This is a genomic window from Agaribacterium sp. ZY112 (assembly GCF_041346925.1).
In the GTDB taxonomy this organism is placed as follows: Bacteria; Pseudomonadota; Gammaproteobacteria; order Pseudomonadales; family Cellvibrionaceae; genus Agaribacterium.
In genome coordinates this window covers 1,982,501-2,040,171 of record NZ_CP166840.1, presented here as the reverse complement: position 1 = coordinate 2,040,171, position 57,671 = coordinate 1,982,501, and the positions used below count along the sequence as shown (strand labels likewise).

50 protein-coding genes, 2 tRNA genes and 2 rRNA genes (2 of these 54 running past the window's edge) are annotated in these 57,671 nt (G+C 45.2%); 16 read left to right on the top strand and 38 right to left on the bottom strand.

The window, feature by feature from the left end; all coding sequences use genetic code 11:
* Positions 1 to 529, top strand: partial view of an adenylate/guanylate cyclase domain-containing protein gene (locus AB1S55_RS08960; protein WP_370981467.1) — the 3' end only. Its footprint begins 869 nt before the window's first position; the window shows 529 of its 1,398 coding nt (coding positions 870–1,398); its start codon lies off the left edge, out of view; its stop codon occupies positions 527 to 529.
* A 70-nt stretch (positions 530 to 599) separates the two neighbouring features.
* Here the strand turns inward: AB1S55_RS08960 and queF are convergent, their stop codons facing one another.
* From queF to AB1S55_RS08935, 5 genes are all read right to left on the bottom strand, one after another.
* Positions 600 to 1,421, bottom strand: coding sequence for an NADPH-dependent 7-cyano-7-deazaguanine reductase QueF (gene queF / locus AB1S55_RS08955; protein WP_370981466.1), 822 nt, complete (start codon positions 1,419 to 1,421; stop codon positions 600 to 602).
* A gap of 1 nt (position 1,422) precedes the next feature.
* Entirely contained in the window at positions 1,423 to 2,193 is a 771-nt protein-coding gene (locus AB1S55_RS08950) for an ABC transporter permease (protein WP_370981465.1), read from the bottom strand.
* Positions 2,193 to 3,113 carry an ABC transporter ATP-binding protein gene (locus AB1S55_RS08945; protein ID WP_370981464.1) on the bottom strand — a complete coding sequence of 307 codons (921 nt, stop codon included), beginning with the start codon at positions 3,111 to 3,113 and terminating at the stop codon, positions 2,193 to 2,195. The genes AB1S55_RS08950 and AB1S55_RS08945 overlap by 1 nt, the downstream gene beginning before the upstream one ends.
* Positions 3,114 to 3,222: 109 nt before the next feature.
* Positions 3,223 to 3,298, bottom strand: a tRNA-Gly gene (locus AB1S55_RS08940).
* 1 nt (position 3,299) lies between these two features.
* Positions 3,300 to 3,375 (bottom strand) — tRNA-Glu (locus AB1S55_RS08935).
* 248 nt (positions 3,376 to 3,623) lie between these two features.
* Between AB1S55_RS08935 and AB1S55_RS08930 the strand changes: the two genes are divergently transcribed.
* Positions 3,624 to 4,418: a hypothetical protein gene (locus AB1S55_RS08930; protein ID WP_370981463.1), complete on the top strand. Its 795-nt coding sequence runs from the start codon at positions 3,624 to 3,626 to the stop codon at positions 4,416 to 4,418.
* Between the two features lie 102 nt (positions 4,419 to 4,520).
* Here the strand turns inward: AB1S55_RS08930 and AB1S55_RS08925 are convergent, their stop codons facing one another.
* Together AB1S55_RS08925 and msrB are read right to left on the bottom strand one after the other, a co-directional pair.
* Positions 4,521 to 5,192: a DNA-3-methyladenine glycosylase I gene (locus AB1S55_RS08925; protein WP_370981462.1), complete on the bottom strand. Its 672-nt coding sequence runs from the start codon at positions 5,190 to 5,192 to the stop codon at positions 4,521 to 4,523.
* Positions 5,192 to 5,599: a peptide-methionine (R)-S-oxide reductase MsrB gene (msrB, locus tag AB1S55_RS08920; RefSeq protein WP_370981461.1), complete on the bottom strand. Its 408-nt coding sequence runs from the start codon at positions 5,597 to 5,599 to the stop codon at positions 5,192 to 5,194. The genes AB1S55_RS08925 and msrB overlap by 1 nt, the downstream gene beginning before the upstream one ends.
* Before the next feature lie 133 nt (positions 5,600 to 5,732).
* Here msrB and AB1S55_RS08915 point away from each other — a divergent pair, with 133 nt between their 5' ends.
* The 3 genes from AB1S55_RS08915 (at position 5,733) to AB1S55_RS08905 (ending at position 9,373) form a co-directional block, all read left to right on the top strand.
* Complete coding sequence (locus AB1S55_RS08915) at positions 5,733 to 6,947, top strand: pyridoxal phosphate-dependent aminotransferase (RefSeq protein ID WP_370981460.1); 1,215 nt, start codon at positions 5,733 to 5,735, stop codon at positions 6,945 to 6,947.
* Positions 6,947 to 7,348: a hypothetical protein gene (locus tag AB1S55_RS08910; RefSeq protein WP_370981459.1), complete on the top strand. Its 402-nt coding sequence runs from the start codon at positions 6,947 to 6,949 to the stop codon at positions 7,346 to 7,348. The genes AB1S55_RS08915 and AB1S55_RS08910 overlap by 1 nt, the downstream gene beginning before the upstream one ends.
* Before the next feature lie 63 nt (positions 7,349 to 7,411).
* Positions 7,412 to 9,373, top strand: a complete 1,962-nt coding sequence (locus AB1S55_RS08905) for a putative bifunctional diguanylate cyclase/phosphodiesterase (protein WP_370981457.1) — start codon at positions 7,412 to 7,414, stop codon at positions 9,371 to 9,373.
* Here AB1S55_RS08905 and AB1S55_RS08900 read toward each other — a convergent pair.
* The 4 genes from AB1S55_RS08900 to AB1S55_RS08885 are packed head-to-tail and all read right to left on the bottom strand — an operon-like array spanning position 9,370 to position 12,836.
* Positions 9,370 to 10,296: a class I SAM-dependent methyltransferase gene (locus tag AB1S55_RS08900; RefSeq protein ID WP_370981456.1), complete on the bottom strand. Its 927-nt coding sequence runs from the start codon at positions 10,294 to 10,296 to the stop codon at positions 9,370 to 9,372. The two genes, AB1S55_RS08905 and AB1S55_RS08900, sit on opposite strands and share 4 nt — an antisense overlap.
* On the bottom strand, positions 10,289 to 11,395 hold the full coding sequence (locus tag AB1S55_RS08895; protein ID WP_370981455.1) for a 4-phosphoerythronate dehydrogenase: 1,107 nt from the start codon (positions 11,393 to 11,395) through the stop codon (positions 10,289 to 10,291). The genes AB1S55_RS08900 and AB1S55_RS08895 overlap by 8 nt, the downstream gene beginning before the upstream one ends.
* Entirely contained in the window at positions 11,389 to 12,270 is an 882-nt protein-coding gene (locus AB1S55_RS08890) for a 5'-3' exonuclease H3TH domain-containing protein (protein ID WP_370981454.1), read from the bottom strand. The genes AB1S55_RS08895 and AB1S55_RS08890 overlap by 7 nt, the downstream gene beginning before the upstream one ends.
* Complete coding sequence (locus AB1S55_RS08885; protein WP_370981453.1) at positions 12,267 to 12,836, bottom strand: elongation factor P hydroxylase; 570 nt, start codon at positions 12,834 to 12,836, stop codon at positions 12,267 to 12,269. Before AB1S55_RS08885 ends, AB1S55_RS08890 begins: the two co-directional genes overlap by 4 nt.
* A 216-nt stretch (positions 12,837 to 13,052) precedes the next feature.
* On the opposite strand from AB1S55_RS08885, the gene AB1S55_RS08880 reads away from it, so the two are divergent.
* The gene (locus AB1S55_RS08880; RefSeq protein ID WP_370981452.1) at positions 13,053 to 13,772 is read left to right on the top strand and encodes a hypothetical protein; all 720 of its coding nucleotides are present in this window, start codon (positions 13,053 to 13,055) and stop codon (positions 13,770 to 13,772) included.
* An 86-nt stretch (positions 13,773 to 13,858) separates the two neighbouring features.
* On the opposite strand, the gene tusA is transcribed toward AB1S55_RS08880, so the two are convergent.
* A complete protein-coding gene (gene tusA, locus AB1S55_RS08875; RefSeq protein WP_370981451.1) occupies positions 13,859 to 14,092 on the bottom strand; it encodes a sulfurtransferase TusA in 234 nt (77 codons plus the stop codon).
* A gap of 145 nt (positions 14,093 to 14,237) precedes the next feature.
* Here tusA and AB1S55_RS08870 point away from each other — a divergent pair, with 145 nt between their 5' ends.
* Positions 14,238 to 14,516 (top strand): antibiotic biosynthesis monooxygenase, encoded by a 279-nt coding sequence (locus tag AB1S55_RS08870; protein WP_370981450.1) that lies wholly within the window; start codon positions 14,238 to 14,240, stop codon positions 14,514 to 14,516.
* A gap of 53 nt (positions 14,517 to 14,569) precedes the next feature.
* Here AB1S55_RS08870 and AB1S55_RS08865 read toward each other — a convergent pair whose 3' ends face one another.
* Complete coding sequence (locus AB1S55_RS08865) at positions 14,570 to 14,794, bottom strand: YheU family protein (RefSeq protein ID WP_370981449.1); 225 nt, start codon at positions 14,792 to 14,794, stop codon at positions 14,570 to 14,572.
* A 70-nt stretch (positions 14,795 to 14,864) separates the two neighbouring features.
* Here AB1S55_RS08865 and AB1S55_RS08860 point away from each other — a divergent pair, with 70 nt between their 5' ends.
* The 3 genes from AB1S55_RS08860 to AB1S55_RS08850 all read left to right on the top strand — a co-directional run bounded on the left by AB1S55_RS08860 (position 14,865) and on the right by AB1S55_RS08850 (position 18,160).
* Positions 14,865 to 15,386 (top strand): glycine cleavage system protein R, encoded by a 522-nt coding sequence (locus AB1S55_RS08860; protein ID WP_370981448.1) that lies wholly within the window; start codon positions 14,865 to 14,867, stop codon positions 15,384 to 15,386.
* A gap of 121 nt (positions 15,387 to 15,507) precedes the next feature.
* Positions 15,508 to 17,130 (top strand): AAA family ATPase, encoded by a 1,623-nt coding sequence (locus AB1S55_RS08855; RefSeq protein ID WP_370981447.1) that lies wholly within the window; start codon positions 15,508 to 15,510, stop codon positions 17,128 to 17,130.
* Between the two features lies 1 nt (position 17,131).
* Positions 17,132 to 18,160: a general secretion pathway protein GspB gene (locus AB1S55_RS08850; protein ID WP_370981446.1), complete on the top strand. Its 1,029-nt coding sequence runs from the start codon at positions 17,132 to 17,134 to the stop codon at positions 18,158 to 18,160.
* 43 nt (positions 18,161 to 18,203) lie between these two features.
* Here AB1S55_RS08850 and AB1S55_RS08845 read toward each other — a convergent pair whose 3' ends face one another.
* From AB1S55_RS08845 to AB1S55_RS08770, 16 genes are all read right to left on the bottom strand, one after another.
* Positions 18,204 to 21,851 carry a DUF6701 domain-containing protein gene (locus tag AB1S55_RS08845; protein WP_370981445.1) on the bottom strand — a complete coding sequence of 1,216 codons (3,648 nt, stop codon included), beginning with the start codon at positions 21,849 to 21,851 and terminating at the stop codon, positions 18,204 to 18,206.
* Positions 21,844 to 22,314, bottom strand: a complete 471-nt coding sequence (locus tag AB1S55_RS08840) for a hypothetical protein (protein WP_370981444.1) — start codon at positions 22,312 to 22,314, stop codon at positions 21,844 to 21,846. Before AB1S55_RS08840 ends, AB1S55_RS08845 begins: the two co-directional genes overlap by 8 nt.
* On the bottom strand, positions 22,304 to 23,128 hold the full coding sequence (locus tag AB1S55_RS08835; RefSeq protein WP_370981443.1) for a type II secretion system protein J: 825 nt from the start codon (positions 23,126 to 23,128) through the stop codon (positions 22,304 to 22,306). The genes AB1S55_RS08840 and AB1S55_RS08835 overlap by 11 nt, the downstream gene beginning before the upstream one ends.
* Complete coding sequence (locus tag AB1S55_RS08830; RefSeq protein ID WP_370981442.1) at positions 23,128 to 23,634, bottom strand: type II secretion system protein; 507 nt, start codon at positions 23,632 to 23,634, stop codon at positions 23,128 to 23,130. Before AB1S55_RS08830 ends, AB1S55_RS08835 begins: the two co-directional genes overlap by 1 nt.
* A 1-nt stretch (position 23,635) precedes the next feature.
* Entirely contained in the window at positions 23,636 to 24,076 is a 441-nt protein-coding gene (locus AB1S55_RS08825; RefSeq protein ID WP_370981441.1) for a Tfp pilus assembly protein FimT/FimU, read from the bottom strand.
* 35 nt (positions 24,077 to 24,111) lie between these two features.
* The gene (locus AB1S55_RS08820) at positions 24,112 to 24,510 is read right to left on the bottom strand and encodes a prepilin-type N-terminal cleavage/methylation domain-containing protein (protein ID WP_370981440.1); all 399 of its coding nucleotides are present in this window, start codon (positions 24,508 to 24,510) and stop codon (positions 24,112 to 24,114) included.
* A gap of 162 nt (positions 24,511 to 24,672) precedes the next feature.
* Complete coding sequence (locus AB1S55_RS08815) at positions 24,673 to 25,170, bottom strand: prepilin-type N-terminal cleavage/methylation domain-containing protein (protein WP_370981439.1); 498 nt, start codon at positions 25,168 to 25,170, stop codon at positions 24,673 to 24,675.
* Complete coding sequence (locus AB1S55_RS08810) at positions 25,145 to 26,374, bottom strand: type II secretion system F family protein (RefSeq protein ID WP_370981438.1); 1,230 nt, start codon at positions 26,372 to 26,374, stop codon at positions 25,145 to 25,147. Before AB1S55_RS08810 ends, AB1S55_RS08815 begins: the two co-directional genes overlap by 26 nt.
* A 1-nt stretch (position 26,375) precedes the next feature.
* Complete coding sequence (locus tag AB1S55_RS08805) at positions 26,376 to 28,106, bottom strand: GspE/PulE family protein (protein ID WP_370981437.1); 1,731 nt, start codon at positions 28,104 to 28,106, stop codon at positions 26,376 to 26,378.
* The gene (locus AB1S55_RS08800) at positions 28,103 to 29,497 is read right to left on the bottom strand and encodes a hypothetical protein (protein ID WP_370981436.1); all 1,395 of its coding nucleotides are present in this window, start codon (positions 29,495 to 29,497) and stop codon (positions 28,103 to 28,105) included. Before AB1S55_RS08800 ends, AB1S55_RS08805 begins: the two co-directional genes overlap by 4 nt.
* Complete coding sequence (locus tag AB1S55_RS08795; protein WP_370981435.1) at positions 29,494 to 30,369, bottom strand: ExeA family protein; 876 nt, start codon at positions 30,367 to 30,369, stop codon at positions 29,494 to 29,496. Before AB1S55_RS08795 ends, AB1S55_RS08800 begins: the two co-directional genes overlap by 4 nt.
* A gap of 35 nt (positions 30,370 to 30,404) precedes the next feature.
* A complete protein-coding gene (mshL, locus tag AB1S55_RS08790; protein WP_370981434.1) occupies positions 30,405 to 32,099 on the bottom strand; it encodes a pilus (MSHA type) biogenesis protein MshL in 1,695 nt (564 codons plus the stop codon).
* A 29-nt stretch (positions 32,100 to 32,128) separates the two neighbouring features.
* Complete coding sequence (locus AB1S55_RS08785; protein WP_370981433.1) at positions 32,129 to 32,452, bottom strand: hypothetical protein; 324 nt, start codon at positions 32,450 to 32,452, stop codon at positions 32,129 to 32,131.
* On the bottom strand, positions 32,445 to 33,146 hold the full coding sequence (locus AB1S55_RS08780; RefSeq protein ID WP_370981432.1) for a hypothetical protein: 702 nt from the start codon (positions 33,144 to 33,146) through the stop codon (positions 32,445 to 32,447). The genes AB1S55_RS08785 and AB1S55_RS08780 overlap by 8 nt, the downstream gene beginning before the upstream one ends.
* Entirely contained in the window at positions 33,143 to 33,757 is a 615-nt protein-coding gene (locus AB1S55_RS08775; protein WP_370981431.1) for a hypothetical protein, read from the bottom strand. Before AB1S55_RS08775 ends, AB1S55_RS08780 begins: the two co-directional genes overlap by 4 nt.
* 2 nt (positions 33,758 to 33,759) lie before the next feature.
* Positions 33,760 to 34,674: a hypothetical protein gene (locus tag AB1S55_RS08770; RefSeq protein ID WP_370981430.1), complete on the bottom strand. Its 915-nt coding sequence runs from the start codon at positions 34,672 to 34,674 to the stop codon at positions 33,760 to 33,762.
* Positions 34,675 to 34,804: 130 nt separating this feature from the next.
* Here AB1S55_RS08770 and trmL point away from each other — a divergent pair, with 130 nt between their 5' ends.
* Together trmL and AB1S55_RS08760 are read left to right on the top strand one after the other, a co-directional pair.
* Positions 34,805 to 35,275, top strand: coding sequence for a tRNA (uridine(34)/cytosine(34)/5-carboxymethylaminomethyluridine(34)-2'-O)-methyltransferase TrmL (gene trmL / locus AB1S55_RS08765; protein WP_370981429.1), 471 nt, complete (start codon positions 34,805 to 34,807; stop codon positions 35,273 to 35,275).
* 177 nt (positions 35,276 to 35,452) lie between these two features.
* Positions 35,453 to 37,372, top strand: coding sequence for a VacB/RNase II family 3'-5' exoribonuclease (locus tag AB1S55_RS08760; protein ID WP_370981428.1), 1,920 nt, complete (start codon positions 35,453 to 35,455; stop codon positions 37,370 to 37,372).
* Between the two features lie 149 nt (positions 37,373 to 37,521).
* Here AB1S55_RS08760 and AB1S55_RS08755 read toward each other — a convergent pair whose 3' ends face one another.
* Entirely contained in the window at positions 37,522 to 38,016 is a 495-nt protein-coding gene (locus tag AB1S55_RS08755) for an STAS domain-containing protein (protein WP_370981427.1), read from the bottom strand.
* A 343-nt stretch (positions 38,017 to 38,359) separates the two neighbouring features.
* Here AB1S55_RS08755 and AB1S55_RS08750 point away from each other — a divergent pair, with 343 nt between their 5' ends.
* The gene (locus AB1S55_RS08750; protein WP_370981426.1) at positions 38,360 to 38,677 is read left to right on the top strand and encodes a PilZ domain-containing protein; all 318 of its coding nucleotides are present in this window, start codon (positions 38,360 to 38,362) and stop codon (positions 38,675 to 38,677) included.
* A 172-nt stretch (positions 38,678 to 38,849) separates the two neighbouring features.
* On the opposite strand, the gene AB1S55_RS08745 is transcribed toward AB1S55_RS08750, so the two are convergent.
* The 5 genes from AB1S55_RS08745 to dnaE form a co-directional block, all read right to left on the bottom strand.
* Positions 38,850 to 39,539 carry a VacJ family lipoprotein gene (locus AB1S55_RS08745; protein ID WP_370981425.1) on the bottom strand — a complete coding sequence of 230 codons (690 nt, stop codon included), beginning with the start codon at positions 39,537 to 39,539 and terminating at the stop codon, positions 38,850 to 38,852.
* Positions 39,540 to 39,598: 59 nt separating this feature from the next.
* Entirely contained in the window at positions 39,599 to 43,537 is a 3,939-nt protein-coding gene (gene hrpA / locus AB1S55_RS08740) for an ATP-dependent RNA helicase HrpA (RefSeq protein ID WP_370981424.1), read from the bottom strand.
* Positions 43,538 to 43,596: 59 nt separating this feature from the next.
* Positions 43,597 to 45,219, bottom strand: coding sequence for a methyl-accepting chemotaxis protein (locus AB1S55_RS08735; RefSeq protein ID WP_370981422.1), 1,623 nt, complete (start codon positions 45,217 to 45,219; stop codon positions 43,597 to 43,599).
* 145 nt (positions 45,220 to 45,364) lie between these two features.
* Positions 45,365 to 46,321 carry an acetyl-CoA carboxylase carboxyl transferase subunit alpha gene (accA, locus tag AB1S55_RS08730; RefSeq protein ID WP_370981421.1) on the bottom strand — a complete coding sequence of 319 codons (957 nt, stop codon included), beginning with the start codon at positions 46,319 to 46,321 and terminating at the stop codon, positions 45,365 to 45,367.
* A gap of 119 nt (positions 46,322 to 46,440) precedes the next feature.
* Positions 46,441 to 49,941, bottom strand: coding sequence for a DNA polymerase III subunit alpha (dnaE, locus tag AB1S55_RS08725; protein ID WP_370981420.1), 3,501 nt, complete (start codon positions 49,939 to 49,941; stop codon positions 46,441 to 46,443).
* A gap of 313 nt (positions 49,942 to 50,254) precedes the next feature.
* Here dnaE and pflB point away from each other — a divergent pair, with 313 nt between their 5' ends.
* From pflB to AB1S55_RS08710, 3 genes are all read left to right on the top strand, one after another.
* Positions 50,255 to 52,552 carry a formate C-acetyltransferase gene (gene pflB / locus AB1S55_RS08720; RefSeq protein WP_370981419.1) on the top strand — a complete coding sequence of 766 codons (2,298 nt, stop codon included), beginning with the start codon at positions 50,255 to 50,257 and terminating at the stop codon, positions 52,550 to 52,552.
* 99 nt (positions 52,553 to 52,651) lie between these two features.
* Positions 52,652 to 53,443, top strand: a complete 792-nt coding sequence (gene pflA, locus AB1S55_RS08715) for a pyruvate formate-lyase-activating protein (RefSeq protein ID WP_370981418.1) — start codon at positions 52,652 to 52,654, stop codon at positions 53,441 to 53,443.
* A 245-nt stretch (positions 53,444 to 53,688) separates the two neighbouring features.
* Entirely contained in the window at positions 53,689 to 53,847 is a 159-nt protein-coding gene (locus tag AB1S55_RS08710) for a carbon storage regulator (RefSeq protein WP_370981417.1), read from the top strand.
* 88 nt (positions 53,848 to 53,935) lie between these two features.
* Here the strand turns inward: AB1S55_RS08710 and AB1S55_RS08705 are convergent, their stop codons facing one another.
* The 3 genes from AB1S55_RS08705 to AB1S55_RS08695 form a co-directional block, all read right to left on the bottom strand.
* The gene (locus AB1S55_RS08705) at positions 53,936 to 54,742 is read right to left on the bottom strand and encodes a glycosyltransferase (RefSeq protein WP_370981416.1); all 807 of its coding nucleotides are present in this window, start codon (positions 54,740 to 54,742) and stop codon (positions 53,936 to 53,938) included.
* Positions 54,743 to 55,702: 960 nt separating this feature from the next.
* Positions 55,703 to 55,818 (bottom strand): 5S ribosomal RNA (gene rrf / locus AB1S55_RS08700).
* Positions 55,819 to 56,002: 184 nt separating this feature from the next.
* A 23S ribosomal RNA gene (locus AB1S55_RS08695) occupies positions 56,003 to 57,671 on the bottom strand; it runs 1,204 nt beyond the window's last position.

Sequence of the window (57,671 nt, the reverse complement as noted above, 5' to 3'; positions counted from 1 at the left end):
TAAAGCCGATGCTTTGCGCTGCACATCAATGGCCATCGACATGCGCAAAAAGATGAAGGAACTCGAAAGAAAATGGTTAAGCTACGGAGTTAAAAAACCGCTTAGAATTCGCATGGGCATCAACAGCGGCTATTGCACCGTTGGCACCTTTGGCACTAGTGAGTATATGGATTACACAACACTTGGAACCCATGTAAACCTTGCCAGCCGCCTAGAGTCAGCAGCAGCTTCCGACGAAATCCTAGTCTCTCACGAAACATGGTCACTGATTAAAGACAACATTATGTGTCGGGACAAGGGCAGCATTAAAGCGAAAGGTTTTTCACACCCAATCAAGGTCTATCAGGTGATCAATCATCGCAAAGACATGGGCAAAAATCAGAGCTACTTTGAAGAGCGCATGACAGGCTTCTCGATGCACCTTGATCTCGACAAGCTTAAAAATTACGACCGTGAACGCATCGTTAAACACCTCGAAGACGTAGCAAGCAAACTGCGCGCCCGCTATGGCAAGGATGAAGAAGATTAACAGCACTCGCCACTCAAGATCCTAAGCAACGGCTTCTGCCCCCTAAAAACCTCAGCCCCTCAAAGAGCTACTACTGCCTTACGGTGCGCCTAAATGGCGGCTGCATACCCGCTAGATCTGCGCTATGGCGCATGGGATTAATATCCAATCCCCCGCGACGAGTATAGCGTGCATAAACAACAAGCGAATCGGGTTTAAAAGCCTCATTTAAATCATGAAAGATATGTTCAACGCAGCTTTCATGAAACCCCTGATACTGCCTAAATGCCACTAAGTATCGCAATAAACTCGCCTTATCAAACGCAGGGCCACTGTATTGCAACCACAGCGTAGCCCAATCAGGCTGCCCCGTTACAGGACAATTACTTTTCAGCAAGTGACTGTAGAAACAACGATCGCGCCAATGTTCCGACTCCGCAGCCAAAGACAACATGCCGGATTGAGGCTTATAGCGCTTGATCTCAATATCCAAGCCATCAATACACTCGCCAGGCACTGCATCAATAGCAGGTAAACCCTCAGCCAAACCAAATAAGCTCACGGAAACCTTACCGCCAACACAAGCCTGCAGATCCTCAGTCAAAACCTCAATAAGAGCCTGCTTAGAAGCAAATACGGTCTGATTCAGACTATTTAAATAATACTTAAAGGACTTGGATTCAACGATAAATGGATTGGAAGCACAAAAACTAAACTCAGCAACTGCGACCTGCGGCAAACCATTTGGCGCAAGCCAGCTCAACTCATAGGCGTTCCACATATCAACACCGAAGGCAACAAGCTGCGGCGCAACAAGATCAGCACGAGAAAGCTCACGCGCTATCGGTTGCAACAACCCGGCATCATAAGAATCGGGGTAGCTCGCATCTTTTCCTAGCTCTACAGGCGCCATGTTAATGCCTCAAACGTTTACTATTTTCCATTAAATACACCGCCGCTGTAGCAAGCAATACCAAAAATACACACACACCAAATAAAGACTGAGCCACACTGACATCACTCACCCCCAGTAAGCCGTAACGAAACAGGTTCACCAAATAGAGGATGGGATTAAACATGCTCAGCCACTGCCAAAAGCTAGGTAGCATATCAATGGTATAAAAGACGCCTCCCAAGTACGTTAGCGGCGTTAACACAAAGGTAGGCACCACACTGATATCGTCAAAACTATTGGCAAAGATCGCATTAATAAGACCCGCCAAAGCAAAGAGCATAGCCGAAAGCACCACCACCCCAACGGTTAAGACAAGCGAATGCAAAGGCAGCTTGGTAAAAAATAGAGACAGCAAGGTAACAATCAGCCCCACCAATAAGCCACGCAAGGCACCGCCGGTTACCCAACCCAATACAATGATGTAGTTAGGCGTCGGGCTCACCAAAAGCTCTTCAATGCTCTTGCTGTATTTCGCACTATAAAAAGAAGAGGCAACATTACTGTAACTATTATTAATAACCGCCATCATAATCAAGCCAGGGATGACAAAAGACATATAATCGTAGCCACCCATCTGCCCAATACGCGAGCCGATCAAGCTGCCAAAGATCAAAAAGTACAAGGTCATAGTAATAGCAGGTGGTATAAGGGTTTGCACCCAAATACGCATAAAACGCCTAACCTCTTTACGGATAATCGTCATGAGAGCAACACGAGTAGAGTAGCGCATCACTGGGCACCTCCAGAAGTCAGTCCCACAAACAGCTCCTCTAAGCGATTTACCTTATTGCGCATGCTTGAAACAGCAAGGCCCTGCGCACTCAAAGCCTCAAACAGCGCATTCAAACTATCACCTGCAGCCAAACTGACCTCTAAACGGCAGCCAGGCAATAGCAAAGGTTCATAGTGGCTTGGTAGCTCTGTCAATGTGGCATCGGCACTTAAATCCAAAACAAAGCTCTCTCTGTGCACACTAGCCAATAAGCTGCGCATATCCGAGCGCTCAACAATACGGCCGTGATTAATGATGGCGACATTGCGGCATAGTGCCTCGGCCTCTTCGAGGTAGTGGGTTGTTAATATAATACTGGTGCCTGCATCGTTTATTTTTTCAATAAACTCCCACATAGAACGACGCAGTTCAATATCAACCCCCGCCGTAGGCTCATCGAGCACCAAGAGTTGCGGCTGATGCACCAGAGCACGCGCAATCATCAATCTACGCTTCATACCCCCAGACAAGAAACGAGAAGCCTCCTCACGCTTTTCCCATAAGCCTAATTGCTGCAAGTAGTGATCCGCATGATCCCCAGCCTCAGCCTTTGGCATACCGTAATAACCGGCCTGATTAACGACAATATCCCTGACTTTCTCGAAGGTATTAAAATTAAACTCCTGAGGAACAATACCCAAACAACGTTTAGCCGCTGCAAAGTCACGATCAATATCATGGCCAAAAATACGGACACTGCCGCTATCCTTACGAACCAAAGAGCTAATAATACTAATAAGGGTCGACTTGCCAGCACCATTAGGCCCAAGCAAAGCAAAAAAATCACCTTTCTCGACCTGTAAACTGATTTGATTCAGGGCGAAAGCCCCTGGTTTATAGCTTTTGCTTAACGCGTCAATCTCTAGCGCATAGCTCATAGTGTTGTTCCACATAGACCCAAGGGCTCGAACTATATCAGCACAAGCCTCAACGAGGCAGTTTATGATAGGCAAAAAAAAACCAGCCCTAAGGCTGGTTTTTATAATTTGGAGCGGAAAAGGAGGCTCGAACTCCCGACCCCAACCTTGGCAAGGTTGTGCTCTACCAACTGAGCTATTTCCGCATGGCGTCCCCAAGGGGATTCGAACCCCTGTTACCGCCGTGAAAGGGCGGTGTCCTAGGCCTCTAGACGATGGGGACTTAGGACGTCGCTGATCTGGAAAGTTGCTTCCTGTCTCAACGAGGCGCGCATATTATTGAGTAAGCGATTCACTGTCAACACTCTAAATAAAAAAAAATCATTTTTTTTCATTTAATTTACTTACAGCCCCTATTTAGTATAAGTTTCAGACAAACTGACAACTATATAAACAACTCGGGCCAAGCCAGTTGCGGCATCCCCGATCTACAACTAAGTTTAAGGTAAGAATCCTGCCTTTATAGCAACTATGTCTACTGTCACAGTGATCATCGGCATAATCGTATTGCTGGCCGCCTTGGTCTGCTATGCCTTTGTGTCACAAAGCATTCAAAACAAGCGCGAGCAACGCAAGCGTATGCTGACAAGCCTTAAGAACCAATCTAGGGGCTTTAGGTTTATGCTTAGCGGCTGCCCTGAAGGCTTTTTACCTAAAGAACTAAAAATACTTGTTCAGCGCAGCCTTTTAGGAGTGAGTGAACAATTGAGCCAGCTCGAGCCCAATGAGCCTCTACACAAACAAGAACTACAGACAATTTCCCAGAGCCTTGCTGAAACCCAAAAAGAAGCCCCTAAAAACCAAGTTGTTACTCTGAATACTCCGCAACAAATAAAAGACGTAAAGATGAGCCTTGAAGAGCTGCATCGCTTTGTCTTTAACCTCGAGTCTCAAGGGCAAATGACTCGCCCCCAAGCAGATACCTACAGAAGCCAAATCAAACAGCTGGTTTTACAGGCCACTGTTGATGGCTATGTACTACAAGGACACAACGCTAAACAAAGCGAGAAGACCAAGCTAGCCATCCACTATTTTGACCTCGCTATTCAGCTTATGCAGCGAGAAGGTAAAGTCGGCAGCTTTGAAGGCCGTATCGCCCAACTAAGCGAACAAGTAAAAGAGCTAAACATTCGCCTTCAGGAAGAAATAGAAGCGGGCCAACATGTAGCTGAGATCAGCGATGAAAACGAATTAGAAGACGAGTGGAATAAATTTGGCTCTGATAGCAGCGAGGATATTTGGAAAAAGAAACAGGTCTATGATTAAAGCCCCCTGTCGCCTCCACTACAAGCTTGCCAAGCCGCCTCCACTAAAACTTATATAAACACAGTTGATCTAAAGTAAGCTTCACGACAAAGGTTAAATACACTAAGTCGCAGCCATCGACACAATACGACTGATCTCACACAAACTTCTCCCACTTTGCTGCTGCCAAGTGGTAAAAGCCTGCTGTACTTTAAGCAACTCTTTCTGGCTCGTTACTGGGCGCTTATCAATCACCCCTTCTAATAACAACACGGCGGCAACATCATTGGTTAATAAGTAAGTATCACGCCCCACCATACGCAGAAAATAACCACTCGAAGCGCCACCTAACTGGGAACCGCACTTTTTCAACTCGAGCCACAACTCATTGGTTTTAGCGGCTGGCCACTCAGACAACCAAGTAGCAAATGAACCGTGAGCCTCTTGTATATCACGCACAAACTGAGCATTCGCTCGGATACTTTTAATTTTACCCAAATGGCGAATAAGGCTCTTATCAGCCATACATTGATCAATAAACTCATCACTCATCATCGCGCAAGCAAAAGGATCAAAGCCCCAAAACACCTCTTCAAAACGGGGCCACTTTGCATCCACCAAAGAATGCTTAAGACCCGCCCTAAAAATCCTCAAACTCATTTTCGATAAGTAATAAGCATCATCTTGGGCGGCTAGCTGCTCCTTTGTTAACGCTTTAGGCAAAAGCAGCTCAAGCTCTTCCTCACCCCCTTTATGTAAACAAGCGGTGGCGTATATCTCTTTAAACTCACGCATTATTCTTCTCCCCCACTTTCATGTAGAGTTAAAGAAGCTGAATTGACGCAGTAGCGCAAACCCGTAGGCTGGGGCCCATCGGTAAATACATGCCCCAAATGAGCATGACAGCGAGCACAGCAAATCTCAGTGCGAGCCATACCGTGACTTCGATCTAACACTTCCGTAATAGCCGATGAACTCAAAGCCTGATAAAAGCTCGGCCAACCGCTGCCACTGTCGTATTTTGCGGTTGAAGTAAACAAGGGCTCGGAACAGCAGCGGCAGACATATTCCCCAAGCGTCTTGGTATCCACATAACGACCAGAGAACGGACGCTCTGTGCCCTTTTCTCGACAAATATGAAACTCATGAGCATCAAGCTTATCGCGCCAGTACTCGTCGTCTTTTAGCTTAGCTTCTGACATAATCCTCTCCTTATAAACACGGCACGACTATAAACAATGCCCATGATGCCTTGGCACCTTAGTGTACAAACACTGCGCCGAGGCTCTTATACTGATACGGCATCAACACAAGCACCGATAAAGTAACAAGATCATGCACAAGTTTGATAAATCACACAAACTCGACGGCGTCTGCTACGACATTCGCGGCCCCGTTCTTCAACATGCTTATCGCCTTGAAGAAGAAGGCCATAAGATTTTAAAGCTCAATATTGGCAACCCAGCCCCATTTGGCTTTGACGCTCCCGACGAGATCATCAGCGACGTCATTCACAACATGCGCAAGGCTCAAGGTTATGTAGAAAGCCGAGGCCTCTTTGCTGCGCGTAAAGCCATTATGCAAGAAACCCAACGCCAAGGTATTAAAGGCATAGAAGTGGGCGACATATTTCTTGGCAACGGTGTTAGTGAACTTATTGTAATGGCCAACCAAGCCTTGCTAAACGATGGTGACGAAGTACTTATCCCATCCCCTGACTATCCGCTTTGGACAGCAGCAGTAAAACTGGCCGGAGGCAACCCCGTTCACTACATCTGCGATGAGCAAGCCCAGTGGCAACCAGATTTAGACGACATTCGCTCTCGCCTCACTGAGCGCACACGAGCCATTGTTATTATCAACCCAAACAACCCGACAGGTGCCGTGTATTCGCGTGAAGTCCTTGAAGGTATTGCTCAGCTTGCACGCGAGCACAAGCTATTGATCTTTGCAGACGAAATTTACAGCAAGATTGTCTATGACGATGCTGTGCACATCCCAATGGCAAGTATTGCTGACGACGTAACTTGCATTAGCTTTAATGGCTTAAGTAAGTCCTATCGCCTCGCAGGTTTTCGTTCAGGATGGCTCTACATTAGTGGCCGCAAGGGCGCAGCCAGTGATTTTATGGCCGGCATAGAAATGCTTGCCTCGATGCGTTTGTGCGCCAATGTACCCGCCATGTTTGCGGTACAAACCGCGCTCGGGGGCTACCAAAGTATTAATGACTTAGTGCTGCCAGGTGGGCGCCTCAATGAACAAAGACAAGTAGCCTGTGAAGCACTTAATGCCATCCCCGGCATTAGCTGTGTTGTGCCAAAGGGAGCAATTTATCTATTCCCTAAAATCGACAGAGACATGTACGACTTCGACGATGATCAACAACTGATACTCGACTTTTTACTGTCTGAAAAAGTACTACTGGTGCAAGGTACAGCCTTTAACTGGGCCGATCCCGACCACTTCCGTATCGTGTTTTTACCACAACCTGCCGACATCAAAACGGCTATTGATAAATTTGGCCAATTTTTACAACGGTATAGAAAGTAGTGCACGAACTAAACATTGGGGACTTTTGCAAAGACGCGGCGCGTATCATTTTAACCTTATACCGCCGCTTCCCCAGTAAAAGTACCCTGTACATAGAAGATATTATCGGCCCTGATACGCCCGACGAGTTTGGCTTGCACAGCAATCGACACATGGCTTGCTTTAGCGCGGTATTATGGCTCGCCGAAGAAGGCTGGTTACGCTACGGCGACACCATCCAACAAGAAGCCTTTGATGAAGTTGTACTCAGCCAAAAAAGCTTTGTTTATTTTGCCAGCACAGAAACCGAACCAGACAGCGCTATTACTCGTATAGCCCAGCTTGAAAAAACACTTAAAAAAGCTAGCAGCGACAAACTCAACGCATGCGTAATAGCTTATATGCGCCAACTTTCTGCATAAACGTGAGTTTAACGATTAAATACAGTAAGCTCAGACGCACTAACACAAACCTTTAGTACAACCATGCTCTTTAACGCCGTCCAAAGTACTGCAACTCTTATTGCCATTGGCTTTGCCAGTGTGTCGTTTATTCTAACAGTCATACACCTAAGGCAAACTCATTTACACAAAAAGAAAAATATTAAAGAGCAGGATGCCAGCGAAAAACTAGAAGATTGCAACCTCAAACTCAGCTCCGAAAACCGTATTTTTAAAGCCTCTGTCGAAAGCTTACGCACTGAGCTTGAACTGCTTTACAAAAAACAACACAAGCTCGAGAGCCAAGGCTCTAGTAATGTTGATTTTTACCGTCAGGTATTTGATTACAGCCCCGTTTTCTATTTCACCCTAAGTAACAACCTGCGTATTGACGATATAAACCAAAGTGCCTGTGATCGCTTGCAATATCGTTTTGCAGATATGGTCCACATGCGCTTTTTAGACCTTATTGAACCTAGCGCCCGTCAGCGAGTCGCGGGAATGCTGGATCAAATTCAAGAAGGTGTCGCAAAGAGCTGCCGCATTGAAACCATACTATTAGATCAAGACAAACAAAGCTTACATGTAGTCCTTCACCTACATCGTATAAAGCGCCATTTTGGCGAAACAATTATTGCTTATTGCGAGGATATCAGTGAGTCACGAGAGCTTAGCCAAACCCTTGCGCATCAAGCCCACCATGATGAACTTACCGGCCTTAAAAATCGACGAGCACTTGAGGAATACTTTGCTGAAGAATTACAGAACTACGGCGAACAGAATCAACTCACCCTGATTTATTTCGACATCGACCAGCTTAAAGTTGTCAATGACACTTGCGGACATAGCGCTGGTGACCAACTCATTAAACAATTAGTTGCGGTTCTTAGCCCTCACATTAAAAACGAAAATGCTTTTTTTGCTCGTATTGGTGGTGATGAGTTTGCTGTACTACTGGTTAATCGCAATCCTGACTACGCAGCCACCTTCGCTGAAGCTTTACGCTTTGAAGCCGAAGCCTTTACCTTCCGCTGGGATGGATTGAGCTTCCGCCTAAGTATTAGTGTCGGTATCGCCATTAGCAATAGCCGCAGCGAAGAATTCAGCAGCTTATTGAGCGCCGCAGATGCAGCCTGCTACAGCGCCAAAGAACAGGGGCGCAACCAAGTCCAAATTAATGCACGTAAAGTGGATGAGGCAAACTCCGACCAACAACAAAACATGCTCTGGGTAAGCCGTTTAGATAAAGCCATTAACAACAACGACTTTGTTTTAAATTTTCAACCTATTGTCGGTATCGATAAACCTTATGCTCCCTACGTGCACTACGAAGTACTTATTCAATATCGTGATGATATAGGCAATTTAGTTCAACCCTCGCAGTTTCTTCCCTCTGCTGAGCGCTACGGAAAATCCCCAGCTATTGATTTGTGGGTTATCAAGCAAACCTTTAGCTACTTAAGAAATAATCCTGAACACGTTGCCCGCTTAGGCTGCTGCTCAGTCAACATCAGTGGCCACACCATCGCAAGCGACCGCGCCCGCGAGACCATCATCAACATGGTTAGAGCTGCAAATTTTCCTGCAAATAAAGTTTGTTTTGAAATTACCGAAAGTAGCGCCATGCAAAACTTAAACGAAGCAATTGAATTTATGCGCACACTGCGTGCCTTAGGCTGTCGCTTTGCGCTTGATGATTTTGGCACAGGCTTTTCGTCGTTTAGCTATCTAAAAAACCTCGATGTTGACTACTTAAAAATAGATGGGTCTTTTGTGCAAGACGTAGTGCGAGATAATATTGCTCGCGCAATGATTCAAGCCATTAGCGCAATAGCTAAAGAGATGGGCATTCGTACAGTGGCGGAATATGTTGAGAACGACATTGTTCTTAGAGAGCTAAAAAGCCTAGGCGTCGACTACGCCCAAGGCTTTGGCATCGCAAAACCGATGCCTCTAGAAGCCTTGTCGGACTTTTACTTCGACAATGCAACAGCCGATGCACCTTAAAGCGCTGACTTCTTTTTATAGACCAATAGCTTTAAGGCTCTCTCACTATCTGCATCGGGAAAATCGGGATGCAAGCCTAGTCGCTCAACAAAATCAAAGCATTCAAGCTCGCTATCACACAAGGCTTTAAACTCAGTAAAACGAATCTCTGGGGAATTTAAACATAACAACAATTCTGCAGAGCTCGTCGTTAACGAATCCATGCGCCGCAGTAATTTCTTATAATCCTTAGTTGCAACAAAGCTACCTTTTTGAAAGCTAGGTGGATCACAAACAACCAGATCATAAGGGCCAAAGCGCTTTAAACGACTCCAAGACTTCATAATATCGTTAGCGTAAAAGCGAACTTGCTGCTCGGCTATACCATTTAAGCGGTAATTGTGACGACCCAGACTTAAACTACGCGAGCTTAGATCCATATTCAAAGCACTAGAGGCACCTGCCGCACTTGCCACAATAGAAAAGCTGCATGTATAAGAAAATAAATTTAATACAGATTTATCTTTAGCTCGAGACTCCAGCCATTGCCGCGCATACTCTGCATCCAGAAAAAAACCAATATTTTGCTGATCTAAATTCAACAAGAAGCGCTGCGACCCTCTTCGAGCGTACAACTCGCTCAGCGCTTGGCCATAAACACAAACATAACGAGGTTGTGCTTCATAACGGCATTGCAAATAAATAGGTGCCTCAGGAAAAAGCCCCTGTAACAACACTAATAATTCATCTTCGACCTGTAAGGGGGAAAATAAAGTGAGTACCAGTGCAGGCTCATAATAATCCAACAAAACCTGCTCTAAGCCTGGGTAGCACTGACCACGGCCGTGAAACAACCGACAACTGTCTAAAGAGCGACGACGCCCATCAGCAACGGCCGCTTGCCATGATTCAATACACTCAACGATGGGGCTTAAATCAGGCACACTCAAACCCCAAGGCTTTCGCTTTAGCTGCTAAGTTAAGATCACTTGTTTTAAATTTATAGTGAGAGAACTCTCTGCGCTTAGGGTAGGTTTTACGTAAAAGATCAAAGCTACTAGGCAGCTCCGGTAAAGCTTTATTTAAACGCTCATGATCAGCATCAATGTCGTAGGTCTTAAGCACCAACGCTTGTAAGCTTGCCGCCTCTAACTCTTGAGCCTGCCCTAGGCAACGTGAGCGCAAAGCATTAATTCGCTCATTGATCCACTGCTGATCTTTACCTTGCTGCAAGGCAAGTTTCTCAAAGATCATTGTTGTCCCATTCACTTTTCCCTCAAAGCTATAACCAGCAATATGAGGTGATCCATATTTAACATGAGCAAATAGCTCTGGCAGCATATGAGGCTCATTTGCCCAGACATCCAACACGACATCTAAGTCATTATGCGTTTGCATATAAGCCAGCAACGCATGATTATCGATGCATTCACCACGTCCTGCATTAATTAATAAAGCGCCCTTTTTTAATTTATTTAATTCTTCAGCACCAATAAGGTTAACTGTCGGATAAGGTCCATCAGCAATCTTAGGTGTATGCATACACACAATATCACAGTCATAAATAGACTCGAAATCGCTCAAGTCTTCAAGCTGTGTTTTATTTAAATGAGGATCGATACAATAGCAGTCCATACCTAGAGCTTTTAAGTACTGCCAAACTCGCCCCCCCACATTACCACAACCAACAATAGCTACTTTATTCGATTGTTCTAGACGACCTAAAGCAGCTAAAACAGTAATAACATATTGCACAACACCTAATGCATTACAGCCAGGGGCGGCGCTATAACTTATGCCTTGTTGCTCAAAATACTGTTTATCTAAGTGATCGGTGCCTATCGTACAAGTGCCTACAAACTGAACTTTGTGCCCACTCAGCAGCTCTTTATTTACTTGTGTTACAGAGCGCACCAATAGAGCATCAACACTCTCTAGGTCTGCATGTTTCATTGTTCGGCCAGCCAATAAGCTTACCTCACCCAGCTCCGAAAATAGCTCTTTAGCAAAAGGGATATTTTCGTCTGCAAGAATATTCAGCATAATTTTTCCAGTAATTGGTAGAGGCCAGTAGGGGCCTTGAATTCATCAAATAAAACAAGCAATGCCTGCTTATTAATAGAGGTATGCGCAATGTTATAATCAGCATCACTAAGACAGTCATCACGCAAATGCGTTAAAGCCAAATTAGCATCGATTAAAGCCTCATTTTCCTGCAACTTATGCGCAAGGCTTTTGGCCGCCCGAATAGATAAGCCAGAAACGGCTGTAAAATCTGTTTTAATCTGCTGCCAAGATTTCAGCTCTGAGAAAATAGCGCTGAGGCTTTTTTTACCAATGCCATGCACACCACTTATATTGTCAGCACGATCTCCGACAATAGCTAAGTACTCCGCTATTCGCTCAGGAGCAATATCAAAAGCTTGTTTAAAAGCCTGATAATTGAGCGCTTGTGAATACGAATAATCCCACAGGCGCCCATTATTAAGCATTAAGATTTGCGCTAAATCTTTGTCTCGACTTAAAACCCAAGGCTCAGCATTATCTAATCGAGCCAAACGCGCCAAAGCGGCAATCAGATCATCAGCCTCGAATTCCTCACTGGCAAACGTGGCAATACCTAGGTAAGACGCTATTTTTTTACAGGCCAACAACTCATAAGCTAATTCCTCATCAGGCAATGCTCTATTTCGCTTATAACATGCATTTATCTGATGGCGAAAGCCTGTATGCAAACTCTCATCAAAGCAGCAGGCTACAAACTCTGGCTTTTGATCTTGCAACAACCTCATCAACCAATGTGTCCACGCCAGCACCGTGGTCACTTCCCTACCACTACGCGAAAGCATTGACCGCCTCTTAGAAAAATAAAACCTAAATATATAAATCGAACTATCAATAAGGTAGGCAGGTTTCACTTACTAAGCGTCTCGTGACTGTAATAAGCCTGACAAAAAATAGTCGCTTGAGTAAACTCGGTACTAAAATTTTGCGCCAATAGCTGAGCCCGCGGGGGCAGCCCCTCTGAAGCATATGTCTGTGCTTGCGCAATAACAGCTCGCTCAAATTCAGGGCTTGCCCCAACCTCACCGCTTAAGTTATCAACACTTAAGCGAAAAGGCAGGGCACAAGCTCGGGATAAAAGCCACTCTACGGCTTGCGGCTTGATTTCAACAGATTCAAACTCGCGTTGCTGAGCCTGCGTTCGCCCATCAGGTGCGTACCAATAACCGTAATCAAGTAATAGCCGCCGCTCAGCCCCAGCAATACACCAATGCGCAATTTCATGTAAAGCACTGGCCACATAGTCGTGCGAGAACTGAATGCAATGAAAACCTTGCTCCGTATGAGCGGGCTGATAGAGCGGCTCATCAAAGCCTCCCTGAATGCGAGTATTCAAACTTAAAGCAAAGGTCTGATCAAATACTTGGCACACACGCCTCAGAACCGATGGCATGTTTTCACTACTTTCCTTATAACTCATAAATATGAACTAAACTTATTAATAATCGGTCGAAATATAAAGCAAAGCATACGATTTTAAGCGTGAGCTTATGCTCATTAAAAACCGATGCTTGTGTTCTCGATCTCAGCAAGATAATGTATGGCTTAACAGGCTAACTAAAGTCGCTTAACAACCAGAGCTCAAGTACTGTGGTTTAGAGCCACAGACGCAAGAGCACTACATGGAGGCGTCGCCATGAAAACCACGGTCTCCAGTCACGATACGGACAACGTGATTGATCTATTCACCGGGAAGCCTTTTTCCTCTTTGGAAGAAGCTCGCTTCGTTCGCCTTTCACCCGAGCTCGACGGGCTCGAAATGCTCTATTCTAACGAATCCAGCACAGATAAGCTCTTTAGCTTACGTATTTTGTGCTGGGCACTACAAGCTGACGGGCAAGTCGTAGGCTTAGTCCCCTGGCTAGACGGTGTCGTTGCATGCCAAGAAATACAAGACCCACTCAACGGCCAGTTTGAAGGCTATTACGACCCCGGTATTGATGAGCTCTTCTTTGAAGCGCCTATCCACAAAGTGGTCGAGCTAGAAAGCGCGGCCGAATACTACGAATACCAATACAATGATCCGGCTGAAATAGTGCAAGAGATCCCCGATTTTATTGGTACTCATGCGGTCATGACCAATACGGAGACTCGCACTCTAACACTGCAGGAGGTAGTAAGTTGGCGCTTACATCATGACGGCGTAATCCTGGGCATGATTGTCGATGAAAATAAAGTACAAAGCACCCCAGTACTACCGGGAGACGAAAGCCTCTACGCCTGTCAAAGCCACGATAACTTTCGCTACTTCTTCCAGTACCACATAGCCAACAAGATCAAATCGGAGGATCCGGAAGCGCTTGCAGCAATTTCGGTGCTTGTCGAAGATGAATCTGGCTCCGCGCTTGAAACCTAGCTATATGGAGTGATCAGACTAGAGAGTCTCATCGTAGATCTCTAGTCTGACTGATACTAAGTAAGCCCCCCCCCTTCAGACAAAGCTCAGCCCTGGCCCTTAATCAGCTCAAAGTAGTACACTCCAGCCTCTTCACGACACTCAGCGAGTTCGTGCCCTAGAAACGTGCAAAACTTCTTTACATCACGCTCACTAGAGGGGTCTGTTGCCTGCATAAAAATACGCTCGCCAGTAGCCGCATCACGTACTACACCGTGCAGCATCATAATCGGTTCTGGGCAACTTAAGCCCTTTGCATCTAAGATGTGTTCTTCTGTCATACTGGCTTATTGAGTAGTAAGTAAACTAATATTAAATTTAACAGTCTAAGTGATCGTTCCGTATAACTGGATCTAGCATTTAAGCTGTGAACTTAAGATAATACGGCCGATTCAATCACAGGCACAGCCTGTTAAAGAGGAGTAAATGATTCACGTATTGATCGAACGCGAACTCGCCGACGGCATGATATCCACTTATGAGCAGTTGCTCAAAGGGGCCTTGCGTCGAACCTTTGTTGTCGGTGGCTTTATGTCAGGCGAAGCCTTTGCAGACGTCGACAATAAACACAAACGCATACTCTGGTGTAAATGGCGCAGCCTTGAAGATTGGCAACGCTGGTATCGCAGCGACGAACGACGCGAGCTTGCAAGCAAAATGCGCCCTATGCTTAACCGAGACGAAAAAATAACCGTATTGGATTAATAAGCTTCTTAAGAACCAATACTTAGCTACGACGAGCGCTGGTACAAGCTAGCCTATATGCCGGCCTCGTAATCTTGCTTAGTGATCAAGTTAACAGTCTCACTAGCCTCAACAAATACAAGCAACACCTCTTCTTTCATAACCTGCCTCTTAAGCTGGCTTAGCTTAGCCTCAAGCTCAATTTCAACAGCACCATAGTCTGTTCCTTCGCGGGTAATAAACTCCTCCAGCACCGCTTTGAGCAGCTCTGGAGCTAAAGATTGTGGAGGTATAAGCATTTGATTTAATCGGATGACATTCAAAACGTGAGCAGTATACTCATAATCAAACCAACAATAAGTCTAAGCCATGCAAATTCATTATATTCTTAGTGTTACAAGTAACGATAAACCAGGTGTTGTCGAAGCCATCTCCAGTGCTGTTGAAAGCTGTGAAGCCAGCTGGCTTGAAAGCCACCTAGCCCACCTATGCGGTAAATTTGTCGGGGTCATACGTATACGCACCGACCAAAGCAAGGCGACACTACTCGAGCAGAAGCTGAGCGAGTTGAGTGAAGACGGCATACATATCAGCCTTGAAGCACTTGCAGAAGCAAGCAACAAAATTAGCTTAGTCAATGCCAAATTCACGGCTGTAGGCCCCGATCGTGTTGGCATCATAAAAGAGATCTCCAGCGCGTTCTCAAGCCACCAAATCAACGTAGAAGAGCTTGAAAGTACTCTTAGCAGCATGCCTTATAGCGGCGAGCCTATCTTTGAAGCTCAAGGACTTTTGAGCCTGCCCGCTGACTTTGAGCTTCGTGTCCTGCATGAAGCTATGGACAGCATCGCCAATGACTTAGGTCTCGATCTTGATATTGAGCAGATATAACGACTACTCGCCCACATAACTATCTGAGCATTGTGCCAAAGCCTTGCTTTAAACGAGGCTCAGATTCTCTTCACCTTGCTTACAAGGTATGATTAGCCTTTTCATCTAGCTCTATACTCTCATGTACCAAGACTATTTCGGTCTACGCGAAGCCGCTTTCTCAATCGCCGTTAATCCACGCTATTTCTATATGAGCGTGCAGCACAAAGAAGCACTTGCACACGTGCTTTACGGCATCCAAGGCGGAGGCTTTGTTTTACTCAGTGGCGAAGTAGGCACCGGCAAAACCACTGTCATCCGCTGCTTATTGCAACAGCTGCCCCCCAATACCGAAGTCGCTTTTGTATTGAATCCCATGGCCAACGTAGAGGACATGCTGGGCACAATCTGTGAAGAGCTGAGAATCGATATCAGTGACAACCAGCTCAGTATTAAAGCCATGATGGATTTAATACAGAAAAAGTTACTGCGCAACCACGCCGCGGGTAAACGTACGGTTTTACTCATTGATGAAGCCCAACTGCTCTCTGTCGATGTACTAGAGCAAATACGTCTACTAACAAACCTAGAAACCGATACCGAAAAACTATTACAGATCGTACTTGTTGGCCAACCCGAACTGGATGACTTACTAGCCCAACCAAGGTTACGCCAACTCAGCCAGCGTATAACGGCACGGTTTAAATTAACCCCCTTAGATTTAATCGCAACAAACCACTATATTAAGCACCGTTTACGAGTTGCAGGAAAACAAGACGAACGAAGTATTTTTTCACCCGCTCTAGTTAAAAAAATTCATAATTTTAGCGGCGGCATTCCAAGATTAATCAATATTCTTTGTGAACGCCTGTTAATCGGCGCTTATGGCCATAATAAAATCGAAGTTGATAATGAAGTTTTTGAACTGGCCCTAAAAGAAGTAGCTAACGCAAAAGCCGACCAACGCGCGGCAACAGCCAACAATAAAAAAATCTCTAACGCCATACTATATGCAGCAACTGCTTTTGTGGTTGTATTGTGTATTGCAGCTGTATTTATCTTCGTCCAGAAAACTGGAAGCGTAGCAGAGCCTCAGCCAACCAGAGAGATGGCAAGCCAACAAACGCAAGCGCCTCAACCCAACTCGACAGTTCAAACATCCCTTGCAAATAATGTCTCATTCAGTAATCGCAACGAGGCCTATGGCAAGTTATTTGAGTTCTATGGTTACAATGGAGACAACCTTAAACATCCTTGCTGGCAAACAGACAGGCATCAATTAAGCTGCGCCCTGAAAAAACTCGAAACATGGGATCAATTGAAAAAACTTAATCGACCGGCCATCTTAAGCCTTGTAACACCTGACCGGCGCCGAAGCTACGCGATTATCACAAGCCTAAACGAGACCGAAGCTCAATTACTCGATCACGAGGGCAACAAACACTCACAGCTACTGAGTGAGCTCGGACCGCAGTGGGATGGCTCTGCCTATTATTTATGGCGCAAACCTGAAGGCTATGAAAAACCACTAGCTATTGGCTCTCGCTCTCCCGTCGTCTCATGGGTCGCAGAGCAATTTGCCCTTCTCGACGGACAGGCAAGAGCAATCACTGACGCCGTATTTAATCAGCGCCTAGAAACTCGAATTAAAATTTTCCAAAGCAGTGAGAATTTAAAAGCCGACGGCATTATTGGTGAACAAACCCTAATGAAGCTGAATGAAAGACTCGGGCTAATCTCTACTCTTGACCAGGACGATCAATAACATGTCTTTAATACTTGACGCCCTCAAAAAAGCGAACGATGAACGTGCTGATGACAGCGAGCCCAATGACAACATCGAGCATCACAAGCAAAGCCCTATTGACTTAGACAGCATCGAGCCCGGCTTACAAAACAGCACCATTCACGCAGAAAACGCGAATACAGACCTTGAAGAGCACCCAGAAGAATTTGATAAAAAGTCTAAGCTCAAACCCATTTTAGCTGGCACTGGCTTAGCTGCTTTATTTTTAATTGGTTACGCTCTTACTCCCAATAGTGATTCGAACATAGGTGGCACACACAGCAAAACTCCCGAAAAAAACACCCAGCAAGTGAGTAGTGACAAAATAAGCGCCGCACAAACAGCCCAATTCAAAGAAAAAGAAGCGTTAAGCGCACCTAAAGCTGAAGACCAAGCAACGACTCAAGAAAAACCAACACCTGAAACCAAGACTACAGTTCAAAACACAAATAAAGACACCCAACCCGAACTATCTAGCAGCACCAAGATAAGAACAACCAACACCAATGCGGAGCAAAAATTAATTGCCGCGCAATACCAACAAGAACAACAGCGCTCTAATCCGGATATTGATACGCTTTATCAGGATGACAACATACGAAGCACGGTAGCGGAAGAAAACGCCGCAACTCAGAGTTCAAAAAGCTACAGCACGAACAAAAGCGACAGCAGTAAAAGCCAAGCTGCAAAACAGACCAAACAAGCAAAAACCATTGAAAGCGGAAGCAGCTTAAACGATGTTGATAACCTAGCATTTTATGCTGCGGTTATGTTTATTAAAGGCCTGCCCCACTCAATGCAAAGAGATATACCGACGCTAATGTATGGCGGCCACTATTATCAGCCGAACGGCCAGTCATCGGTCATGCTCAATGGTAAAACCTACAAAGAAGGTTCCAGAATTGGCGGCGGTATTAAAGTAGAAAAGATATTAAAAGATGGGGTCTTACTAAGCAAAGGCCAGACACAGTTTAAAATGATGGCTTTAAATAGCTGGCTTAATTATTAAATAAACAGGCCTAGATCAGCACCTAGGCCTCGCCTTTCTTGAGCTAATTACTCAGCACTTCCTGCCAGAAAATAATACGGTCGTGACTTCTATATGTACCAAAGTTAATTTCTGCTTGAGGCGTTTGGCTGTCATCACTGCCATTTTGATTCCAATCGAACTGCAACCAAGGGTACACCGTTAAATCGGTAGAGATTAAAAAACTACCGGTATTACCACTACCCGGAGCAGAAAAACTCAAGCCTGCATCACCGCTAGAAAAACCAATATTGCCTCCGGCATCGTCCGTATAACTACCCGTCGATGTTCCGGCCCCAACCGCTACCGTTCTATTGGCAATGATATCGATAGAACCATTGGGGTAATTATGTGCACTTTGCGCCAAATCCGTACATGAATCACCTGCATGCAACTCAAAATATGAACCATTCCAATATTCAATACTGTAATTGACAGGTAAGGTTTCTGTTTCCGGGCCAAAGGCGCTATCTAAACGCAAGCGCCCATAAAGTAATTGCATTGAACCAAGCTCAACACTGTCATTAGAACCATCAAAACCGCTATCAAAATCATAATCCGCGCTATTAATGCCTACACTGTCAGAATCCTCGGCATCAAAACCAACAGTAAACTGACTAAAAGGCCCATCGGGTGCACTTAAACGCGGTACCGTTAAACTAGACGCGATTGTCGCCGTGCCATTAAGCCAGCTCATCACAGTGCTGTTGCTTGTTAAACGAGAACTCATCGTTAGCGATTGTGCGGCATCACCCGCAAGATAACTTAAGTCTGCTGTTGTTAACTTTGCAAAGCCATCTTTATAGTTTTGCGTCACCACGCCACGGCTATTTAAAGCCTGTAGACTAACATCCGCATCCCAAGGCTGAGCCAAATAACTAAAACCTGTACAAAATGGCGTAATGGCAGAGCTAGCACCAACCTCAAAACGCGCAGGTGTAAACCTACCGACATAAACAGAAGGGGAAACAGATAAACTCGTCATATCAGTATTACTACCTAAATACTGACCGTCAGTTACTTGGGTTAGCAAGGTGATAACGCCTACTTCAGGAAAATATATTTCTGAGGTTGTTGCTTCGCCACCACTAAAACTATCAAGCACTCGAGCATCACCCGAAGCGGCAGAAGATGAGAGCTCTGGAGTACCGCCACTACCAGCCCAAACAGGAGACTCCAAAGTCGCCGATAAAGACAAGGTTTCAGGCACCCCTTCTTGACCAAAGCTAGGCAACACCGCGCCATTTAGTTGATCGTTATTATTTCTATTGGTGTCAGAAAAAACATCGGCGCGACCATCGCCATTAACGTCATCACTACCACTCCAAGCTAAGGCTTGAGTCGTTGCTTCAAAATCCAAACCAGCAGCTTGGAATACCGCAGCAGAAGAACTACCACCCTCAGGATTGCCCGTTACGGTTGTTAAAAAAGCAAAAGGACGAGCGGTATACGATGCCGAGCTACCTCGTATGGCTAGGTCTGAAAAATTTAAACTATCATCGTAAAAATTAATACTGTATTGACCAACATCGCTGGTATCTAAACTAAAGTTCGCAACACCTGCGCTAAAATTTAAATTAATGCTCTGAGCTGTCGCTTCCGTATTTAATAAACTAACACTCGAATCTGCCACTGCATTAAGCATGGTTGGCGCAGTGCCAGAAGGATCTGCAGCACTGCGCTGGATCCAAGCCTTAACACTAGGTTCATTATATAAAGGGGCAGGACCACACTCAGTCCCATCTGGATCACGAAGTAGCATTTGCACTTGATAGCTGTGACGACGCCCAGCAATTAAGTCGTCCAGCAAACTATCGGTACTACTAACTACAAAAGCGTTTTCTGAAAAGGTTAAATCGTTTGAAGTATTACTAACTGAGCCACCGTTTTCACTTACCGTGACTTGAAGCGTTTCGGCATGCTCATTACTTAAAGCTAACGTTATTTGACCATTATCTGCATCAACAAATTGATAAGTCGCACTGCCACTGTCACCCGCACCAGGCGTTAAAGTACCTAAACTGCTCACGGAAGACCAAGTACCATTGCCTGTACTACTGGTAATCGTTACGGTTCCCGTATAGTCAGTTAAAGTCGCCCCTGATGAGTCTCGAGCGGTGATAATCACATTGGAAGGCGTGCAAACACTGCCCGAACCACCGCCAACATCTACATTAAAATTATCAAGGGCATTAATCGAGCAGCCAACAACAGGGGGTAAATCTCTTAGGGCTTGAATTTGTGTTTGACTTAGCTCGCTGTCATAGACTCGGTATTCATCAATAATGCCACTAAAATACTGGCTATTTCGCCCTGTTCTGCGCCCCAAACTTAAAATATTTGCATTTTGAGGTGATAAAGTAATTGTGCCACTTCGCTCCAAGTTGCCATCAACATAGACCTCGTATTCGTCATCATCCGCATTAAACACTGCGGCTATGTGATGCCAAGAACCATTATTCGGGAAGGTTGTATTAGTACGAAAATTGTGGGTAGATGAGCCACTTTGGTTAAGGTCAAAATATAGCTGCTGATTACTCCAACGGCGTATCTCCCATGAATCTGAGATACCAAACAAGCGACTTTGATTATTTGGATCACCCATTTTTAACCAAAATACAACGGTGCCCACTTCAGGCGGATCAAAGCTGCTATCACTCTCAGCCCAAGTACGCTGCCTGTGATCATATTCCAAGGCACAGCCACTGTAACCTGTAACCCAAGTCGGATCACTCGCCTCAGGGTTAGATGTGTCCCCCAAGTGAGCGTTTAAAGAACCAGCACTATCTATAATTTGTTGGCCGCTGCCCTCATCAAACAACCACTCTAAAATAGGTGTCGCGGGAGGTGTATAATTGTTATCACATTCCCCGCCAAAATCAATTTGATCAATCATGCTAGGGTCATAAGTAATCGTAGCTCCGCTATAAACAGAGATAGAACTATTCTCTCCAACAATGGCGCCAGTAAAAGAGTGCCCGTCGGTTATCGTCACAGTTCCTCTTGTATAGAGTAACGCTCGCATTGTCGTGTTACTGAAAAGCCCAATTGTGCCATTGGTATATACAAAAGCGGCATAATTACTACTAGACGTATTAAAGCCTGCTCCGTCAGTTAAACTTAAATTGCCTTGCACAAAAATCCTAACGGAACTTCCCACTGCTGCCGAAGAGTTAATTTCAATACTGCCGCCATAATTATTAAAATTTTGGAAGTGATAATCCCCTGGTTCCATAGTGAGTGCTGCACCGTTACTCACCTGTAAATTACGATAATTACCAGGAGAGATACTTCCTGTACCTGACCAAAGATTGAAGTCAGAACCTCCCGGTGAAAAGGCGTAATCCAACGCAGGAACTGACTGATCCCACCAGCTCGGATACCTTGCACACGCTTGCGTATCACAGCTAACTAACGAGCCGTTATTATTAAGGCTATCTGTAGCGAGCAAGCCATCAGGGCTATTCACAATTCGAGCGGTATCTGTAAAAGTAATTGAGCCACCACTGTGGTCCCACCAAGGATCACTTGAATTCGAGGCGCCATCGGCAAAAGTAGCACTACAAGCAGCGGAATAACTGTAATTAGAAAAAAATAGAACTCCCAGAAAAAAGAGAATAGGAAACAAAGCAAAACGATAATAAAAGGCCGATAATGAGGCTGGGTTATTCATCAATAAAAGCCCTCAACAATAACTGCCGCTCGACCGCAAGCTCACCAGCCCCGCAACTTGCCTCGCTGGTAACACTATAAATGCTGGTGGCATTATCAGCACTGACGGCCAAAGAACAGTTTAATAACGCGGAACAACCATTCATTGAAGCTGAATTAAAAGCCACATTAACATCAACCATAGCGCCGCATGCGGCATCAGCTATAGCCCTATCGGCGGCAGGAAAAAATAACTGATGCAAACCTCGCTGCGCTGCGCTATCGGCCACATAAAAAGCCTGCACACTTAAGGCTTCTCGAAAAGAGCTACTTGCAGACTGGGCGCCAAGATGTGCGACGCTTGCTGCCAACGCTCCAAGACCAATAATAAGAAACATAGCCAAGGGCATTAGGTAGCCGCGCTGCTTAAAGCTGCTCGCACCTAAAGGGTTAAGGTGGTTAATGTAGATAGATCTACGGGACATTTCTAGCCAATACCACTTGGTTGAGGTCAATAGCAATGTCTGATTCAGCATAAGTCAAAGCGATAGATAAAGCCGCACCACGCGCCTGCGTTCCGGCTTGCAAACTAAAGGCACTCGCATTAGTTGTAACTGAATCGGACATAAGCGTTGCATTGCCTCCGGGATTACCATCATTTATAGCAGTAGTTAACAAACCATAATTATCGTACAACCACAAACTGCCACCATTTAAACAAAATCGTACAGGATCATCGGCAAGATATACTCTACGGCTATTGGAATTACGAATAAAACGATGGGGTAAGCTAAAGTTTACCTGTGAGATTGGGCTACCAACGGTACTTGCCACTTCAGCTCGCGCCGAAGGGCTCGCAGAAGAATAGATTTCACTAGCCAAAAAACTACCGATAACTACATGCTCTGCAGAACCTAAATCAAGTAAAAAAGGAGATGTCGATACAGAAGAGCTCATTGGCATGATGCCATTACTTACATCACTGACTTGAGCTTCATAAAATGCGGCCCCGACCGAGGGTAAAAACTCAACACAGTTACCTGAGGGACTGACCCGAATGCTATTGGGCACAGCACTGCGCAACATACGTGTCATTTGCTCTAGGCTTAAACGCCCTTTTGCCAATAAGCGGTTTTGAATACGATTAAGGTGATAACTCTCTGTACTGCTTACCACAAAACTTGTGCTGTAAGCACCAAGGATACTAACAACCAACATCACCACGATCAGCTCAATCAAGGTGAAACCTCGGCTTATATTGAAACAGGTCTTATTCAGCCTCCCACAAAAGCCAAGCATTAAAAATTCACCTTATAAGCACTTAAAATGACAGGGCTGCCAGCATTGCTTCCACTGGTAGCCGGAGTGCTTACCGTTACCTGAATAAGGCGCGCAGCATTTGCAGCCAACCCCAGATCAGCTCCAGCATTACTGACACTGACATTAATGGTATAAGGACTAAAACTTGTCGTGCTATAACCATTGTAATCACCAACATCATCATAATCGCCGTCAGGGCTTATTCCCAAACAAGCGACACCTGCGCTTGACCCACAAGCAGGCACGCCACCTGCAGGGCTGTTTTCATCAAACTTACGGGCTAGGATTTCATCTAGCTGCGCCTGGGCTAACTCTAAAGCTCTCACTCGAACCAGCGGGTCACTCGCGCCCACAACAAAATTACTAAAAACAGAAATTAGGCCAGTTAAAGCTGCGGCCATAATGACCATAAAAACAATGAGCTCAACAAGAGTTGCGCCGCGTGAAACTGAATGAGAGCGAGATGTAAATGAAGTGGTGGGCATTTTAATAGTCTAAAGCCCCCATATTACTGATTTGAATAACTGCAGAGCCACCGCCTGTAATTGTCAGGCTGCGACCAGTTGTTCGCCCTAAGCGATCAAAGTTAAAGGTAGCAGGAGTTAAGCTCTGACCTGGAGCTAAACTTAAGGGATAACTAACGCCATCGAGGGTTTGGCTTTCAGAGGCCTCAAAACTACCATTACCATTCAGATCACGACGAATATCAATAGCGGTGCTTGTACAGATCAACTGCACTCTATCTCGCTGAGCCAAGGCCAGTTGCTGGGCCGAAAAAAAAGCCGCGACCAATTGGTCGCGGCTTTTTTGCAAGCTATAAGTATCTTTAGAGAAAAGGCTGGTGGCACTCACAGCTAAGATGCCGATTAAAATCATCACCGTAATTAACTCAACTAATGTAAAGCCTCGTACGGGTACTTGTACCATAGCACTCTAAACATCCAAAAAATTAAAGCTCTAACTTATGGTGCACCAATAGCCGTAAATGTTGCTGTAACAGTCGCATCAGCAGCTAATTGCAAAGTACACTCTTCTGTATCACCAGCATTAGCAATAGCAGTATCAGGTGTAATAGTATAATCGGCAGCAGGGAAGGAAGTCATCGCATCGGCAACATCTGCACAACTATCAACAGGTGCATGAGCTGGCGCACCAGCTAAGCCTGCGTCACTAGCTAAGTAAGCCGCGTAGTTTAGAGACGCAGCACTGCTTAACGCACCCGCCACACCATTAATAGATGCATCTTCTGCTGAATCAGATAGATCAACAAACTGCGGTAAAGCTGTCGCAGCAAGAATACCAACGACAACCATAACGGCAATCATTTCAATTAAAGTAAAACCAGATTGTTGCTTCTTCATGGAACTCTCCAAGTGTAAAAGATCTTGCTTAACAAGAAAAAATTAGTAATAAAGAATGAGTTTTGTCTATTCTGTCACAATTTTCATTAAAAAAAAATAGCTATAACCAGCAAGTCAACCGTTTGTCGCCTATAGACAACAGCCTATCATATTTGCATGAGTTTATTGCGCATGTATGGCTATTCGCCCAGTTTGAGCATCGTAATCAAAATAATAATTGCCCTCCCTTGTTCTGTTTAAGCGGTAACGACAATAGCGCCCGCGCTCTAAAGAAGGCACAAACTGCTCATGCCCCTCCCCTTGTTTTACTTGGCTAAATAAGCCCAACCATAAACTACGGCAAGAGTCTGCTGACAAGCTATAACGAGGCTTAGTTTCTAGCTCACTACTCGACACCGGCCACCCCCGCTTATTTAAATAAAAAGCAGGGCCATCTCTTAACTGTACTTTACGTGACTTATTTATTGCCGCTGCCGCCTTAATACTTTCAACCCCACGTAAAAACGCTGAAGCTTGATAGTGCACGGCCGTTTCTTGGCTTTCTTCTATATGCTTTAAATAACGTTTAGCGCTAAAAGTAAAGAGTAAGGCAATAACAATTAGCACTACCACCAGCTCAAATAGACTAAAGCCTTTAGTATTTGCCAGCTTGTACGTCATATAGACTCCACATTGGCAAAAAGATTCCCAAGGCAAGTACCAGTACTACCGCAGCCATAAACACAATCAATATAGGTTCTATACGGTCTGTCAGGGTTTTAAGATCGTAATCCACTTCTCTTTCGTAAAACTCAGCGACTTCACCTAATAAGCTTTCAACCTGGCCACTTTCTTCACCTACGGCAATCATTTGTAATACCAGCGGTGTAAATAGCTCAGCTTGCAAGTGAGTTCGCAATAATGAATCCCCTCGCTCTATGCCTGCACGAATCTCTTCAATTTTTTTATGTAACCACGCATTATCAACAGCGGCCGCACACAAAGCCAAAGCCTGAGAAATAGGTACACCAGCGGCCAACATTAAGCTGAAGCTACGCGCATAACGAGCCATAGAGGCCCGCTCAACTAAGGAGCCAATAAGTGGTAGGCGCATTTTCTTCCGCCCCCACCACAGTGCACCGGAGTCCGTTTTTATATAAAAAACAAAACCTCCTACAACAAGCACTAAAGCTAATAAAATAAGGGCGCCATAGTTAATAAATAAATTGGACGAAGCAACAAGCACCCTAGTAAGTATAGGCAGCTCGGCATCAAAACGGGCAAATAAAGATGCAAATTCAGGGATCACATAAAGATTGACTACGGTAATCGCAATAGCAATGGCAATAAGGACAAAACTTGGATAACGCAAAGCGGATTTAATTCGTTTTTTTGTCTCTTCATCTCGTTCAAAATAAAATGCAATCTGCTTAAAGACCTCATCGAGTTTGCCGCTGTTTTCACCCACGGCAATCAAACTAACAAATAAAGAATTAAAAACTTTGGGGTAGTGCCTAAGCGCTGCCGATAAACTTGAACCACCTTCTAGCCTATCGGCGACCTCACTTACGACTTCTTGAAAATACTCATGGCGAATACTCGCAGCTAAACCACGTAAACCTCGAGTAAGGGGAATACCAGCTTTAGTGATGGTATACATCTGCCGACAAAACATAACTAAGTCAACGGTTTGCACCTTATTAAGACCAAGGCGATCTTTTATTTGTCGCCAAGCTGAAGCGCTGACCGAGACTTTCTCAATTTTAATGGGTGTTATGCCACGCCCAACTAATTGAGAGGCAACCGAGTCAGCACTGATGGCCTCCATCTTCCCCTGTATGTTTTGGCCGCGTTCTGCCCGACCTTGATAGAGAAACTCAGCCATATTATTCAGCCATATCACTTAAGCTTTCATCAGCCAATTCGGCACTGACACGCAACACCTCCGAAAACGCAACGGTACCGTCAATGGCCAAATCTAAAGCACAGGAACCTAAAGATCGGTAGCTCGTACTGCGATGAGCCGCACTATTAAATTCACGAACATTATTATCACGAAGCGCATCGGCCATAGCCTCATTAATTTCCAATAGTTCAAATACGCCAACACGTCCTCGAAAGCCCGAGTTAAAACAGTGAGGGCAGCCTGAGCCTTTTTTAAAGTGGGTATCGGCAAGGTCCAGTTTAGGCCGTAAGCGCTGAAATAAAGCCAATTCTGTCTGGTCCAACTCATAGGGTTCAGCGCAACTTTCACACACTTTACGCACCAAGCGCTGCGCAATAATGGCCTTTAAACTTGCAGCAACAAGATAAGGATCTACCCCCATATCCACCAAGCGCAGAGCAGAAGTCACTGCGTCATTGGTATGAAGAGTTGAAAGCACTAGGTGGCCCGTCATCGCAGCGCGTAACGCAATCTCTGCTGACTCAGCATCACGTATCTCGCCCACTAATAAAATATCTGGGTCCTGGCGCAAAGTAGAACGCAAAACAGAGCCAAAATCTAAGCCAATACGTTCATGAATTTGCACTTGAGAAACCCGAGGCAAGCGATATTCCACAGGGTCTTCTACTGTGATAATTTTTTTCTCAGGCGTATTTAACTCAGACAAAGCGCCATAAAGCGTTGTGGTTTTACCACTACCGGTAGGGCCGGTCACCAAGACCAAACCATAAGGACGCTGTATCACCGAGCGGAAACGATCAATATACGCGGTTGGCATCCCAACATTCGTTAGCGGCCGCACGCCTTCACTTTGATCCAAAATACGCATTACCACAGACTCACCAAATTGCACCGGCATCGTCGATACACGCACGTCGATATTGTGGCGCCCTAGACGTAAATTAAAGCGTCCGTCTTGAGGTAGACGTTTTTCACTGATATCTAAATTAGACATCAGTTTTAAGCGCACCACCAACGCGGCAGCAATACGCTTTTCATTCATAACCTGCTCGACCAACACACCATCTATACGCTGGCGAATCCTTAAGACCGTTTCATCCGGCTCAATATGTATATCAGAGGCTTTGGTACTTAATGCCTCTTCGAATATTGTTTGCAGTAACTTAACAACAGGGGCATCGTTGTCAGAGGCATCTGTGACAATATCGCCAAGATCAACCGCATCTTCAGCAAGCTCTTCATCTAGCTGACCGGCAAGATCCGCAATTTGATCTGCACGGCTGTAAGCAATATCAAGAATATCTAACAGCTCAGACTCTCGAACAACTGCCGTCTTAATCGGTTTATTTAAGACGGCCTGAATATCATCGAGGCCAAAAATATCAGTAGGGTCGGCCATGCCCAATAAGATGCCATCACTATCTTCATTAAGCACAATGACTCGATAACGACGCGCAACTGCTTCTGGAAGCGTTTGTACAAGCTCACGATTAAAACGAAAGTGCTTTAATTCAACAAAAGGGATACCAAGCTGCTTGGACAGTAGATCCAGCAAGGTATTTTCATCAACATAACTCAGCTCAATAAGCTGACGGCCAAGTTTCAGCCCCGTCTTTTTTTGCTCTGCAAGCGCTGATTCCAACTGTTCCTGACTAATCAGTTGTTGAGCTACAAGAAGATCACCAAGGCGAATCCGTTTTGATGACGTCATGACTGACTAATATCCTTTGCTTGTTCAAGTTTCTCTAAGCGGGTATAGCGCTCACGTATAAAGTCTTCAATAGCCTTACTGTGACCACCAATACGCGCACTGGCGCTATAAGCAGTTCGAGCCTCATCGTAAAGCTTTAGCTTGTCTGCGTTTATAGCGCGGCCAAGCCAATACAATGCATTATTGGTATCGCCTTCGATTAAAATACGATATTGATTTAAGGCCGGCTCATATTGTTTATTTTTCTGTAACAAAGACGCGTACATAGCACGGGCACGACTTGACATATTTTTATGTGACGATAAGTATTTACGTGCCGTGTTATCACCTTGGTAATGCTGAATAAGTTTAGCCTGATAAAAAGGATAGACTCGATCTTGAGACTCCTGCTCAGTCAATAAGGCATTTAAAGCCAGCCAATCTTGCTGAGCCAAATACACAGTAAGTAAAGCGTCAACAAAACGCTCATCCGTTACTAAGGCCTGTTTATGCTGCTCAGCAAACTGCCTAGCGCCAATCAAATCACCTTGAGCAATTAAGGATTCAAGCTCAAGTAATTTTTCAGTACTACGCTGCTGACCAGATTTAGAGATAGATAAGGCCGAAGAAGAGTCAGAATTAAGAGCAGCGTCTGCAAGCTTCGGCTCCTGAAGATGCGACTCCTGACGAGGCTTAGAGTTAACAGCAGCTAGATACTCCTGTCGTAGAGTATCGATTTGTTTACCATAAACAGGCACCTCTTCAGAACTAAGCAAAGAGGATAAACGTGTTAGATATAACTCAGCTTTATCTTTATCACTTTGCTCTAAGGCTTGCTTATACAATGCTACATAGCGTTTTTTAACCTTCACCATGCCTTGAATTGCAGCCTCATTCTGGCTATCTAGAACCAATAACTGGCGATAATAAAAAACGGCGCTGTCATTTTCAGGAATAGTTAAGCGCTGCCCTTTATATGCCTGCTCCGCTTTATTCGAGAGCATTGTTTTTCGCAGAGCCAGCTGCTCCTCTGGGTTAGGCTGTACTTGGGGGCTTTGCGCTGGAAGTACAGAGGGCTTTGATGCTGTAGACACCTCAGCCAGCGGCTCCGCCTTCTGATCACCAGTAATATTTAGAGAGTCTTTAGTTTCAACAAGCTCCGACTCACTATTCTTTACAGCCAATAACCCTGACTTGTGTTCAGCCTGCGAACTTAGCTTAAGTATCGTTGAAGAAGCCTTAGCACTATTTAAGCTGCTGCTAGCAAGCCAATACCCTGCGGCAACTAAGGCTCCAGCAACAAAACACACCAAGGCAAGTAATACTAGGTAAGACAAGTACGAAGATTTAGATTTGACAGAGCCTGCCTGCCTTTGCTCTAAGTCGCTAAGGGCATCATTAATTAAACTCACTCAACAAGCTCCCCTCGTGGTGACCATAACTCCATCGAGAGAAGCCTAGCCAATATCCGAGCTTTACTTTCTTGTGTGTCTTTAATGGCTTTGGCGACATGCCATAAAGCCACTTGTTTATGCCCTCGCCCATAAGCTGCAATCAAACTTTTATGACATAAGATATTCACCAAGCGAGGAATACCGCCAGACGCCTTTTGCACCAAATCCATTGCCGATACCGAGAAAATATTCTCGCCATTTGAGCAAACAGAATTTAAACGGTGACGAATATAAGCACGGCAGGCGCTCTTATCTAATGGCTTTAGATATTCAGAAAACACAATACGCTGCTTAAGTTGGCGTAAATCACTGCGATTTAAAAGCTTATCTAATTCGGGCTGCCCCAACATAACAACCTGAAGCAATTTACGTTTTTCTGTTTCTAAGTTTGTTAAAAGGCGCAAACATTCGACGGTATCACGCGGCATTGCTTGAGCTTCATCGACAATGAGTACAACTTGTTTGCCCGTGCGATGCACCTGAACTAAACGCCGATATAAAGCCGACATCAACTCATGAGAAGCCATGTCTTTATCAAACTGAGCGCCCACCTCTTGTGCAACAAAAGACTTCAGCTCATCCGGGCTTAAATAAGGGTTGGGAACATAAGCAGTTACACAATCTTTTTTAAGCTCAGCAAGCAGTATGCGACTGAGAAGGGTCTTGCCTGTACCAACCTCACCAACAACCTTAACAAAACCTTCGCTGTGCTTAAGGGCCACTAAAATCGTGCTTAGAGCATCCTTGTGACTTCTCTGATTTAAGAAAAATTGCGTATCCGGGGTTAACGAAAACGGCAACTCAGAGAAATTAAAGTGAGAGTCATACATAATGTTGAGGCTCTATAGGCCTAGCATAGAAGATGCTAGCGCCCACCATTTTCAAAAGCGGCTTGGCCATCAGAAACGATCTGCTCCCAAGTGCCATCCTCAATCACAATAGGACGCATCAAGATAACCAGCTCCGTTTTATTAAGCTTTTGCTCTTCGTGCTTAAACAAGGTATTAATAATTGGGATGCTCGCCAAAAAGCCTCTGTCGGTACTGGTGTCCTGAGTGGTTTCTTGCATCAAGCCGCCAAGCACAACCACTTGACCGTTTTCGGCTCGAACAATGGAATCGGACTCACGCACATCACGATGAGCCAAAGGTAAAGAGAAGCTATCTTCGCCTAAGGCGATCTCCTTAATTTGATCTTTTACATTACTAACGATGGGATGAATATGAAGAATCACATCACCGTCATCTGCAATTTGAGGAGTAACATCCAAGCTAATACCGCTAAAGAATGGGCTTAATTCGATCTCTGGCGTATTGTTAACGGTGGCAGCACTGGTAGTTTGGGTATTCGAAATACCTGTCACAAAGTACTCATCTGAACCTACACGAATCACTGCTTTTTGGTTATTTACGGTTGAAATACGCGGGCTTGATAACACCTGTACATCACCTTGCTGATCGAGTAAGTGAATAAGGTCAGTAATATCAGCCACGCCAATAGCAGACGAGAAAACAACCTGTCCGGCATCGCCTGAATCGACAATAACCTCAGCAATATCGCCTATTGCGCTTATGTTCTGAGTTACTGCTAAAGCACCACCAATAGCCCCCCAATTAACCCCATTGGCATGATGATCATTAAGTTGGACTTCCAAAATTTTGGTTTCTAATACCACTTGACGCTGAACGCTTAACTCACTTTGCTCAAGAAAATCACGCACAGTGCCGAGCTCAGTCGGTAAGGCTTTGACAACCACGACCCCTGCTTGAGGATTTGTCATTACAAAGCGACCATCACTTTCACCGCCAATAATGCCAACTAAGGTTGTCTGTAGGCTCGACCAGAAATCCGTTTTATTTAATGTTTGTACTCGCGAGCCTGGGGTCATGCCATCCCCTTGCTTAGAGCTTTCATCACCTTCGCCAAGATAATCTAATAAGTTTGCCGTATTTTGGCTGGGGCTATTAGACACATTCCCCCCAGAGCCGTTATTACGATTATTATTTGACGTATCCGCCGTTCCAATTAATACCGAGGTGTCACTAACCCCAACACGCTGAATATCTAAGTAATCAATAGGAAATACCTGAGTGCGCAATTTACGCGGGTAAATCGTGTAGATGCCGTCTTTATGCTGATATTCATAACCATAAACATCGCGAACTACACTAAGCACTTCATCGATGCTGACATTACGTAAATCAAGACTTATTTGCCCTTCAATTTCAGGGTGAGCGACAACATTTTCACCCGATTCACTAACCAAACTCACAAAAAACAAGCGGGCTGGAATATTTTTCACGGATACATCAAAACGAGCCAGAGTCGGTTTGACAGCTGCTTTTTGTTGCCCCGCTCCAGCAAGAGCATCATCCACTTGAGCTGGAACCTCAACCTCTTCCGCTTCTTCAGGTGGTGCCACAAAACTCTGATACTCTTCCTCTGCCGTAGTGGTGCCTGGAGGCTGAGTAATACAGCCAGATAAAACACAGCAGCTTAGTACTAATAGCGATCGTACAACCCAAAAAGGCTCTTGCTTCAGTAACTTATTCTTTAGCATGTAATTAACCATTATCTAAGTTCAGCCAATTACGAATCGGCTTTGGTGGTAGCGAGTAACTGTTTGCGCAAAGTTAAATTTTTCACTTTGCCCTGTGAGCGCAACTGCACACTATTACGCTTAATATTTGTGAGAGTCCAACCAGATATGCGCTGCCCAAGTTCAAGGCTACGGCCATTAATAATGGCGCTATTGCCAGATGTGCGAATAAAAACAGCCTGTAATTCAAGGTTAACGCTCTGGATTTTAGCTGGGCGATAGTTAAGAGGACGAGTAGGATCACGCAGCTCCGCCGCTTGAGCAAAGGCATCTACTGCTAGCATTAACAGTAAGCCTGCAACTAGTTTATTCATCAATAAAACCTCGCTCAGTCGAAAGCGTATAAGCTTCAAGTTGAATTTCAGCTCCTGGCCACTTGGTAACTTTATAATCAAGAGAAGACCAATAAAATTGCCACGAGCTTTGCTCTAGCGCCTTTAAGTAACTAAGCAAGTCGAAATAGTTACCCTTTAACTTAAAAACAACACTGTGTTTGTAAACCCCCACCTTTTTCGACGTCGACTCCATAACAAAGCCATCATCATCAATTTGCTCGTCACCTTCTAGCTCTTCACTTTCAAAGCTAAGCAGTTGAGGGGCTTGGGCTTCCATACCAAGCAAACTAAGCTCTGCTTGCTGATTAAGCATGCTGCGAATCACCTGCGGTAACTGCTGTGCCTCAACCAAACCCACACTTAAATTTACTAGTTCATGATCTAAATCTTGCAGCCTTTTCTCTAAAACCTTTATGTCTTTGGTTTTTTTAAGGTTAGGGTTATTTAAAAGAATGTCGGTATAAAGACGCTCCTCTTCTGCAAGCTGGGCCATTTCCTGAACAATCAAGGCCTGTCTATCTTGTAGCTGCAAAGCTCTAGCGCGAGACTGCTTATAAAAGCTCAGACTCCAAATCAAATAAATAATAACCAAAGTGGCAAGCGCAATTAATATACGCTCACGCAAATTGCGCTGATTAAATGCAGCCATATATTTTTCTAATTGAGCCTTCACTTAAGGTCTCCCTCTGCTGTAAATAGAGGCTCATAGCCAAAGTGAAAAAGAAACTGCGAGCGCCGTTTAACATTAGGCTGCATGGTTAAGACACCAAAGGAGGCCTCTTCATAGGGAGTATTGGTTTTTAATTGATCCGCCAAGACCACCACAGATTCAGGCTGAGTTGTGACTCCAGCTAACTCAACCAAACTCGCGCCTCGAGAAAAGCGAAAACGATTTAAACTAAATTGATCGCGGCTATATTGGGCTAAAACAGCTAAACGAGAAGAATATCCATCGTTATTGCCGAGGCTCTGCCCTTCAATCAAGTCCTTTACCAACAAGCGGCTAGCAACAGCGGCTCTTAAGTGCTCTAGCTGTTGATCAAGTTTTATGCTGTTACCCGCTGGCGCGCGATTGCGAATGCTTTCTACACGGCCCGTAGAAGCCGCTACTGCCAACTCTAAAGTATCGAGACTTTCTTCAAACGCATTTAATCGATGCTGGTTCACGAAACCTGCTATCAACAGCACAATAATAAAACCAATACAGCTTAAACCCAGACTATAAGCGGTTAACCATTCTTGCTTATCACGAAGTTCTGGCAGATATAAATTAATATTTTGCATACTTACTCGCCCTCAACCCGTAATAGGCCGCCAATAGCCGCCGTACAAAGCTGTAAGAGCCCCTCGTCTAACTGATCCGTCTGAACATCCAGACCTTTAGCTGGGTCAAGGAGCTCCACCGGTAAAGAAAGGGCTGCCTTAAAGTGCTCAGTGATTTTTTCAGTACCGATACCTTCGCCAGTTAATAACAAAATACCGGGAGGAATTTGCCCCATTTGCCTCTCAAAATAATCCAATGAACGCTGAACTTCTAAAGCAAGCTGATCCACAGGTAAGTCATCAAGCAACCCGCCGCCATAAGCTAGTTTGAAGTTTCTAGATAAATAGAGCTCATTGTTTCGATAAATACTGACATCACCAGAACCTGAGCGTAACCGCACAACCGCCGCTCCACGCTCAAGGTCTCGGTTCAAAAGCAAGTTTCGAATGGCGAGCACTTCGATATCAATGCTTTGCAACTTCAGCTCTGCTTTTTTACACAGGTCGACTAAAGAAAGAATTAAAGCCTTATTAGCAGCCACAACATAAGCCATTGCTTTGCCACCACGGCTGACACCAGCAGGCAGAGAAAAGACATCGACAACGCTCTCTTCTACACTACCTGTGAGCAGGTCTTTTACTCGCCAAGTAAGTGCTTGACGCAACTCGGCTTCAGGAACCTCTGGCGCCTCAACAAGCAGTAATTGATATTCACTTGCGGGTAACACAAGACGACAACCGAGCCCTTGCAGCTGATGTTTATCAATATAAGCTTGTACTACCTCCAGCCATGACGCTGAACCTTTGGGGCAGTGCTGAGATGCCAAACAACTTAGCTTCCCACTTGTATTATCACGCACAGCAAAGCTGAGGTATTCAGCCCCTAACTCTATGCAGACACACGCCTTTGGCCGTGACAAACTCGCCATCCAGCTCATGCATCCCCCTCATTTGCACTCATATGAGTAGTTTCCTTTTATACAAGCAATATAGCTTCTATTTATGGATTAGTTTTATTATAGAGCTACCGAGCATAACTACTCTAGGCCTAAGAATCCCGATATACCTATGAATCAATTTAACATCGTTTTGTTCCAACCGGAAATACCGCCTAATACGGGCAATATAATCCGCCTCTGCGCCAACACCCCTTGTCGCTTACACGTCATTGAACCCTTAGGTTTCGAGCTCGATGACAAGCGCTTAAGACGCGCTGGCCTCGATTACGGCGAGTGGGCCTCTATTGCTCGCCACGCCTCATGGGAGGATTTTCTAAACGATGAAGCACCCGAGCGCATGTGGGCTCTATCGACCAAAGGCACACGCAATCATTGTGAAACTGATTTCAAGTTTGGCGACTACCTACTCTTTGGCCCTGAAACACGAGGCCTTCCCGATAATGCACTCAATGAGTGCGGTTCGGACAAGATCGTTCGAATCCCTATGTTAGAGGGAAGCCGAAGCATGAACTTAAGCAACGCCTGCTCTGTTATTGTCTATGAAGCATGGCGCCAACAAAACTTCAGTAATTGCCAATAATGTGCTGTAGCTCTCACTAATACTAGCACTAAAGAGTTGCATGTTACGACAAGTAGCACTTTAGTGCCAACTGAGCTCATTCTCAGAACTCAGGCCCTTACTTAGCAAGACTCATATGCAGGATTTAAAAACCTGTTAAAATCGCGACCTTTTCATGCTCCGAGACAAAAACATCCTATGTTAGATCCAAACGCGTTCGCCGCCCTAAATCAGCTGAAAGCTGACATACAAGCAACTAAAGACTACGCCGAGGGTGTGGTTGCTGCAACGAGCGGGCGTTTTGGCTTTGTTCGCTGTGATGACGGTCGAGATGCTTTTCTCTCGCCCGACAAAATGGATAAGGTTCTTCCCGGCGATAGAGTTAAAGTTTGCCTCACCGAAAACGACAAAGGTAAATTTGATGCCGAGCTTGAAGCCTTATTAAGCCAAGGCATAGGTAAATTTGTAGGTCAGTATCGAGTAAAAGGTAAAGGTCACTTTATCGCACCGAGCGGCCGAGATTTTAACCGCTGGATTTTTGTGCCGCCGCAACAACGTAAAAGCGCTAAAGAGGGTGATTTTGTTGTCGCAAAAATTGCTCGCCACCCTTGGAAAGATGCTCGCCCCCAAGCAAATATCTTGTTTCGTATTGGCCAGCCAGATGATCCATATATCGAGCACAAATACATTAAAGCTAAGTTTGATCTCAACTACCGCAACACTGAAAGCCACAACAAGCAGCTTGAAGACATCCAAAAATGCTTTAGCGAACAAGAATTCGGCGAACGCATCGACCTCAAAGCCCTGCCTTTTGTAACCATCGATTCTGCTTCAACTCTCGACATGGATGACGCCCTGTTCGCCGAGAAACAAGGTGATAACTACCTATTGCATATTGCGATAGCGGACCCTGCCAGCTTCTTACAGGCCGACACCCCCATTGCTAAGCAAGCCCAAAGCTGCAGCCAGTCTGTTTATTTGCTAGGCGGAACTGTTCCAATGCTACCGGCAGCCATTGCTCATTACGCATTTTCTTTAGAAGAGAAAAAAGTAAAACCAGCTTTAGTTTGCAACCTCAAATTATCTTCGCAAGGAGAAGTCACTCACTCTGAGTTTCAACTTGCCGAAATCAACTCGGCCGCCAAACTCAGCTACGAGCAGGTTGCCAACTATTTAGATAACAGTGATGCGGAAGGCCTAGACGCACCATTGAGCACCTCACTCGATACGCTTGCCGAACTAAGCCAAAAACGCCGAGACTATCGTGAAACCCACTTCCTTTTAAATGAAGACCACGGCGACTACGATCATCGACTTGACGACAAAGGTCATATTGAAAGCATTACCCCTCGCCAAAGAAACAGCGCACAACAGCTTGTAGAAGAGTCTATGGTTGCCTGTAACATGGCTGCAGGTGAGTTTCTTGCTAAGCACCAATGTGGCTTATTTATGGTGCACAAAGGCTTTAGAGAGGATCGTGTAGGTGAGGCTGTCGCACTCTTTAAGGAAGAGGGCTTAGACTTTGGTGATCTGAGCAGCCTAGAAGCTCACAACAGCATGCAGCGCACCCTAACTGCGGACTCAGAAAAGGCTAAATTCCTACCCGCACTGCGCAGACTCATGCAAGGCGCAGAACTTAGCACCGAGGCAGGCCCTCACTTTGGTCTTGGCGTAGCTCATTACGCACCGATGACCTCGCCGATTCGTCGTTTTGCTGATCTCTATAACCACTGGTGTATACAAGCCATACTCAAAGGCCAAAAAGCACCAAGCTTAAACGACGCCCAGCTTGCTGAACTAAATGAAAGTATCCGCAATGGGCGTCAAGCAGATAGAGAGCTACTACAGTGGTTACACTGTTTATTTGGCCAAACACTGCTTGGCCAAACTGCTACGGGGCGCGTACGCATCGTTACTCAACAGGGCTTTGGCGTACGTTTAGATGAAACCGGTATCGAAGGCTTTGTCTTATTCGATAAAAAAGTTGAAAAACAGTTTGATGCCAAACGCCTTAAGCTAAGTGTCGGTGACAACACGTGGTACGCCAATGATGAGGTGGAAATCAAAATTAGCGGCATCGATTTAGACAAGCGACGTATCGCTTTTGAACTAGCTTAGACCTTAACATAAGCCTTATAAGTGGGCCGCTTTCATATTAGCGGCCCACTTAAAAGAAAAGGCAATGAACAGACAGCAAGGCATTAGGCCTTATACGCATTGATCACAAAGTCACCTTTATTACTAGGCGGCTTTTTACTATCTACAGTTTATTTAGGGCTTTCTAGAGACTGTATAAGCTCTTTAAACACTTCTTTATTGTCATCGTTTAATTCAACCAAGCTTTTATGTGCTTCAAGTACTTTCTGCCGCACCACTTCTTCATCAAAGGCTAAATCGGGGCTGTGCAAGACTTGGAAGTCATCGTGCCCTATCTGAGCAGACTCAACAATCTGAAGTATTTCCGAAAAACCCATTGAATCCAATAAACGAATAATCATCGGGTTTCGAGTGATGACAATAGGGTCCATATGATGCAAAGCTCGCCCTTTGAGCGATACCTTCGCCATCAGGCCCAAGGTTGTACTATCGATGGCTTCAGCCTCACTCAGATCAAAAATAACCGAGCTAAAGCCCTCACTGGTAAACATTTCTTCTAAAAAATCATCCAAAGAAAGGCTTAGCGTGAGCCGTACATCACCGGTCATTTTGATGATAAAGACTCCGTCCTTATCCGCGACCTTAATCTCACCATTATTTATCATTCTACTACCACACCCAAGTACCCCACATTAGCGGTACACACGATCACTTTAGGTGAGCTCAATAGCTCAACATCCCTGAGGCTATGGTCAAACAGAGCAGCCATAGCTTTAATTATTGTCAGCATCAAAGCCGTTACTTGTATTCACACAATCAGCACTGTAAATGAGAAATGCAGCAACAAATAAAAACGGGGCAACAGTACTCCCATTAAACTCGGCTTTCAAGCTACACAAAGAGTCAAATTTACGTTACGGTAGGCATGATCGAACAACTTATATACAGCCACGGCAACATTTAGACTGCTGTGGTCACTCCGTTACATTCACTTCAAAAGGATTCACAATGAGTGCAAGTAATCAGAGTTACCATGAAAAGCGCGGCTTTATTCGCATGAAGATAGATAGCCCAATCAAACTAATCTTCGATGATGGGCAAGCTCCGCAGATGGGCATATGTAAAGACTTAAGTGGGGGCGGGCTTTTAGTCGAAACGGAAACAACCCTACCCGTTGGCACGTCTTTAGAAGTTATTATCAGCTCCGATCACGGCCATTCACCGATACTAAGAGCACATACCCACGTCAGCCGTATTATTTCTAAACCCAGCTCTGAACAACTCAGCTGCCTGCTTGGCTTAAAAATAGATACCGTTTTGGATTAGACCTGCAAGCAGGTAAAACACTGCATTCTTAAGTTACTAGTTCACTAGTAACTTGGTTCTAGGTGCAGGGCTAAAGCCATTGAGAATGGCCCCTAGTGACCGTTAAGAGCGACAATAGACAAACGCTCTTAACGATTAATAAGCCGTCATAAAATGTGGCAAAGCTTCTTAGCTAAAAGTCCTCATCACCAAATTCGTCCTCATAATCTAGAGCAACTTCGCCATCATTTTCGAGGTATTCTCTGCGCTGCAAATAGGCATCACGCATAAACACGTACAAATCCCCAGAGGCTAGCTCTTCAATATCAAATAGACCGGCTCGATTATGGACCAAGCGCGTACCTACCATGGTATTTAGTACCGCTTGCCGATCAATATAAGCCACGGGGTCTAAGACATAAAAATCAACGGGTAAAGCCAAGCCCTCTCGCACAGTACTAGGCCCCAAAAAAGGAAGCACAACGTAAGGACCTTGAGCCACCCCCCAGTGAGCAAGGGTCTGACCAACATCTTCACCTTCGTTTTCTTCTAGCCCCACACGCGAGGCAACGTCAAGCACCCCCAACAAACCAACGGTTGAGTTCACAGCAAAGCGCAAACTATCGTTACCTGCTTGCTTCCACTTCAACTGCATCACGTCATTGGCAACATTGCCCACCTCACCAATATTACTAAAAAAGTTACCAATACCTGTTTGAATAGGTGCCGGGGTAATAAAGTCGTAAGTTTTAGCCACTGGGCGAAACAACCACTTATCAAGCCCCATGTTAAAAGCAAATACCTTGCGATTAACCCCCTCCCACGGATCCACTTGCTTGCTCTGCTCATCAGAACCTGAGTGGCTTGCACAGGCACTGAGCATTACCATACTCCAGCAAATAAGGACCAACCGCACTATATTCAAGATATCAAACCCTTTGCCTAAAGACTCTCTTGCCATTGTTTTTTTAAACGCTTTTCTGAAACGGCAACCGCCGTTTTTAAATTTTGCGCAAAAAGAGATACACGTAATTCCTCTAACATCCAGCGATAATCTTGCCATGCCGAGTTTTTAAAATACGCCGCCTGCCCCTCGCGCTTCAATCTATCCTCATGCTGCTGCCACAAAGCCTGAACCTGATACATTGCAGCCCGATCCGTGGTCATCTTTTGCGCGGCCTTTTCTAAGCGCAAGCTCAATGCTTTTAAGTAACGCGGCAAGTGCTTAAGCCAAGACCATGGGCTATCAAACAAAAAGCCAGGATACATAAGTTGTGTTAGCTGGTGCTGAACATCTGAAAAAACAAAAGCTAAAGCTAAAGCATTCTTACTGGCCTTAAGCTGCTTTCGGATGTCCAAAACCGATTTCAAACTCTCGAGCAATAATGCCTCATACTCCTCGCTCAACTCAACTACCTGACTTCGTCCTTGCTCGATGCTGGAGAAAAATTGTGCCTTTTCTCGAACATCGAGCTCACCATCAAAGCAAGCTCGCCGAACAGAAGCGAGTAAAATATCATCTGCAACTTGCTCCCTTGAACCAAGATCGACTAAGGCTAAACCTATGTCTTTTCCTTTAAGCAGATTCTTACGCGCATATTTAGCTGTTTCTGCCAATTCATTAAGAGCCAACTGACAAATACCACGTGCGTGGGCAGCTTCGGCCTCAAGAGGGTTATCAAATAATTTGATATCTACCTTACGAGATTTAGGCTCACACAATAACGCAGGGTAAGCTTTAACCTGAATAGAACCCCGCTTCAATGAGCAGCTCTTCCCAAGTGAATCAAAGTCCCATGCCTGCAAATCTTTTCTTTCTATGTCGCTACCGATGTCCTGTAGCGACAGCTCGACCTTAGCTTTATAACGCTTGCGTAAATCCTCTAAGTTTCGACTTTGATCGATAACTTTATTGTTTTCATCAACAACAACGATATTTGCCTTATAGAAACTGTCGATTTGCTCTGTATCCCAATGAGCATCACTTAGATCGACTCGGCTGAGATACTGTAACTGCTCTGCCAGCGCATCCGTTAAAGAACCCGTACCGGGTGTCATCCTTGCTAATGCTCGTTCCACAAACGAGGGGACTGGTACAAAGTGCTTACGCAGCTGTTTAGGTAAACTTTTAACAAGAGCGACACACTTGTCTTTAAGCATACCAGGGACAAGCCACTCAAGTTCAAAGACATCCAGCTGATGCAACAAATCAACAGGCGTCATCACATTTAAGCCGTCATTTTGGCGACTAGGCTCAAACTCATAACGCACAGGTAGGCTCAAGCCTGCATTTAAAATCGAAGCGGGAAACTGCTCCTCACTAATGGCATCGGCAGAATGCAACATCAACTGTTCTTGCTTAAGAAAAAGCAATTTAGCCTGCTCTTTTTCTGCAGCTTTACGCCAATGTTCAAAGCCGCGAAGATTGATGACTTTTTCAGGTATTCGAGCCTCATAAAACTCAAAGACCTGCTCATCATCAACCAATATATCGCGTCGACGTGATTTAGCTTCTAATTCTGAAATAGAACTAATTAATTTTTGATTTTCTTTAAAGAACAGTCCCTTACCACGATAGCGCCCCTCAACTAAGGCACTGCGTATAAAAACTTCTCTACAAGCCTTAGCATCAATTTGACTGTAATCAACTCGCTTCTTTTCCGCCAATACCAAGCCCCATAAGCTGACTTTCATATAGGCTTTTACAGAACCGCTTTTTACATCATAGTGAGGTTCAGAATACTGCTTATTAACCAAGTGAGAGGCGGCATGAATAACCCATGCAGGGTCAATTTTCGCAACGCAATGAGCATAGAGCTGGGACGTTTCAATAAAGTCAGCCGCCATCAACCACGGTAACTTTTTCTTTCTTAAGCTAGAACCTGGAAAAATATGAAATTTACGTGAGCGGGAACCCAAATAATCACGCTCACTTTCCTCTAAGTTTCTCGCACCGACATTAGATAATAAACCAGTTAATATCGCTTGATGCACAGCGGCATCTGATGCTGGCTCTTGATTTAATTTAAAGCCAAGCTCCTTACACTGTAATTTAATTTGATAGTGGAGCTCACGCCATTCTTTAAGGCGCAAAAAATTTAAAAACTCTTTTTTACATAAACGCCTTAACTGATTTTGGCTAAGTTCTTGACGCTGAAGTTCAATGTAATTCCACAGATTCACATAAGCAAGAAAATCGCTCCCCTCTTGCCAGAAACGCCTATGTTTTTCATCAGCAGCTTGTTGTTTATCAGCAGGACGATCTCTAGGATCTTGAATCGTAAGCGCAGTAACAATGATCAACACCTCGTTTAAGCAGCCCTGACTATGAGCAGCCAAGATCATACGAGCAAAGCGAGGATCCAAAGACAGTCTATTAAACTGCCGACCGACTTTGGTCATGTGGCCTTTTTTATCAACCGCCTGTAATTCTTCTAATAATTTATAACCATCTTTAATCAGCCGCCCATCAGGTTTATCGACAAAGGGGAAATCTTCTACCTTCCCCATACGCAAATGCAGCATTTGCAAAACTACGGCGGCTAAATTAGTGCGTAGAATTTCAGGATCAGTAAATTCTGGCCTACTTAAAAAATCTTCTTCTGAATAAAGGCGGTAACAAATACCATTACTGACACGACCACAGCGCCCAGAGCGCTGATTGGCACTCGCTTGAGAAATCGCCTCTATAGGCAGGCGCTGTACTTTTGTTTTTAAACTGTAGCGGCTGATTCGTGCCGTACCGGTATCAATGACATAACGAATTCCGGGCACAGTTAACGATGTCTCTGCGACATTGGTCGCTAAAATAATACGCCTGCCTTTGTGAGAGCCAAAAACTTTATTTTGTTCAGCAAGACTCAAACGCGCGTAAAGAGGCAAGACTTCTAAACCGGCTAAATTGGCACGTTTTAAAGCGAGAGAAACTTCACGAATATCACGTTCACCACTTAAAAAGACCAGTATATCGCCGCCTTGACCACGGCTCTCTTGTAGAATTTCTTCAGTGCATGAAACAAGGGCTTCAGCCAACTCTTCCGCTTCATCTTGCCAAGGCCGATAACGCAGTTCCACTGGGTAAGTACGACCGCTGACCTCAATAACCGGAGCTTTATTAAAGTGCTTAGAGAAACGCTGCACGTCAATCGTCGCAGAAGTAACAATAAGCTTAAGATCAGGGCGCTTAGGTAAAAGCTGTTTTAAATAGCCTAATAAAAAATCAATATTTAAACTGCGTTCATGCGCCTCATCAATAATGATTACGTCATAACGCAAGAGCAATGGATCGTTCTGGATTTCCGCCAGTAAAATACCGTCGGTCATAAGCTTAATAGCAGTATTGGCAGTGCTATTATCGGAAAAGCGAACTTGATAAGCGACTAAACTACCCAACTCTTGTTTTAACTCTTCAGCAATTCTCGCTGCAACGGTTCTTGCGGCAATACGACGTGGCTGCGTATGGCCAATTAAGCCTTTTAAACCCAAGCCTAGCTCGAGACATAACTTGGGTAATTGGGTGGTCTTTCCGGAGCCTGTTTCACCGGCAATAACCACGACTTGGTTATTATCTATTGCTTCACTAATTTCCTCTTTGCGCATGACAACAGGCAGCACGTCCGGAAACTCGATAAACTTAGGCCGAGCTTGCTGCTTTTGCAGTTGCCTCTCTTGTGCTTTTAAAATCGAGTCTTCGACCTGTAACAGGTTTTTATCAACGGGCTGATTTTGTTTTAAACGACGCTCAATAGCGTTCAGTTGAGCACCCAACTTTGAACGGCTTAAATGATCTAATTCGCTTAAATAGCGTCGACACTGCGCAAGCTGCTCTAAGTGAGCCTTATTTTGCGAAGATGAAGGGGGAGATGAATGTTGTTCAGCCATGTACTTACCTGTTGTGAGCGCAGTATTATACGTGGCTCACAGCAGGCAAGACAGCCTATTTAAGCATGACGAATTTCGTTAACCACTCGCTCCAGCTGTTCTCGAGTTGAACGTACATCATCCGCAGCAGCCTGCACAGCAGCAGCTTGGTCAGCGCTATCGTTAGCTATGCCTGCTATTTCGGTAATTTTCTCTGTGATATCTTCACTGACTGTACTCTGCTCTTGCACAGAGCCGGCTATAAACTGATTGACACTACTTATACGATCAATTGCCGCTCGAATAGCCGTGAGAGACTCCCCTGTCGCACTGACAGTAGCCATGCTCTCTTCCGACTGTCCTTGGCCTGTCTCAATCGCCTTAACCGCCTCAGTCACACCACCTTGCACCGTCTCAATGATCTGGTTAATCTCGGCCGTACTCTCTTGCGTGCGCTGAGCTAAGGTCCTTACCTCATCGGCAACAACTGCAAAACCTCGCCCTTGCTCTCCTGCGCGGGCGGCCTCAATCGCCGCATTCAAAGCAAGTAGGTTGGTTTGCTCAGCAATACCACCGATGACATCCAGCACTGTGCCAACCTGAGTTGTACTTTGCTCTAAACTGCGAATCACATCCGTAGTCGAACTAATGTGCTCCTTCATATGGGATATGGTATCGATGGCTCGCGCCATCGTACGCTCACCTTCTGTGGCTGCTTGATCGGCTTCATTAGAGGCTGCAGCAGCTTCCTGTGCTTGGTCCGCAATTTCTCGAGAGCTTGCTGACATCTCTGTCATCGCCGATGCGACCATATCTGTACGTTGATATTGTTCATGCGTAGCTCCCTGGATCTTTTCAGTTGCACCAGCCAGTTTAAAGTCAGCACTTTCAAGCACCTGCATCGTTGATAACAGGTTTTCTGTCGAATTGAGTAACTTATTTTGCAATACTTCCACTGCACGAATCACATCACCAATTTCATCCGTACTAGGTTCTGGCAGTGAGACTGAAAAGTCGCCCGCTGCAATCTGATTGATAGCCCCCCGCAAACGATAAATAGGCCGACTTATTTTGGAGCTAACTAAGTGCCAAGACAAAACGGAAACCAGCAGTACCGCGACAACTAGAATAGCGATCCCTCTATTTATAGTGCTGTGGGCGCGCTCTGATATTTCGTTTGAATGCTCTGCAACCAGCTCCTCTAGTAGATTAACAGCAGAACTCAAATCTTTAGCCGGCCCCCTATCAATCCCCCGTACACTGCTATCGCCGACCGTCGGATCAAAATCAGATCTCACAAACGTTTGATAACCTTGTTTGTACAAACTAAATATACGAGCGTGCTCCTGCTTAAAGCTTTCAATCTTCGCTCTCGCTTCAGCAGGTAAGTCTCTTTTTAATAGCGAGGCGGCTAAAGTTTGGTTATCTCTCTGTTTAGCTTGAAACTTCTGCCAATACTTTTCTCTGTCGCTATCAGTGTGGCCGCGCAAAAGCACATTTTTCCACTCTTGTACCTGAGTCTTAAACCCCAAACCCAAGCGCTCGGTCTCAATAGCGGATTGTAATTCTTCACTTAGCAACTGGTCATAGTCGTTGATACCTTGATTTAGCTGTAGAAAACTCGCTACAGAGATAAAACCAACTGCAAAAACGCCCCCGACCACAACAATCAACACCGCCCTGCGTACACTCAGATTAAACATGAAAAAACTCTCTCTTTTAGCTCTTCACTGAGTATAGACTCCTATAAGTAATGTGCCCTCTCGCTAAGCTAGCCTTAATAGAAGCAAATGACAGGCATAAAAAAACCGCAACATGTGCGGCTTTAAAGGAGGGGCTTTAACAGGCTCAAACAGGCCCGTTACCATAACTCATTAAGCGCTGATAACGCTTTTCAAGTAACTCATCAATATCTTGCCCCTCAAAAGAGTCAATTTGAGCAAGAAGACGCTCTTTTAGCGTTGCCGCCATCGCATCTATATCGCGATGTGCGCCCCCCAAAGGCTCTGGAATAGTCTCATCAACAATACCCAGTTCTTCTAGAATCGTTGAGGTTACCCCCATCGCTTCAGCCGCCAACGGGGCTTTTTCAACGGTCTTCCAAATAATATTGGCGCAACCTTCAGGCGAGATGACAAAATAAGTTGAGTACTGCAGCATATTAAGCTGATCACCAACACCAATCGCCAAAGCACCACCGGAGCTACCTTCACCAATAACCGTACAGATAATCGGCGTACGTAAGCGCGACATGACAGCAAGGTTTTGAGCGATAGATTCACTAATGCCACGCTCTTCAGAATCGATACCAGGATAAGCTCCCGGAGTATCAATTAGAGTAAGTACAGGCAACTTAAAACGCTCAGCCATTTCCATAAGGCGCAATGCCTTGCGGTAACCTTCCGGCTTTGGCATACCAAAATTGCGATAAACCTTATCTTTAACACTGCGGCCTTTTTCTTCACCAATAACCATGACGGGCTTGCCACCTATACGACCAATACCACCAATGATCGCGTGATCATCACCAAAGTGGCGATCACCGTGTAGCTCATCCCAGTCGTCAAAGATACGCTCGATATAATCCGCAGCATAAGGGCGATGAGGGTGGCGAGCCACTTGCACGACCTGCCACGGACTAAGGTCAGAGTAAATATTTTCGGTGAGTTTGAGGCTCTTATCTTGTAAGCGCGTAATTTCATCACCAATGTTGATGTCGTTATCTGCACCAACAAGCTTTAATTCTTCAATCTTGCCTTCAAGCTCAGCAATCGGCTGCTCAAAGTCTAGATAATCGAGGTTCATACCTTATCTACCTATCTCTAGCTCTCAAAAGAGCTGTCGGGGTCGCCAAAGCCACCCCCTCAAATTTGGGGCGTAAGTCTACCACTCCTAGCAGCGCTCTTAAAGCCAAGGCCCACATATCAGCGGTAGAGTAAAGACACGGATTTAGCACCATAAATAGAGCGTAAATTATGGATGCATTCATCACTGGTATTCACCCGCCAAGCCTCTCCTAGATCGAGCTCGATACTGGTATCGTCTCGGTGGTAACGAATACGTATTGGACACTCTCCGGCGTACTCCTGTATTGCAGAACCCAGCTCTTTGGCATAACTAGGTCCTAGTTGCTCAGCATAAAGCTGGACCTCGATCGCTTGCAGTCTATTTTGACGAGCTTCAGCAAAGTCACGTACGGCATCAGCACGCATTTTAAGACCGCCATTGTAGTCGTCACGACTGACCTGCCCTTCGATGACCAGTAGAGCATCTTTTTGCAGTTTTTCACGGTTTTCATTATAAGTATCCGAGAAAATAGCGACCTCCAAGCGTGCGGTTCTATCGTCCAAAGTAACAAAAGCCATGGTGTCACCACGCTTGGTTTTCATCACACGAAACGCTACGACCAAACCGCAAACTGTTTGTTTCGCTTTGTCCGCCTTAAGCTCAACCAAACGACTAGAAGCAAAGTACTTTAATTCATCTTCATACTCGTCAATCGGATGCCCAGTAAGGTATAAACCCAAGGTATCGCGCTCACCGTTTAATCGCTCTTTAATACTCCATGGGCGAACACGGGTAAACTCAGCATAAGGGTCACTATGTTCATCCGCACCGGGTACGACCTCACCAAATAAATCCATCATTCCGGCATTGGCATTCGCAGCACTTTGCTCCGCCGCTTTGACCGCTTCGGGTATCGCGGAACTCATCATAGACCGATCGTAATCGAGCTCCGCACCAGAGCCCAAATTATCAACCGCTCCACTTCGAACTAAAGCTTCTAGAGCACGCTTATTCACCTTGCGTAAGTCCACCCGATCACAAAAATCAAACAGATCTTTAAATGGCCCACCTTCATTTCTCGCTTCAAGTATGCTTTCAATTGGGCCCTCACCAAGCCCTTTGATAGCCCCAAGGCCGTAAATAACATTGTTATTATCATCAACTGTGAACTGAAATTCGCCACGATTGACATCGGGGGGTAATAGGTTGAGTTTCATATTGCGGCATTCTTCAATAAAGATAACGACCTTGTCGGTCTTATCCATATCGGAGCTCATGGTCGCCGCCATAAAGTGGGCAGGGTAATGCGCTTTTAGCCAAGCAGTCTGATAACTGACTAGCGCATAAGCGGCAGAGTGACTCTTGTTAAAACCATAACCTGCGAATTTCTCTACTAGGTCAAAAATCTTGGTTGCTAAATCAGGGTCGATACCTTGGCTAGCAGCACCTTCAGCAAACGTCGAACGCTGCTTTGCCATTTCTTCGGGCTTCTTTTTACCCATCGCACGACGCAGCATATCTGCACCACCGAGGGTGTAGCCAGCAAGCTCCTGCGCAATCTGCATCACTTGTTCTTGGTAAACAATGACGCCATAGGTGGGCTCAAGTATCGGCTTTAATTTCTCATGCTGATACTTCGAGTCGGGGTAGGCCACTTCGGCACGACCATGCTTACGATTGATAAAGTCATCAACCATGCCCGATTGCAGTGGCCCAGGGCGGAACAAGGCCACCAGAGCAATCATGTCTTCTAAGTTATCGGGCTGGAGTCGACTGATCAGATCCTTCATACCACGCGACTCCAGCTGGAATACGGCAGTCGTTTCTGCTTTGTTTAGCAAAGTAAACGTTGCCGGATCATCCAAGGCGATCGCGCTAATATCAACAGCCTCTTCACCTCGCTTAGCCCGTTGAGCGTTAATCATCGCCAATGCCCAATCGATAATGGTCAAGGTTCTTAGACCAAGGAAGTCAAACTTCACCAAGCCTGCATCTTCGACATCGTTTTTATCAAATTGGGTGACTAAACCACTGCCGCTTTCATCGCAGTATAAAGGTGCAAAGTCCGTCAGTTTTGTAGGAGCAATCACCACGCCCCCAGCATGCTTACCTACGTTTCGAGCAACACCCTCAAGCTGTAAGGCCATCTCCCAAATTTCACCGGCATCGCCATCATGCTTTAATAAATCTCGCAGCGGCTCTTCTTGCTCAAAGGCTTTATCCAGTGTCATGCCGGGATCAGGGGGAATAGCCTTAGAAAGCTTATCGGCTAGGCCGTAACTTTTACCTTGAGCTCGAGCAACATCTCGCACCACAGCTTTAGCAGCCATCGTACCAAACGTAATAATCTGGCTTACCGCTTCGCGGCCATAATTATCAGCCACATAACCAATGACACGATCGCGTTTCTCCATGCAGAAATCAATATCGAAATCGGGCATCGATACACGCTCTGGGTTTAGAAAGCGCTCAAAGAGCAAGTCGTATTCAAGCGGGTCTAGATCGGTAATCATCAAGACATAAGCAACCAAAGATCCAGCACCGGAACCTCGACCAGGCCCAACAGGTATGTCGTGATCTTTTGCCCACTGAATAAAGTCCATTACAATCAGGAAGTAACCTGGGAACCCCATCTGACAAATAATATCGAGCTCGAATTGCAGCCGATCGGTATAAACCTTTTTCTTAGCCGCATAGTCAGGGTCACTTTTATCAAGAATACGAACTAAACGATCTTCAAGCCCTTCGTAACTGATTTTGGCAAAAAACTCATCTTCAGTTAACCCTTCGGGAATAGGGAATTCGGGTAGAAAATAATCCCCCAAACGTATGTCCAAGCTGCATCTTTTAGCGATTTCCACACTATTCGCTAGGGCATCAGGGATATCGGCAAACAGCTCACACATCTGCTCTGGCGACTTAAGATATTGTTGATTGCTATAACGGCGCTCACGGCGAGGATCGTCGAGCGCACGCCCCTCACCAATACATACTCGAGCTTCGTGCACCTCGAACTGACTTTCCTCTAAAAAGCGCACATCATTGGTCGCCACAACAGGCAAGCCCAGCTCATCGGCCAAGGCTAAAGCTTCATGTAAATAACGCTCATCGCCTTCTCGGGCAGTGCGCTGTAATTCAATATAGAAACGGTTTTCGAAAATGCGCGCATACTCACGAGCTAACTCTTGAGCGTGAGCGCTATCACCGACCAAAATAGCTTGACCAATATCACCAAACTTCGCACCAGAAAGAGCAATCACCCCTTCGTTTTTTTCTTCAAGCCAAGTTTTACGAATATGGGGCAGACCCAACTTCTGCCCTTCTGTATAAGACAGAGAAATGAGCTCAGTGATGTTGCGATAACCTTGCTCATCCATCGCATAAAGCGATAGTACATTCACACGAGTATCATATTCTTCAGGCATAAGATGAAAGTCAGCCGCACAAATAGGCTTAATACCAGCTCCTTGTGCCGCTTTATAAAACTTTACTAAACCAAAGAAGTTATGAAGATCAGACACCGCACATGCGGGCTGATTTTGCTGATCTAACGCAGAAATGAGTTTCTTAACTCGAACTATACTGTCGACTAGAGAAAATTCAGTGCGAACACGCAAGTGTACAAAAGGACAATCCATAAAGGCGCTCTGCCAAGTGAAGCAAAAGAGCGATTATAAAGCTTGCCGATGAGGAAAACACTTCGATACTGCCAGTAACTTCAAGAGGGTAAATTTAGGTAAAACGCTTACCTTGGTAACAAGGTCTTTTTTATCGATACTAACGGTAACAAACCGAGTAAAAATTTGTTCTCGATCAATTTTTTGTTGCGGACGAGGTCTACCATGAACTCATAGCTGGACTAGCTCTAAGCGAACTATTCACACACTTATCCGTATGCGGAAAGGCCCACAAGGTCGAAGCCGCAGGATGTATTTAAAAGGTAGGACATACATGAACCAGAAAGCCGATATTAACTTGGATAAAGCCGAAGTCAGCCAAGCTGACGTACCTCAACAATGGCAGGGATTCAGCGCAGGCCCTTGGCAGAGCAGCGTTGACGTTCGAGACTTTATCCAGCGCAACTATACTGTTTACGAAGGTACTGCTGAGTTTCTTGCAGGTCCTACCGAAACAACTAAACAGTTGTGGGCTGAAACTCTAGAGCTTCTTAAAAAAGAACAAGAAGCGGGTGGCCCTCTCGATATCGATACCGTTAACCCTGCAGGTGTTACCGCCTTTGAGCCGGGTTACATCAACAAAGACCTTGAAAGCATCGTCGGTTTACAAACCAATGCTCCTTTAAAGCGTGCTATCGTACCTTACGGCGGCATCCGTATGGTTCAAGGTTCTTGTGACACATATAACAAGCCATTAGACCCGAAAGTTACTGAGATTTTCACCAAGTATCGCAAGACTCATAACAACGGTGTTTTTGATGCTTACACCCCTGAGATTCTTCGCTGCCGTAAAGCCGGTATTGTTACTGGACTTCCAGATGCATACGGCCGTGGTCGTATTATTGGTGACTACCGTCGTGTAGCTCTATACGGCATCGACTTCCTAACAAAAGCCAAACTTGCTGAAAAGTCAGAAACAGACAGCTGGGAACTAACTGAAAATACCATCCGCTTACGTGAAGAACTAAGTGAGCAAGTTCGTGCACTTGCTGAAATCAAAGAGATGGCTGCCAGCTACGGATTTGATATTAGCGGCCCTGCTGCCAATGCAAAAGAAGCCATTCAGTGGACCTACTTTGGCTACCTTGCAGCGGTTAAGAGCCAAAACGGCGCAGCAATGAGCTTTGGTCGTGTTTCCACCTTCTTAGATGTGTTTATCCAACGCGACCTAGAAGCTGGCGCCTTAAGTGAAGACGAAGCACAACAAATGATCGACGATTTGGTTATCAAGCTTCGTTTAGTTCGCTTCTTGCGCACCCCTGAATACGATGAACTTTTCTCTGGTGACCCAACCTGGGTAACAGAGTCTATTGGTGGTGTTGGTCTTGATGGTCGCCCACTGGTAACTAAGAGCTCTTTCCGTGTTCTACAAACTCTTTACAACTTAGGGCCTGCTCCAGAGCCAAACCTAACTGTATTGTGGTCAGAGCAAATGCCACTTGGCTTTAAAGAATTCTGCGCCAAAGTGAGTATCGACACCTCATCAATTCAATACGAAAGTGATGACTTGATGCGTGATAAGTTTGGCGATGACTACGGCATTGCTTGTTGTGTGAGTGCGATGCCTATCGGTAAACAAATGCAGTTCTTTGGTGCACGTGCAAACCTAGCTAAAACCATGCTTTACGCTATCAACGGCGGTGTAGATGAAAAGAGCGGCGCACAAGTAGCTCCAAAAATGGACGTACTCACTGGCGAACTCGATTATGACACCGTATATCAGCGCTTTGATGAGTATATGGCTTGGTTAGCTAAAGTTTATGTAAGTGCCTTGAACGCTATCCACTATATGCACGACAAATACGCATATGAAACACCATTAATGGCTCTGCACGATCGTGACATCAAACGCACCTTAGCGTGTGGTATTGCAGGCTTGAGCATCGTTGCCGATTCATTAAGTGCTATTAAATACGCCAAGGTGAAACCGGTAATTGGCGAAAATGGTCTAGCTCAAGATTACGAAATTGAAGGAGACTTCCCTAAATTTGGTAACAATGACGACCGCGTAGATAGCATTGCGCAAGAAATTGTTAAACGCTTTATGGAGCATGTTCAAAGCCATAAAACATATCGTGATGCTGAAGCAACTCAGAGTGTACTCACCATTACTTCAAACGTAGTTTACGGTAAGAAGACTGGTAACACGCCTGACGGCCGACGTGCTGGCGAGCCGTTTGCTCCTGGCGCAAACCCAATGCATGGGCGTGACACCGAAGGCGCACTAGCTGCACTACTATCCGTTGCCAAGATTCCATTTGAGTTTGCTCAAGATGGTATTAGTTACACCATGAGTATGGTACCTAATGCTCTTGGTAGTGACGATCAATCTAAAGTAACCAATCTTGTTGGCTTATTAGATGGTTATGCTGGCGCTCGAGGTCACCACGTAAACGTAAACGTCTTTGCTCGTGAAATGCTAGTAGATGCGATGGAAAACCCTGAGAAATACCCTCAGCTAACTATTCGTGTATCTGGCTACGCAGTGAACTTCAACAAACTCACTAAAGAGCAGCAAGCAGATGTTATCAGTCGTACTTTCCACGGCTGTGTATCTGGCTGTGACGTCTAAGGCTCTCTCGAGCTACAATAAAAAGGGAGCCTTAGGGCTTCCTTTTTTTTTGCCACTGATTTGTACAACATTTAACGCAATTAAAGTAGTTTTCACCCTATGGTTAAAAGCTTCCAAGATATTGATATTATCGACATAGATCAGGACCACATGCTTGGTCGTGTCCACAGCTTCGAGAACTGCACAGCTATAGATGGCCCAGGCCTACGAGTGGTTGTATTCCTGCAAGGGTGTCAGTTTCGCTGTAAATACTGCCACAACAGAGATAGCTGGGATCTGCACTCAGGGGATCTTTATACCGTGGCAGAGATTGTCGAGAAAGTACTGCCCTTTGCAAGCTTCTTAAGAGCGTCCAACGGAGGCGTAACCGTCTCAGGTGGTGAGGCACTATTACAAGCCGAGTTCCTAACCTTATTATTTAAACAATTCAAAAAACTAGGCATTCATACATGCTTAGATACAAACGGCTATGTTCGCGACCAGCTTTGGGGTGAAAAACTTGACGCACTAATGGCTGTAACCGATCACGTCCTTTTAGATATTAAACAAGTCGATGACCAAAAGCATATCGACTTAGTTGAAGTAAGCAATGCAAATACCCTTCGCTTTGCCAAACATCTGTGCAAAATAAATAAACCCACCTGGATACGCCACGTATTAATACCAGGCTATACCGATGATGGCGAAAGCATCCATAAACTTGGCGAGTTTCTTAAGCCACTAAATAATGTACAGAGGGTAGAAATTTTACCTTATCATCGAATGGGTAAAACAAAATGGGAAGAAATGAATCTCGATTACCCACTTGGTGACTTAGAGCCCCCAACTACCGAATCCCTTACTTGGGTGCTGGCCATATTAAAAGAATATGGCCTTAACGTTAGCGCTTAAAAGCTTTAATGTGGCCCGCAAGCGGCCACATCACAAACTTCGCACCTATATCGTCGACACGCCCTCAGCCCTCTCTGGCGCACTAAGACAAACAACTGCCTGAATAAGCAAAGCCCCTCTTAGTAAAGACTCGTAATCTATACACACGCCCAAGGACAAGGCCGTACAAGAACTTGGGAAAGTTAACGACACAAATAAAAGGAAATGATTATGTTGGTACTTACTCGTAAAAAGGCGAAGTGTTAATGGTTGGCGATGATGTGGTAATCACACTTTTAGAGACTCGCGGCAACCAGGTTAAGGTAGGCATAGGTGCGCCTCGTGATGTTGCAATACACCGTAAAGAAATTTACGACCGCATACAAGCAGAGCGTGCTGCGAACGATGGCTCCGCATATCGGTAAGACGACTAGGAAGCGCTGGAATATTAAAAATACCAGGCTCCTTCGTAGCTTCTAGTGAAGCGAATAATTGCGACTTTAACTATCAGTATTAAAGGTCATATTTTTCTGCAAGAAGCTCAATTAGAGAGTCTTTTGGAAAATCACCTTCTTTATTAAAGCCCGGCTTTCTTCTCATCATTTCATTCCATAAATGAATGCCGTAAGAGTCGGGGAAAAAGCGCTCAACATCAAAAAAAGTTGAATCAAAAACCTGCTCCCAGTGGGCAGGATGAATAGGGTAAAAGGCCCTGACAGGTAGAGCCAAAATCCCTAGATTGAAATGCTCGACAGCCTGGCTTAAGCCTAAAGGGCCGGCCTCTCCCCATTTCACATTCCCTCGTTTGTTACCTTGAAGGAATCGCCTCTTGAGTTTACGTCTCTTTACTCTAAAAGAATCGAAAGGTAAAAAATCATTAGGGCTTGCAGCCTGCTTAGCCATAAAGCCAAATAACGAATGTCCTGGTGGCGCTCCAACAACAGCATTATTAACAACCCCATCCTCTTGCCTACCGAATACAACTTCATTAGCAAAACTAAAAGGACGCAAGCAAATCATGTCGGCATCAACCCAAACTCCACCTTCATTATAAATCATTTTATAACGAAACCAGTCTGAGAAACCCACTACGCTCTTTTTATCTTTATATTCAAAAATATCTTCCCGGGGCAGAATTAAGTTCGCATCACGAAGTACAACCCCTTTTGGGACATTTTTCACATCATCGTAAACAAATAGCTCCATAGTATGGCCATTTGCTACAAATGATTTATATGCCAGTTTTTCAATACGTCCAAGCCTGTCACCAATCCAAAGACTCTTAATTACGGGTAAAGCTTTCTGGGAGTTAGTCATCATTGAATAGAAGATACAGGTACATAAAGAACTGACAGTCTATAGAGTTTTTCCCTTCACTCAACCCCCCCCAGAAGCCGACTCTTAAGAGATCGTGTGGGCTTTAAGTAAATGACTTCGAACTTAAGCCTATTTTGCATAATAATATGCCAGCAGACCATTTATATCAGGCTATTTGAGAACATTTAGAGGATACGAAGGCCAATGCGTCGCTTTAAGGGCACGCAGAGGGAGCGGCCACAGTAACCAGAAAACCCATTCTCTTTGTTCGAAATATTATGATTATAATATGTAGGCAGGCTACGTGAAATCGAGTTCATAAATGGACGAAGAATATTCAACAAAAAAGTCATAATTACGTGTATTTAACAAAAACGAGGAGGAGTACAGTTGAGCAGAACGCCGTCTTCATGTGCTTGCATATTATGAGGATTTTTACGAAGCTTTTAATTGTGCCCCCAATTAATAACCTTTACTACACCTAACTGATAAAAGCGTAATAATAAGTATCACCCTAAATATTCATACCAATTTTAAACGATATATCGCTTTTCCTTTTGAAATAATTTTGAACTACAGGCTGCCATAAATACCAAGAAACGTTTCTTCGGCTGGAAGCTTATTTTCTGTTCAAGAAGCATAGGATAAATAAAAGCTTAATTATGATAAGCAAGTATACGCTCAGGAGAAAAACAATAGTAGTTAAGCTCGCCAACAATGTTCCACCTTAATTCGGACTATAAAGACAGAGTAAAGCTTCCCAAGTAGTCACTACAACTACTGAATAGAGCCTGATAAACCTCGGAGGATTAACACAACCCTACGGCGGCTGCACTAAGAAGAAAACCAAAGGTGGCTCTTATCACAAAGAAACTCAAGCTCATCACCTGAAGTAAAGTACCATAGATTAAAAGACATAAAAAAACCCGAGCTATTTCTAGCTCGGGTTTTTTCTTAATAAGAGCCTGACGATGACCTACTCTCACATGGGGACTCCCCACACTACCATCGGCGATACGTCGTTTCACTACTGAGTTCGGAATGGGGTCAGGTGGTACCAACGCTCTATGGTCGTCAGGCAAAACTGGTGGCCAACTCTCTCGAGTCAATCAACGTCGCTAAGCTTTCGCTTCAGCGCAGTTTGCCAAATTCTTAGTGGTTCTAAAGTTAATATCTACTCTACAAATGCTTCTAACTCAAACCAAATCTCTGTAACGATTCTTCTTGGTCTGTCTTTCAACATAACAAATTCATCTCTGTTATATGGTCAAGCCTCACGGGCAATTAGTATTGGTTAGCTCAACGCCTCACAGCGCTTCCACACCCAACCTATCAACGTCGTAGTCTTCAACGGCCCTTTAGGGGGTCAAGCCCCAGGGAAATCTTATCTTGAAGGAGGCTTCCCGCTTAGATGCTTTCAGCGGTTATCCCGTCCGAACGTAGCTACCGGGCAATGCCATTGGCATGACAACCCGAACACCAGGGGTTCGTCCACTCCGGTCCTCTCGTACTAGGAGCAGCTCTTCTCAAATTTCCAACGCCCACGGCAGATAGGGACCGAACTGTCTCACGACGTTCTAAACCCAGCTCGCGTACCACTTTAAATGGCGAACAGCCATACCCTTGGGACCGGCTTCAGCCCCAGGATGTGATGAGCCGACATCGAGGTGCCAAACACCGCCGTCGATGTGAACTCTTGGGCGGTATCAGCCTGTTATCCCCGGAGTACCTTTTATCCGTTGAGCGACGACCCTTCCATACAGAATCGCCGGATCACTATGACCTACTTTCGTACCTGCTCGACTTGTCAGTCTCGCAGTCAAGCTGGCTTGTGCCATTACACTAACCGCATGATTTCCGACCATGCTTAGCCAACCTTCGTGCTCCTCCGTTACTCTTTGGGAGGAGACCGCCCCAGTCAAACTACCCACCATACACTGTCCTCAATCCCGGTAAGGGACCAGAGTTAGAACCTCAAACATACCAGGCTGGTATTTCAAGTGTGGCTCCACATTATCTAGCGACAACGCTTCAAAGCCTCCCAGCTATCCTACACAAGTAGGCTCAAAGTTCAGTGCAAAGCTGTAGTAAAGGTTCACGGGGTCTTTCCGTCTAGCCGCGGGTATACGGCATCTTAACCGCAATTTCAATTTCACTGAGTCTCGGGTGGAGACAGCGTGGCCATCGTTACGCCATTCGTGCAGGTCGGAACTTACCCGACAAGGAATTTCGCTACCTTAGGACCGTTATAGTTACGGCCGCCGTTTACCGGGGCTTCGATCAAGAGCTTCGCATACGCTAACCCCATCAATTAACCTTCCGGCACCGGGCAGGCGTCATACCCTATACGTCCACTTTCGTGTTTGCAGAGTACTATGTTTTTAATAAACAGTCGCAGCCACCTGGTCACTTCGACCGGCCTCAGCTTAAGCAGCAAGTGCCATCACCAAAACCGGCGTACCTTCTCCCGAAGTTACGGTACCATTTTGCCTAGTTCCTTCACCCGAGTTCTCTCAAGCGCCTTGGTATTCTCTACCTGATCACCTGTGTCGGTTTACAGTACGGTCAACTGTAACCTGAAGCTTAGAAGTTTTTCCTGGAAGCATGGCATCAACCACTTCGCCCAAAAGAGGGCTCGTCATCAATTCTCGGCCTTAGGGATCCGGATTTGCCTAAATCCCCAGCCTACTACCTTAAACACGGACAACCATCGCCGTGCTGGCCTAGCCTTCTCCGTCACTCCATCGCAGTTACAGTCGGTACAGGAATATTAACCTGTTTCCCATCGACTACGCATCTCTGCCTCGCCTTAGGGGCCGACTCACCCTTCCCCGATTAACGTTGGAAAGGAAACCTTGATCTTCCGGCGGGGGAGTTTTTCACTCCCCTTGTCGTTACTCATGTCAGCATTCGCACTTGTGATACCTCCAGC

Excerpts from the sequence above, each read along its gene's own strand:
- AB1S55_RS08760 (WP_370981428.1), top strand. The coding sequence starts at position 35,453 with ATGTTAGATCCAAACGCGTTCGCCGCCCTAAATCAGCTGAAAGCTGAC.
- AB1S55_RS08825 (WP_370981441.1), bottom strand. The coding sequence starts at position 24,076 with ATGGTACAAGTACCCGTACGAGGCTTTACATTAGTTGAGTTAATTACG.
- AB1S55_RS08880 (WP_370981452.1), top strand. The coding sequence starts at position 13,053 with ATGAAAACCACGGTCTCCAGTCACGATACGGACAACGTGATTGATCTA.
- AB1S55_RS08795 (WP_370981435.1), bottom strand. The coding sequence starts at position 30,369 with ATGTATGACTCTCACTTTAATTTCTCTGAGTTGCCGTTTTCGTTAACC.
- AB1S55_RS08895 (WP_370981455.1), bottom strand. The coding sequence starts at position 11,395 with ATGCTGAATATTCTTGCAGACGAAAATATCCCTTTTGCTAAAGAGCTA.
- queF (WP_370981466.1), bottom strand. The coding sequence starts at position 1,421 with ATGGCGCCTGTAGAGCTAGGAAAAGATGCGAGCTACCCCGATTCTTAT.
- trmL (WP_370981429.1), top strand. The coding sequence starts at position 34,805 with ATGAATCAATTTAACATCGTTTTGTTCCAACCGGAAATACCGCCTAAT.
- mshL (WP_370981434.1), bottom strand. The coding sequence starts at position 32,099 with ATGCTAAAGAATAAGTTACTGAAGCAAGAGCCTTTTTGGGTTGTACGA.
- AB1S55_RS08840 (WP_370981444.1), bottom strand. The coding sequence starts at position 22,314 with ATGTCCCGTAGATCTATCTACATTAACCACCTTAACCCTTTAGGTGCG.
- AB1S55_RS08830 (WP_370981442.1), bottom strand. The coding sequence starts at position 23,634 with ATGCCCACCACTTCATTTACATCTCGCTCTCATTCAGTTTCACGCGGC.
- AB1S55_RS08735 (WP_370981422.1), bottom strand. The coding sequence starts at position 45,219 with ATGTTTAATCTGAGTGTACGCAGGGCGGTGTTGATTGTTGTGGTCGGG.
- AB1S55_RS08810 (WP_370981438.1), bottom strand. The coding sequence starts at position 26,374 with ATGGCTGAGTTTCTCTATCAAGGTCGGGCAGAACGCGGCCAAAACATA.
- AB1S55_RS08950 (WP_370981465.1), bottom strand. The coding sequence starts at position 2,193 with ATGCGCTACTCTACTCGTGTTGCTCTCATGACGATTATCCGTAAAGAG.
- AB1S55_RS08745 (WP_370981425.1), bottom strand. The coding sequence starts at position 39,539 with ATGCTCAGTGCCTGTGCAAGCCACTCAGGTTCTGATGAGCAGAGCAAG.
- AB1S55_RS08755 (WP_370981427.1), bottom strand. The coding sequence starts at position 38,016 with ATGATAAATAATGGTGAGATTAAGGTCGCGGATAAGGACGGAGTCTTT.
- hrpA (WP_370981424.1), bottom strand. The coding sequence starts at position 43,537 with ATGGCTGAACAACATTCATCTCCCCCTTCATCTTCGCAAAATAAGGCT.
- AB1S55_RS08815 (WP_370981439.1), bottom strand. The coding sequence starts at position 25,170 with ATGACGTACAAGCTGGCAAATACTAAAGGCTTTAGTCTATTTGAGCTG.
- AB1S55_RS08845 (WP_370981445.1), bottom strand. The coding sequence starts at position 21,851 with ATGAATAACCCAGCCTCATTATCGGCCTTTTATTATCGTTTTGCTTTG.
- AB1S55_RS08785 (WP_370981433.1), bottom strand. The coding sequence starts at position 32,452 with ATGAATAAACTAGTTGCAGGCTTACTGTTAATGCTAGCAGTAGATGCC.
- AB1S55_RS08870 (WP_370981450.1), top strand. The coding sequence starts at position 14,238 with ATGATTCACGTATTGATCGAACGCGAACTCGCCGACGGCATGATATCC.
- AB1S55_RS08885 (WP_370981453.1), bottom strand. The coding sequence starts at position 12,836 with ATGAGTTATAAGGAAAGTAGTGAAAACATGCCATCGGTTCTGAGGCGT.
- AB1S55_RS08820 (WP_370981440.1), bottom strand. The coding sequence starts at position 24,510 with ATGAAGAAGCAACAATCTGGTTTTACTTTAATTGAAATGATTGCCGTT.
- AB1S55_RS08850 (WP_370981446.1), top strand. The coding sequence starts at position 17,132 with ATGTCTTTAATACTTGACGCCCTCAAAAAAGCGAACGATGAACGTGCT.
- AB1S55_RS08905 (WP_370981457.1), top strand. The coding sequence starts at position 7,412 with ATGCTCTTTAACGCCGTCCAAAGTACTGCAACTCTTATTGCCATTGGC.
- AB1S55_RS08860 (WP_370981448.1), top strand. The coding sequence starts at position 14,865 with ATGCAAATTCATTATATTCTTAGTGTTACAAGTAACGATAAACCAGGT.
- AB1S55_RS08945 (WP_370981464.1), bottom strand. The coding sequence starts at position 3,113 with ATGAGCTATGCGCTAGAGATTGACGCGTTAAGCAAAAGCTATAAACCA.
- AB1S55_RS08835 (WP_370981443.1), bottom strand. The coding sequence starts at position 23,128 with ATGCTTGGCTTTTGTGGGAGGCTGAATAAGACCTGTTTCAATATAAGC.
- AB1S55_RS08710 (WP_370981417.1), top strand. The coding sequence starts at position 53,689 with ATGGTTGGCGATGATGTGGTAATCACACTTTTAGAGACTCGCGGCAAC.
- AB1S55_RS08865 (WP_370981449.1), bottom strand. The coding sequence starts at position 14,794 with ATGCTTATACCTCCACAATCTTTAGCTCCAGAGCTGCTCAAAGCGGTG.
- AB1S55_RS08775 (WP_370981431.1), bottom strand. The coding sequence starts at position 33,757 with ATGCAAAATATTAATTTATATCTGCCAGAACTTCGTGATAAGCAAGAA.
- AB1S55_RS08930 (WP_370981463.1), top strand. The coding sequence starts at position 3,624 with ATGTCTACTGTCACAGTGATCATCGGCATAATCGTATTGCTGGCCGCC.
- AB1S55_RS08915 (WP_370981460.1), top strand. The coding sequence starts at position 5,733 with ATGCACAAGTTTGATAAATCACACAAACTCGACGGCGTCTGCTACGAC.
- dnaE (WP_370981420.1), bottom strand. The coding sequence starts at position 49,941 with ATGGATTGTCCTTTTGTACACTTGCGTGTTCGCACTGAATTTTCTCTA.
- AB1S55_RS08770 (WP_370981430.1), bottom strand. The coding sequence starts at position 34,674 with ATGAGCTGGATGGCGAGTTTGTCACGGCCAAAGGCGTGTGTCTGCATA.
- AB1S55_RS08925 (WP_370981462.1), bottom strand. The coding sequence starts at position 5,192 with ATGCGTGAGTTTAAAGAGATATACGCCACCGCTTGTTTACATAAAGGG.
- msrB (WP_370981461.1), bottom strand. The coding sequence starts at position 5,599 with ATGTCAGAAGCTAAGCTAAAAGACGACGAGTACTGGCGCGATAAGCTT.
- AB1S55_RS08705 (WP_370981416.1), bottom strand. The coding sequence starts at position 54,742 with ATGATGACTAACTCCCAGAAAGCTTTACCCGTAATTAAGAGTCTTTGG.
- AB1S55_RS08750 (WP_370981426.1), top strand. The coding sequence starts at position 38,360 with ATGAGTGCAAGTAATCAGAGTTACCATGAAAAGCGCGGCTTTATTCGC.
- pflB (WP_370981419.1), top strand. The coding sequence starts at position 50,255 with ATGAACCAGAAAGCCGATATTAACTTGGATAAAGCCGAAGTCAGCCAA.
- accA (WP_370981421.1), bottom strand. The coding sequence starts at position 46,321 with ATGAACCTCGATTATCTAGACTTTGAGCAGCCGATTGCTGAGCTTGAA.
- tusA (WP_370981451.1), bottom strand. The coding sequence starts at position 14,092 with ATGACAGAAGAACACATCTTAGATGCAAAGGGCTTAAGTTGCCCAGAA.
- pflA (WP_370981418.1), top strand. The coding sequence starts at position 52,652 with ATGGTTAAAAGCTTCCAAGATATTGATATTATCGACATAGATCAGGAC.
- AB1S55_RS08805 (WP_370981437.1), bottom strand. The coding sequence starts at position 28,106 with ATGACGTCATCAAAACGGATTCGCCTTGGTGATCTTCTTGTAGCTCAA.
- AB1S55_RS08855 (WP_370981447.1), top strand. The coding sequence starts at position 15,508 with ATGTACCAAGACTATTTCGGTCTACGCGAAGCCGCTTTCTCAATCGCC.